The sequence below is a fragment of the Limimaricola pyoseonensis genome (assembly GCF_900102015.1).
Taxonomy (GTDB): domain Bacteria; phylum Pseudomonadota; class Alphaproteobacteria; order Rhodobacterales; family Rhodobacteraceae; genus Limimaricola; species Limimaricola pyoseonensis.
Genome location: NZ_FNAT01000014.1, coordinates 1 through 52,633 on the forward strand (window position 1 = coordinate 1; position 52,633 = coordinate 52,633).

Annotated in this window: 66 protein-coding genes and 1 tRNA gene; 12 read left to right on the forward strand and 55 right to left on the reverse strand. The window is 68.8% G+C overall.

The window, feature by feature from the left end; all coding sequences use genetic code 11:
* Positions 1-453: 453 nt before the first annotated feature.
* The 9 genes from BLT43_RS17835 to glpD all read right to left on the reverse strand — a co-directional run bounded on the left by BLT43_RS17835 (position 454) and on the right by glpD (position 10,824).
* Entirely contained in the window at positions 454-1,596 is a 1,143-nt protein-coding gene (locus BLT43_RS17835; protein ID WP_090115111.1) for an iron-containing alcohol dehydrogenase, read from the reverse strand.
* Positions 1,593-3,080: a glycerol kinase GlpK gene (gene glpK / locus BLT43_RS17840; protein WP_090115114.1), complete on the reverse strand. Its 1,488-nt coding sequence runs from the start codon at positions 3,078-3,080 to the stop codon at positions 1,593-1,595. Before glpK ends, BLT43_RS17835 begins: the two co-directional genes overlap by 4 nt.
* 85 nt (positions 3,081-3,165) lie before the next feature.
* Positions 3,166-4,890, reverse strand: coding sequence for an ABC transporter substrate-binding protein (locus tag BLT43_RS17845; protein ID WP_090115116.1), 1,725 nt, complete (start codon positions 4,888-4,890; stop codon positions 3,166-3,168).
* Between the two features lie 64 nt (positions 4,891-4,954).
* A complete protein-coding gene (locus BLT43_RS17850) occupies positions 4,955-5,227 on the reverse strand; it encodes a DUF2160 domain-containing protein (protein ID WP_090115118.1) in 273 nt (90 codons plus the stop codon).
* Between the two features lie 13 nt (positions 5,228-5,240).
* The gene (locus BLT43_RS17855) at positions 5,241-6,131 is read right to left on the reverse strand and encodes a carbohydrate ABC transporter permease (RefSeq protein WP_090115120.1); all 891 of its coding nucleotides are present in this window, start codon (positions 6,129-6,131) and stop codon (positions 5,241-5,243) included.
* Positions 6,131-7,003, reverse strand: a complete 873-nt coding sequence (locus tag BLT43_RS17860; protein ID WP_090115122.1) for a carbohydrate ABC transporter permease — start codon at positions 7,001-7,003, stop codon at positions 6,131-6,133. Before BLT43_RS17860 ends, BLT43_RS17855 begins: the two co-directional genes overlap by 1 nt.
* Positions 7,003-8,097 (reverse strand): ABC transporter ATP-binding protein, encoded by a 1,095-nt coding sequence (locus BLT43_RS17865; RefSeq protein ID WP_090115125.1) that lies wholly within the window; start codon positions 8,095-8,097, stop codon positions 7,003-7,005. Before BLT43_RS17865 ends, BLT43_RS17860 begins: the two co-directional genes overlap by 1 nt.
* A gap of 1 nt (position 8,098) precedes the next feature.
* Entirely contained in the window at positions 8,099-9,187 is a 1,089-nt protein-coding gene (locus BLT43_RS17870; RefSeq protein ID WP_090115127.1) for an ABC transporter ATP-binding protein, read from the reverse strand.
* 32 nt (positions 9,188-9,219) lie between these two features.
* Complete coding sequence (gene glpD / locus BLT43_RS17875) at positions 9,220-10,824, reverse strand: glycerol-3-phosphate dehydrogenase (RefSeq protein ID WP_242652354.1); 1,605 nt, start codon at positions 10,822-10,824, stop codon at positions 9,220-9,222.
* A 254-nt stretch (positions 10,825-11,078) separates the two neighbouring features.
* Here glpD and BLT43_RS17880 point away from each other — a divergent pair, with 254 nt between their 5' ends.
* Positions 11,079-11,840, forward strand: coding sequence for a DeoR/GlpR family DNA-binding transcription regulator (locus BLT43_RS17880; protein ID WP_090115131.1), 762 nt, complete (start codon positions 11,079-11,081; stop codon positions 11,838-11,840).
* A 64-nt stretch (positions 11,841-11,904) separates the two neighbouring features.
* Positions 11,905-12,552 carry a hypothetical protein gene (locus tag BLT43_RS17885; RefSeq protein WP_090115133.1) on the forward strand — a complete coding sequence of 216 codons (648 nt, stop codon included), beginning with the start codon at positions 11,905-11,907 and terminating at the stop codon, positions 12,550-12,552.
* A gap of 88 nt (positions 12,553-12,640) precedes the next feature.
* On the opposite strand, the gene BLT43_RS17890 is transcribed toward BLT43_RS17885, so the two are convergent.
* The 4 genes from BLT43_RS17890 to BLT43_RS17905 form a co-directional block, all read right to left on the reverse strand.
* Positions 12,641-12,717: transfer RNA gene (locus BLT43_RS17890), tRNA-Arg, on the reverse strand.
* A gap of 106 nt (positions 12,718-12,823) precedes the next feature.
* On the reverse strand, positions 12,824-14,227 hold the full coding sequence (locus tag BLT43_RS17895) for a sensor histidine kinase (RefSeq protein WP_090115135.1): 1,404 nt from the start codon (positions 14,225-14,227) through the stop codon (positions 12,824-12,826).
* A gap of 32 nt (positions 14,228-14,259) precedes the next feature.
* Positions 14,260-15,678, reverse strand: coding sequence for a dihydrolipoyl dehydrogenase family protein (locus BLT43_RS17900; RefSeq protein ID WP_090115137.1), 1,419 nt, complete (start codon positions 15,676-15,678; stop codon positions 14,260-14,262).
* Positions 15,675-16,424 (reverse strand): TVP38/TMEM64 family protein, encoded by a 750-nt coding sequence (locus tag BLT43_RS17905; RefSeq protein ID WP_090115139.1) that lies wholly within the window; start codon positions 16,422-16,424, stop codon positions 15,675-15,677. Before BLT43_RS17905 ends, BLT43_RS17900 begins: the two co-directional genes overlap by 4 nt.
* A gap of 241 nt (positions 16,425-16,665) precedes the next feature.
* On the opposite strand from BLT43_RS17905, the gene rpmH reads away from it, so the two are divergent.
* The 3 genes from rpmH to yidD all read left to right on the forward strand — a co-directional run bounded on the left by rpmH (position 16,666) and on the right by yidD (position 17,446).
* Complete coding sequence (gene rpmH / locus BLT43_RS17910; RefSeq protein WP_017928060.1) at positions 16,666-16,800, forward strand: 50S ribosomal protein L34; 135 nt, start codon at positions 16,666-16,668, stop codon at positions 16,798-16,800.
* A gap of 92 nt (positions 16,801-16,892) precedes the next feature.
* Complete coding sequence (gene rnpA, locus BLT43_RS17915) at positions 16,893-17,228, forward strand: ribonuclease P protein component (protein WP_090115230.1); 336 nt, start codon at positions 16,893-16,895, stop codon at positions 17,226-17,228.
* Entirely contained in the window at positions 17,225-17,446 is a 222-nt protein-coding gene (yidD, locus tag BLT43_RS17920) for a membrane protein insertion efficiency factor YidD (RefSeq protein ID WP_090115141.1), read from the forward strand. The genes rnpA and yidD overlap by 4 nt, the downstream gene beginning before the upstream one ends.
* On the opposite strand, the gene BLT43_RS17925 is transcribed toward yidD, so the two are convergent.
* On the reverse strand, positions 17,447-17,950 hold the full coding sequence (locus BLT43_RS17925; RefSeq protein ID WP_090115143.1) for a superoxide dismutase family protein: 504 nt from the start codon (positions 17,948-17,950) through the stop codon (positions 17,447-17,449).
* A gap of 141 nt (positions 17,951-18,091) precedes the next feature.
* Here BLT43_RS17925 and ttcA point away from each other — a divergent pair, with 141 nt between their 5' ends.
* The 6 genes from ttcA to BLT43_RS17955 all read left to right on the forward strand — a co-directional run bounded on the left by ttcA (position 18,092) and on the right by BLT43_RS17955 (position 24,627).
* Positions 18,092-18,958, forward strand: coding sequence for a tRNA 2-thiocytidine(32) synthetase TtcA (gene ttcA, locus BLT43_RS17930; RefSeq protein WP_090115145.1), 867 nt, complete (start codon positions 18,092-18,094; stop codon positions 18,956-18,958).
* A gap of 77 nt (positions 18,959-19,035) precedes the next feature.
* Positions 19,036-20,568: a putative bifunctional diguanylate cyclase/phosphodiesterase gene (locus tag BLT43_RS17935; protein ID WP_090115147.1), complete on the forward strand. Its 1,533-nt coding sequence runs from the start codon at positions 19,036-19,038 to the stop codon at positions 20,566-20,568.
* Positions 20,569-20,730: 162 nt separating this feature from the next.
* On the forward strand, positions 20,731-22,566 hold the full coding sequence (gene yidC / locus BLT43_RS17940; protein WP_090115149.1) for a membrane protein insertase YidC: 1,836 nt from the start codon (positions 20,731-20,733) through the stop codon (positions 22,564-22,566).
* An 11-nt stretch (positions 22,567-22,577) separates the two neighbouring features.
* Positions 22,578-23,222 (forward strand): ribosome biogenesis GTP-binding protein YihA/YsxC, encoded by a 645-nt coding sequence (gene yihA, locus BLT43_RS17945; protein ID WP_090115231.1) that lies wholly within the window; start codon positions 22,578-22,580, stop codon positions 23,220-23,222.
* A 23-nt stretch (positions 23,223-23,245) separates the two neighbouring features.
* Positions 23,246-24,139 carry an acetylglutamate kinase gene (gene argB / locus BLT43_RS17950; RefSeq protein WP_090115151.1) on the forward strand — a complete coding sequence of 298 codons (894 nt, stop codon included), beginning with the start codon at positions 23,246-23,248 and terminating at the stop codon, positions 24,137-24,139.
* Between the two features lie 2 nt (positions 24,140-24,141).
* Entirely contained in the window at positions 24,142-24,627 is a 486-nt protein-coding gene (locus BLT43_RS17955; protein WP_090115153.1) for a SixA phosphatase family protein, read from the forward strand.
* A gap of 203 nt (positions 24,628-24,830) precedes the next feature.
* Here the strand turns inward: BLT43_RS17955 and BLT43_RS17960 are convergent, their stop codons facing one another.
* The 8 genes from BLT43_RS17960 to BLT43_RS17995 all read right to left on the reverse strand — a co-directional run bounded on the left by BLT43_RS17960 (position 24,831) and on the right by BLT43_RS17995 (position 32,628).
* Positions 24,831-25,634 (reverse strand): amino acid ABC transporter ATP-binding protein, encoded by an 804-nt coding sequence (locus BLT43_RS17960; RefSeq protein WP_090115155.1) that lies wholly within the window; start codon positions 25,632-25,634, stop codon positions 24,831-24,833.
* A 10-nt stretch (positions 25,635-25,644) separates the two neighbouring features.
* Entirely contained in the window at positions 25,645-26,961 is a 1,317-nt protein-coding gene (locus tag BLT43_RS17965; RefSeq protein WP_090115157.1) for an amino acid ABC transporter permease, read from the reverse strand.
* Between the two features lies 1 nt (position 26,962).
* Positions 26,963-28,489 carry an amino acid ABC transporter permease gene (locus BLT43_RS17970; protein ID WP_090115159.1) on the reverse strand — a complete coding sequence of 509 codons (1,527 nt, stop codon included), beginning with the start codon at positions 28,487-28,489 and terminating at the stop codon, positions 26,963-26,965.
* Positions 28,490-28,624: 135 nt separating this feature from the next.
* On the reverse strand, positions 28,625-29,644 hold the full coding sequence (locus tag BLT43_RS17975) for an amino acid ABC transporter substrate-binding protein (protein WP_090115161.1): 1,020 nt from the start codon (positions 29,642-29,644) through the stop codon (positions 28,625-28,627).
* Between the two features lie 194 nt (positions 29,645-29,838).
* Positions 29,839-30,552, reverse strand: coding sequence for an ATP12 family chaperone protein (locus tag BLT43_RS17980; RefSeq protein WP_090115164.1), 714 nt, complete (start codon positions 30,550-30,552; stop codon positions 29,839-29,841).
* Entirely contained in the window at positions 30,549-31,223 is a 675-nt protein-coding gene (locus BLT43_RS17985; RefSeq protein WP_090115166.1) for an HAD-IA family hydrolase, read from the reverse strand. Before BLT43_RS17985 ends, BLT43_RS17980 begins: the two co-directional genes overlap by 4 nt.
* Positions 31,220-32,278, reverse strand: a complete 1,059-nt coding sequence (locus BLT43_RS17990) for an RluA family pseudouridine synthase (protein WP_090115168.1) — start codon at positions 32,276-32,278, stop codon at positions 31,220-31,222. The genes BLT43_RS17985 and BLT43_RS17990 overlap by 4 nt, the downstream gene beginning before the upstream one ends.
* A complete protein-coding gene (locus tag BLT43_RS17995; protein WP_090115170.1) occupies positions 32,275-32,628 on the reverse strand; it encodes a fluoride efflux transporter FluC in 354 nt (117 codons plus the stop codon). Before BLT43_RS17995 ends, BLT43_RS17990 begins: the two co-directional genes overlap by 4 nt.
* Before the next feature lie 134 nt (positions 32,629-32,762).
* Between BLT43_RS17995 and BLT43_RS18000 the strand changes: the two genes are divergently transcribed.
* Positions 32,763-33,059 carry a putative quinol monooxygenase gene (locus BLT43_RS18000; RefSeq protein ID WP_090115172.1) on the forward strand — a complete coding sequence of 99 codons (297 nt, stop codon included), beginning with the start codon at positions 32,763-32,765 and terminating at the stop codon, positions 33,057-33,059.
* A 10-nt stretch (positions 33,060-33,069) separates the two neighbouring features.
* On the opposite strand, the gene BLT43_RS18005 is transcribed toward BLT43_RS18000, so the two are convergent.
* From BLT43_RS18005 to BLT43_RS18165, 33 genes are all read right to left on the reverse strand, one after another.
* Positions 33,070-34,446 carry a replication-associated recombination protein A gene (locus BLT43_RS18005; protein ID WP_090115174.1) on the reverse strand — a complete coding sequence of 459 codons (1,377 nt, stop codon included), beginning with the start codon at positions 34,444-34,446 and terminating at the stop codon, positions 33,070-33,072.
* A 70-nt stretch (positions 34,447-34,516) separates the two neighbouring features.
* Entirely contained in the window at positions 34,517-35,107 is a 591-nt protein-coding gene (locus tag BLT43_RS18010) for an acyl-homoserine-lactone synthase (RefSeq protein ID WP_090115176.1), read from the reverse strand.
* Between the two features lie 57 nt (positions 35,108-35,164).
* Positions 35,165-35,776: an autoinducer binding domain-containing protein gene (locus BLT43_RS18015; RefSeq protein WP_090115178.1), complete on the reverse strand. Its 612-nt coding sequence runs from the start codon at positions 35,774-35,776 to the stop codon at positions 35,165-35,167.
* Positions 35,777-35,933: 157 nt separating this feature from the next.
* Positions 35,934-36,353, reverse strand: a complete 420-nt coding sequence (gene rplQ, locus BLT43_RS18020) for a 50S ribosomal protein L17 (RefSeq protein ID WP_090115180.1) — start codon at positions 36,351-36,353, stop codon at positions 35,934-35,936.
* Positions 36,354-36,461: 108 nt separating this feature from the next.
* The gene (locus tag BLT43_RS18025) at positions 36,462-37,478 is read right to left on the reverse strand and encodes a DNA-directed RNA polymerase subunit alpha (protein WP_165612668.1); all 1,017 of its coding nucleotides are present in this window, start codon (positions 37,476-37,478) and stop codon (positions 36,462-36,464) included.
* A 113-nt stretch (positions 37,479-37,591) separates the two neighbouring features.
* A complete protein-coding gene (gene rpsK, locus BLT43_RS18030; protein ID WP_072780049.1) occupies positions 37,592-37,984 on the reverse strand; it encodes a 30S ribosomal protein S11 in 393 nt (130 codons plus the stop codon).
* A gap of 12 nt (positions 37,985-37,996) precedes the next feature.
* Complete coding sequence (gene rpsM, locus BLT43_RS18035; protein ID WP_090115184.1) at positions 37,997-38,365, reverse strand: 30S ribosomal protein S13; 369 nt, start codon at positions 38,363-38,365, stop codon at positions 37,997-37,999.
* 207 nt (positions 38,366-38,572) lie between these two features.
* Positions 38,573-39,238 (reverse strand): adenylate kinase, encoded by a 666-nt coding sequence (locus BLT43_RS18040; RefSeq protein ID WP_090115186.1) that lies wholly within the window; start codon positions 39,236-39,238, stop codon positions 38,573-38,575.
* Entirely contained in the window at positions 39,235-40,608 is a 1,374-nt protein-coding gene (gene secY, locus BLT43_RS18045) for a preprotein translocase subunit SecY (RefSeq protein ID WP_090115188.1), read from the reverse strand. Before secY ends, BLT43_RS18040 begins: the two co-directional genes overlap by 4 nt.
* 105 nt (positions 40,609-40,713) lie before the next feature.
* Positions 40,714-41,190 (reverse strand): 50S ribosomal protein L15, encoded by a 477-nt coding sequence (gene rplO, locus BLT43_RS18050; protein WP_090115190.1) that lies wholly within the window; start codon positions 41,188-41,190, stop codon positions 40,714-40,716.
* 119 nt (positions 41,191-41,309) lie between these two features.
* Positions 41,310-42,128: a DUF2182 domain-containing protein gene (locus tag BLT43_RS18055; RefSeq protein ID WP_090115191.1), complete on the reverse strand. Its 819-nt coding sequence runs from the start codon at positions 42,126-42,128 to the stop codon at positions 41,310-41,312.
* A complete protein-coding gene (locus BLT43_RS18060; protein WP_090115193.1) occupies positions 42,121-42,759 on the reverse strand; it encodes a DUF1326 domain-containing protein in 639 nt (212 codons plus the stop codon). The genes BLT43_RS18055 and BLT43_RS18060 overlap by 8 nt, the downstream gene beginning before the upstream one ends.
* Positions 42,760-42,934: 175 nt before the next feature.
* Positions 42,935-43,120: a 50S ribosomal protein L30 gene (rpmD, locus tag BLT43_RS18065; protein WP_090115195.1), complete on the reverse strand. Its 186-nt coding sequence runs from the start codon at positions 43,118-43,120 to the stop codon at positions 42,935-42,937.
* Between the two features lie 11 nt (positions 43,121-43,131).
* The gene (rpsE, locus tag BLT43_RS18070; RefSeq protein ID WP_090115197.1) at positions 43,132-43,689 is read right to left on the reverse strand and encodes a 30S ribosomal protein S5; all 558 of its coding nucleotides are present in this window, start codon (positions 43,687-43,689) and stop codon (positions 43,132-43,134) included.
* An 11-nt stretch (positions 43,690-43,700) separates the two neighbouring features.
* Positions 43,701-44,060 (reverse strand): 50S ribosomal protein L18, encoded by a 360-nt coding sequence (gene rplR / locus BLT43_RS18075; RefSeq protein ID WP_090115199.1) that lies wholly within the window; start codon positions 44,058-44,060, stop codon positions 43,701-43,703.
* Positions 44,061-44,071: 11 nt separating this feature from the next.
* On the reverse strand, positions 44,072-44,605 hold the full coding sequence (rplF, locus tag BLT43_RS18080; RefSeq protein ID WP_090115201.1) for a 50S ribosomal protein L6: 534 nt from the start codon (positions 44,603-44,605) through the stop codon (positions 44,072-44,074).
* Positions 44,606-44,619: 14 nt separating this feature from the next.
* A complete protein-coding gene (gene rpsH / locus BLT43_RS18085) occupies positions 44,620-45,012 on the reverse strand; it encodes a 30S ribosomal protein S8 (protein WP_090115203.1) in 393 nt (130 codons plus the stop codon).
* 13 nt (positions 45,013-45,025) lie between these two features.
* Positions 45,026-45,331, reverse strand: coding sequence for a 30S ribosomal protein S14 (gene rpsN / locus BLT43_RS18090; RefSeq protein ID WP_090115205.1), 306 nt, complete (start codon positions 45,329-45,331; stop codon positions 45,026-45,028).
* Positions 45,332-45,352: 21 nt separating this feature from the next.
* Positions 45,353-45,916, reverse strand: coding sequence for a 50S ribosomal protein L5 (gene rplE / locus BLT43_RS18095; protein WP_090115207.1), 564 nt, complete (start codon positions 45,914-45,916; stop codon positions 45,353-45,355).
* Entirely contained in the window at positions 45,916-46,221 is a 306-nt protein-coding gene (gene rplX, locus BLT43_RS18100; RefSeq protein ID WP_090115209.1) for a 50S ribosomal protein L24, read from the reverse strand. Before rplX ends, rplE begins: the two co-directional genes overlap by 1 nt.
* A complete protein-coding gene (gene rplN / locus BLT43_RS18105; RefSeq protein WP_017928025.1) occupies positions 46,221-46,589 on the reverse strand; it encodes a 50S ribosomal protein L14 in 369 nt (122 codons plus the stop codon). Before rplN ends, rplX begins: the two co-directional genes overlap by 1 nt.
* Positions 46,590-46,657: 68 nt before the next feature.
* The gene (gene rpsQ / locus BLT43_RS18110; RefSeq protein WP_090115211.1) at positions 46,658-46,888 is read right to left on the reverse strand and encodes a 30S ribosomal protein S17; all 231 of its coding nucleotides are present in this window, start codon (positions 46,886-46,888) and stop codon (positions 46,658-46,660) included.
* Between the two features lie 4 nt (positions 46,889-46,892).
* Positions 46,893-47,108 (reverse strand): 50S ribosomal protein L29, encoded by a 216-nt coding sequence (rpmC, locus tag BLT43_RS18115; RefSeq protein ID WP_090115213.1) that lies wholly within the window; start codon positions 47,106-47,108, stop codon positions 46,893-46,895.
* Positions 47,109-47,334: 226 nt separating this feature from the next.
* Positions 47,335-47,748: a 50S ribosomal protein L16 gene (gene rplP, locus BLT43_RS18120; protein WP_090115215.1), complete on the reverse strand. Its 414-nt coding sequence runs from the start codon at positions 47,746-47,748 to the stop codon at positions 47,335-47,337.
* A gap of 12 nt (positions 47,749-47,760) precedes the next feature.
* Positions 47,761-48,468 (reverse strand): 30S ribosomal protein S3, encoded by a 708-nt coding sequence (gene rpsC / locus BLT43_RS18125; protein WP_090115216.1) that lies wholly within the window; start codon positions 48,466-48,468, stop codon positions 47,761-47,763.
* On the reverse strand, positions 48,468-48,848 hold the full coding sequence (rplV, locus tag BLT43_RS18130) for a 50S ribosomal protein L22 (protein ID WP_090115218.1): 381 nt from the start codon (positions 48,846-48,848) through the stop codon (positions 48,468-48,470). The genes rpsC and rplV overlap by 1 nt, the downstream gene beginning before the upstream one ends.
* A 3-nt stretch (positions 48,849-48,851) precedes the next feature.
* Positions 48,852-49,130, reverse strand: coding sequence for a 30S ribosomal protein S19 (rpsS, locus tag BLT43_RS18135; protein ID WP_090115220.1), 279 nt, complete (start codon positions 49,128-49,130; stop codon positions 48,852-48,854).
* A 3-nt stretch (positions 49,131-49,133) separates the two neighbouring features.
* Positions 49,134-49,976, reverse strand: a complete 843-nt coding sequence (gene rplB / locus BLT43_RS18140) for a 50S ribosomal protein L2 (protein ID WP_090115222.1) — start codon at positions 49,974-49,976, stop codon at positions 49,134-49,136.
* A gap of 149 nt (positions 49,977-50,125) precedes the next feature.
* Positions 50,126-50,422 carry a 50S ribosomal protein L23 gene (locus BLT43_RS18145; RefSeq protein ID WP_090115224.1) on the reverse strand — a complete coding sequence of 99 codons (297 nt, stop codon included), beginning with the start codon at positions 50,420-50,422 and terminating at the stop codon, positions 50,126-50,128.
* Positions 50,419-51,036 (reverse strand): 50S ribosomal protein L4, encoded by a 618-nt coding sequence (rplD, locus tag BLT43_RS18150; RefSeq protein ID WP_090115226.1) that lies wholly within the window; start codon positions 51,034-51,036, stop codon positions 50,419-50,421. Before rplD ends, BLT43_RS18145 begins: the two co-directional genes overlap by 4 nt.
* Positions 51,026-51,763, reverse strand: a complete 738-nt coding sequence (rplC, locus tag BLT43_RS18155) for a 50S ribosomal protein L3 (RefSeq protein ID WP_242652355.1) — start codon at positions 51,761-51,763, stop codon at positions 51,026-51,028. Before rplC ends, rplD begins: the two co-directional genes overlap by 11 nt.
* Positions 51,764-51,774: 11 nt before the next feature.
* Positions 51,775-52,089: a 30S ribosomal protein S10 gene (rpsJ, locus tag BLT43_RS18160; RefSeq protein WP_017928013.1), complete on the reverse strand. Its 315-nt coding sequence runs from the start codon at positions 52,087-52,089 to the stop codon at positions 51,775-51,777.
* Between the two features lie 132 nt (positions 52,090-52,221).
* Positions 52,222-52,633 (reverse strand): EF-Tu C-terminal domain-related protein (locus BLT43_RS18165; protein WP_479724261.1); only part of this gene is annotated, 412 nt, incomplete at its 5' end.

Sequence of the window (52,633 nt, forward strand, 5' to 3'; positions counted from 1 at the left end):
TCGAACCTCTGCACATCGTCCCGGCCGGCTAGGACCGGGACAGTCATCCGTCTTGTGCTTCAGATCTCATAAGAGAACCGAAAGCCGTCCAAGACGGTGAAGCTGACATCTCATCATCGGCCGAAGCCTAGAGACGCGATACACAGACGTTGATCCATCGAAATGAACCCGTGACCGCCCGCATATCTCTTCAGATACTCGCGATGTCAAAGAGCCAACGGAAGAACATCAAAACCAGGCGCCCTAACTCGCGGCGCCCCGCCCTGCCTCATCTTCCGAAGCCCAGCAGCACCTCAGCGCCGCCGGTGAGGGGCTATCTAGGGATGGGGGCTGCGAGTCGCAACAGCAAAAATGCCGGTTCGTCGAAAAAACTTCATCTGCCCGGATCGCGAGCCGGGACAAGCCCGGCTTCGGCCTTGCATGATGGGGGTTCGGGCGCGCGTCGCCCGCCCTCTAGAGGCTGCGTTCGAGGATGGCGCAGAGCGTGGCGTCGTCGAGATCGTGCGGATTGCCCTTCATCGAGGAGCTGGTCCGCGACTCGGCGGCGAGTTCGGGAATCGCGTCGGCGGTCACGCCCATCGCGCCAAGCCGCGGCAGGCCCCAGCCGTCGATCCGCGCGGCCAGCAGGTCGGGCGCGTCGCCCGCCCCGCCCAGCGCGGCGCGCAGCCAGCCCTCGACCTCGTCGTAGCGCGACAGGTCGGCCCCTGCCCGCCCGGCCGCCGCGCGGTTGGCGCGCAGCACCTCCGGCAAAAGCCGGCCGCAAAGCGCGCCATGCGCCGCGCCGGTGCGCCCGCCGAGCACGCCCGCGAAGCCGTGCACCGCGCCGAGGCCGGCATTGGCCAGCGCCAGACCGCCCGCGAGGCTGGTGAAGGCCAGATCGCCGCGCGCGGCCGGATCCTCACCCTGCATCAGCCGCGCCAGCGCCTGCAGCCCGCGCGGGATCGCGGCGCGGCAGATCGCGTCGGTGAGCGGGTTGGCGCGGCGCGACAGGTAGGGCTCGATCACCTGCGTCACGGCATCGAGGCCGGAGGCGAGAGTGACGGCGCGCGGCGCGTCGTCGGTCAGAGCCGGGTCGACGATCGCGAGGTCGGCCAGCATCCGGTCGTCGCGCAGGCTGACCTTGCGGCCGTGATCGGGCAGCGCGATCACCGCGTTCTTGGTGACCTCCGCCCCGGTGCCGGCGGTGGAGGGCAAGGCGATGAAGGGCAAGGGCGGCGCCTCGAGCGGGCGCCCCTCCCCCACCACCTCGAGATGGGCGAGCGCGCCGCGCGGGGCGGGGACCAGAGCGGCCACCGCCTTGCCGAGATCGAGGACCGAGCCGCCGCCGACGGCCACGACGACCTCGGCCCCCGCCTCCCGGGCCTGCGCCACGGCCGCTTCGAGCTGCGGCAGCGTCGGCTCGCCCTTCGCCCGAATCTCGACCACCTCCGCGCCGCCCGCGCGCAGATCTTCGGCGAGCCGGTCGGCGAAGGCGACCGAGCCGCCGCGGACCAGAACGACGCGACCTCCATGCGCCCGAACGGCCGCGGCGGCCTCGGCGGCGCGGCCGCGGCCGAAGGCGATGCGCCCGACGGTCAGGAAGTCGAAGCCGGTCATGCCTGCTGGGCCGCGGCCACCGCGCGCTTCCACGCGGCGTAGCGCTCTTCGCGGGCGCTCTCCTCCATGGCCGGCGCGAAGTTGCGCTCGAGCTTCCAGGCCTTCGCGAAGCCGTCCATGTCCGGGTAGAGCCCGGCCTCCTGGCCGGCGAGCCAGGCCACGCCCAGCGCGGTGGTCTCGGTGATCTCGGGCCGGTCGACCGGCGCGCCGATGATGTCGGCCAGGAACTGCATGGTCCAGTCGCTGGCGCTCATGCCGCCGTCGACGCGCAGCGTCGCGCGCTCGGCCTCGCCCCGCCAGTCGGCGCGCATCGCCTCGAGCAGGTCGCGGGTCTGGTAGCCGACGCTCTCCAGCGCGGCGCGCGCGAACTCCTTCGGGCCGGAGTTGCGGGTCAGGCCGAAGACGGCGCCCCGGCACTCGGCGTTCCAGTAGGGCGCGCCGAGCCCGGTGAAGGCCGGCACCATGACCACGCGCTGCGTGTCGTCGGAGGCCTCGGCCATGGCCTGTGTCTCGGAGGCCTTGGAGATCAGCCCTAGCCCGTCGCGCAGCCACTGCACCACGGCGCCGGCGATGAAGATCGAGCCCTCGAGCGCGTAGGTCGGCTTGCCGTCGAACTGGTAGGCGACGGTGGTCAGCAGCCGGTTCTCGGAGCGCACCGGCGTGTCGCCGGTGTTCAGCAGCGCGAAGCAGCCGGTGCCGTAGGTGGATTTCAGCATGCCGGGCGCGAAGCAGGCCTGGCCGAGCGTCGCCGCCTGCTGGTCGCCCGCGACGCCGAGGATCGGGATCTCGGCCCCGAGATGTTCGGCCGCGGCCGTGCCGAAGGCGGCGGCGCAGTCCTTCACCTCGGGCAACATCTCCATCGGGATGTCGAGCATGCCGCAGATGGTGCTGCTCCAGCAGCCCTTGTGGATGTCGTAGAGCATGGTGCGGCAGGCATTGGTCGCGTCGGTGACATGCGCCCGCCCGCCCGTGAGGTTCCAGATCAGCCAGCTGTCGACCGTGCCGAACATGAGCTCGCCCCGGCGGGCGCGGTCGCGCGCGCCATCGACATGGTCGAGGATCCACTTGAGCTTGGTGCCGGAGAAATAGGGGTCGATGATCAGGCCGGTCTTGGCGGTGACGGTCTCCTCCTCGCCGCGCTCGCGCCAGTCGCGGCAGAACTGGGCGGTGCGCCGGTCCTGCCAGACGATGGCGTTGTGCACCGGCCGGCCGGTGTCGCGCTCCCAGACCAGCGTGGTCTCGCGTTGGTTGGTGATGCCGATGCCGGCGATGTCGGCCGCCGCGAGCCCCGCGCGCTCCAGCGCCTCGCGGCAGACGCGCAGCGTGCAGCCCCACAGGTCGTCCGGGTCGTGCTCGACCCAGCCGCTGTCGGGGTAGTGCTGCGGAAACTCCTCCTGCGCCACCGCGACGATCTTCATGTCGCCGTCGAAGAGAATGGCGCGGCTCGACGTGGTGCCCTGGTCGATGGCGAGGATGTGGGTCATCGGTCCCTCTTGATGTCTGAAGCCGCGGGCGGGGGATCCCGCCCGCGGCGATGCTTCGGTCCGGTCGGACGCTAGGTGCTGCGGATCACTGCTGCCAGGACTGGATCAGCTCCTCGTAGGCGATGGTCTGCGGCTCCTCGTCCTCGTTGTCGAGCTTGGCCTTCGGCGCGCCCGGCTGGTCGAGCCAGTATTGCGGGTCCTGCTCCTCGTTCATGACCGGGCCGAGATCGCCCTGGATGCCGGCGCGCTCGAGCCGCTCGAGCACCTGCTCCTGCTGCTCGCAGAGGCTGTCGAGGGCTTCCTGCGCGGTCTTGGCGCCCGAGGACGCGTCACCGATGTTCTGCCACCAGAGCTGCGCGAGCTTGGGGTAGTCCGGCACGTTGGTGCCCGTGGGCGACCAGCGCACGCGGGCCGGCGAGCGGTAGAACTCGACCAGGCCACCCAGCGAGGGCGCACGCTCGGTGAAGCTCTCGTGGTCGATGGTCGACTCGCGGATGAAGGTCAGGCCGGCGTGGCTCTTCTCGACATCGACGGTCATCGAGGTGACGAACTGGGCGTAGAGCCAGGCCGCCTTGGCGCGGTCCACCGGGGTGGATTCCATCAGCGTCCAGGAACCCGCGTCCTGGTAGCCGACCTTCATGCCCTCTTCCCAGTAGACGCCGTGCGGGCTGGGCGCCATGCGCCATTTCGGGCTGCCGTCCTCGTTCAGCACGGCGCGCGCGCCCTCGTTCACCATGTCGGCGGTGAAGGCGGTGTACCAGAACATCTGCTGCGCGATCTGGCCCTGGGCCGGGATCGGGCCGGACTCCGAGAAGGTCATGCCCGCGGCGGCCGGCGGCGCGTAGTTCTGCAGCCAGTCGGTGTATTTCTCGATCGCGTAGACGGCGGCCGGCGAGTTCGTCGCACCGCCGCGATCGACGCAGGAGCCGACGGGCTGGCTGTTCTCGTTGACGCGGATGCCCCATTCGTCGACCGGGATGCCGTTCGGCTCGCCGACGTCGCCCATGCCGGCCATCGACATCCAGGCGTCGGTGAAGCGCCAGCCGAGCGAGGGGTCCTTCTTGCCGTAATCCATGTGGCCGAAGACCTCGCCCTCGACGCCCATGTGGCTCATGTCGCGGCCGGTGAAGAAGGCGGCGATGTCCTCATAGGCCGACCAGTTGACCGGGACGCCCAGCGGGTAGCCGTACTCGGCCTCGAAATCCGCCATGTTCTTCTCGTCCGAGAACCAGTCCTGGCGGAACCAGTAGAGGTTGGCGAACTGCTGGTCGGGCAGCTGGTAGAGCTTGCCGTCCGGGCCGGTGGTGAACTCGAGCCCGATGAAGTCGTCGAGGTTGAGGTTGGGGTTGGTGACGTCGGCGCCCTCGCCCTCCATCCAGTCGGACAGGTTGCGCGCCTGCTGGTAGCGCCAATGCGTGCCGATCAGGTCGCTGTCGTTGATGTAGGCGTCGTAGATGTTCTCGCCCGACTGCATCTGGGTCTGCAGCTTCTCGACCACGTCGCCCTCGCCGATCAGGTCGTGGGTGACGTTGATGCCGGTGATCGCGGAGAAGGCCGGGGCCAGCACGTTGGCCTCGTACTCATGCGTGGTGATGGTCTCCGACACCACGTTGATGTCCATCCCGGCGAAGGGCTGGGCGGCGTCGACGAACCACTGCATCTCGGCCTCCTGCTCCTCGCGCGTGAGGGCGGAGCGCTCGATCTCCTCGTCGAGGAACTGGATCGCGGCCTCCATGTCGGCCATGGCGGGGCCGGCGAAGAGGCCGAGCGCGAGGCCCAGCGCGGTGGTGGACTTGTAGATCGGGTTCATTGGTTTCCTCCCTGAAACGAACCTCTTATACCCGGCGCCACCCTCCCCGGCGGCGCCGATACCGTTACACCCAGCGAAACACCGCCGCGGCGAAGACGAGACAGACGACGAGCGCCCAGTACTGCGCGGCGTCGACCAGGCCGAGCCAGGCCAGGTTGATGAAGGCCGAGCCCAGCAGCGTGATGAAGAGCCGGTCGCCGCGCGTGGTCTCGATGCCCAGCGCGCCGGTGCGCGGGGTCTCGGGGAACCGCGCCGCGAGCAGGGTGAAGATCACCAGCAGCGCGGCGATCGTGCCGAAGAAGATCGCGGTCGGGACCGTCCAGGCCATCCATGCCATGTCGTCTCTCCTCTCAGACGCGGCCCAGGGCGAAGCCCTTGGCGATGTAGTTGCGCACAAACCAGATCACGAGCGCGCCCGGCACGATGGTCAGCACGCCCGCCGCCGCCAGCACGCCCCAGTCGAGGCCCGAGGCGCTCACCGTGCGGGTCATGGTCGCGGCGATCGGCTTGGCGTCCACCGAGGTGAGCGTGCGCGACAGCAGCAGCTCGACCCAGGAGAACATGAAGCAGAAGAAGGCGGCCACGCCGATCCCGCTCGCGATCAGCGGCATGAAGATCTTCACGAAGAAGCGCGGGAAGGAATAGCCGTCGATATAGGCGGTCTCGTCGATCTCGCGCGGCACGCCGCGCATGAAGCCCTCGAGGATCCAGACCGCCAGCGGCACGTTGAACAGGCAGTGCGCCAGCGCCACGGCGATATGGGTGTCGAACAGGCCCACCGAGGAATAAAGCTGGAAGAAGGGCAGCGCGAAGACCGCGGGCGGCGCCATGCGGTTGGTCAGCAGCCAGAAGAACAGGTGCTTGTCGCCCAGGAACGAGTAGCGCGAGAAGGCGTAGGCCGCCGGCAGCGCCACCGCCACCGAGATCACCGTGTTCAGCACCACGTAGATCAGCGAGTTGACGTAGCCCATGTACCAGCTGGGATCGGTCAGGATCTTCGCGTAATTGGCCAGCGTCAGGTTCTGCGGCCAGAGCGAGAAGGCCCCGAGGATCTCGGTGTTGGTCTTCAGGCTCATGTTCAGCAGCCAGTAGATCGGCAGCATCAGGAAGATGAGATAGAGCGCCATCACCACGGCCGAGCCGTTGGGCCGGAACCGGCGGCGGGTGCGGGCCCGCGGCTCGGCGGCCGAGACGTCGCCCGGGATCGAGGCGGCGCCGGGGGCGGAAGTCGCGTCGGTCATCACCGGCCCTCCCTTTTGTCGAGATTGGTCATCACGGTGTAGAACACCCAGGAGATCAGCAGGATCACCAGGAAGTACATGATCGAGAAGGCCGCCGCCGGGCCGAGGTCGAACTGCCCCAGCGCCATCTTCACCAGGTCGATCGACAGGAAGGTGGTGGCGTTGCCCGGACCGCCGCCGGTGACGACGAAGGGCTCGGTGTAGATCATGAAGCTGTCCATGAACCGCAGCAGGATCGCGATCATCAGCACGCCCGCCATCTTCGGCAGCTCGATGTAGCGGAACACCGACCAGCGGCTGGCCTGGTCGATCTTGGCCGCCTGGTAATAGGCGTCGGGGATCGACTGCAGGCCGGCATAGGCCAGGAGCGCCACCAGCGAGGTCCAGTGCCAGACATCCATGACGATGACGGTGGCCCAGGCGGCGACGAAGTCCTGCGTGTAGTTGTAGGAGATGCCGAGCTTGTCGAGCGTGTAGCCCAGAAGCCCGATGTCGACCCGGCCGAAGATCTGCCAGATCGTGCCGACCACGTTCCACGGGATCAGCAGCGGCAGCGACATCAGAACCAGGCAGAACGAGGCCCAGAACCCCTTCTTGGGCATGTTCAGCGCCACGAAGATGCCCAGCGGCACCTCGATGGCGAGGATGATGCCCGAGAAGATCAGCTGCCGGCCCAGCGCGTTCCACATCCGCTCGCTCTCGAGCATCTGCTCGAACCAGTCGAGCCCGGCCCAGAAGAAGACGTTGTTGCCGAAGGTGTCCTGCACCGAGTAGTTCACCACGGTCATCAGCGGGATCACCGCCGAGAAGGCGACCAGCACCAGCACCGGCAGCACCAGGAACCAGGCCTTCTGGTTGACGGTCTTGTTCATCAGGCGGCCCTCCCCTGCGCCCGCTCCGGCGCCACGCGCCAGTCGTCGGAATAGACGTTGATCGCCTCCGGCTCGAAGCGCAGCCGGTCGGCCCCGGCGGGCACCGGCTGGCCCTCGTCGAGAATGGCGTTGGCCACCGTGCCGCCGACATCGAGCCGGACGATCTTGTGGCGGCCGACATCCTCGACCCGCAGCACGCGGGCCGGCACGCCCTCGCCTCCCGCCTCGAGCCGCACGAATTCGGGCCGCACGCCGATCTGCGACCGCCCGCCCACCGGGGCGTAGCTCGCGCCCAGCGCCACCTCGGCGCCGTTCAGCCGCGCCGTGCCGCCCGAGATCTCGGCGTCGAACAGGTTCATGCCGGGCGAGCCGATGAAGAAGCCGACGAAGGTGTGCTCGGGCCGCTCGAACAGCTCCTGCGGCGTGCCGATCTGCACCACGCGGCCGTCATGCATCACCACCACCTTGTCGGCGAAGGTCAGCGCCTCGGTCTGGTCGTGGGTGACGTAGATCATGGTGTGGCCGAAATCGTGGTGCAGCTGCTTGAGCTGCGTCCTGAGCTCCCACTTCATGTGCGGGTCGATCACGGTGAGCGGCTCGTCGAACAAAAGCGCGTTGACGTCCTCGCGCACCATGCCGCGGCCCAAGGAGATCTTCTGCTTGGCGTCGGCGGTCAGCCCGCGCGCCTTGCGCCGGAGCTGGTCCTCCATGCCGATCATCGCCGCGATCGCGTTCACCCGCTCGGAGATGTAGGCCGGGTCGGCGCCGCGGTTCTTGAGCGGGAAGGCGAGGTTCTCGCCCACGGTCATGGTGTCGTAGACCACCGGGAACTGGAACACCTGCGCGATGTTGCGCTCGGCCGTGGGCGCGTCGGTGACGTCGCGGCCGTCGAACAGGATGCGCCCGCGCGAGGGGCGCAACAGCCCCGAGATGATGTTCAGGAGCGTGGACTTGCCGCAGCCCGAGGCGCCCAGGAGCGCGTAGGCCTCGCCGTCGACCCAGTCGTGGTTGAGCTCCTTCAGCGCCCAGTCGTCGTCCTTCGCGGGCTGCGCCAGGTAGGAATGCGCGAGGTTGTCGAGCGTGATCTTGGCCATGTCAGGCGGCCTCCACGTAGGATGCGGGCGCGACCAGGTCGCCGTCGCGCGAGAAGACGTAGACATGCGCCGGGTCGATATAGGCCTTGAGCGGCTGGCCGGGGCGCAGGTCGCGCACGCCGTGCACGAGGCCGACCCAGCGCTCGCCGTGATGGTCGAGATGCACGAAGGTCTCCGAGCCGGTGATCTCGGTCACCGCGAGCGTGGTCTCGAACAGGATGTCCTCGGGGTCGCCGCGCTCCAGCTCCACGTGGTTGGGCCGGAAGCCGGCGCTGTAGGCGCCGTCGCTCAGGCCGGCGAGCGCGCCCGAGGCGGGCACCTCGCGGCCGCCGTCGAGCCGCAGGCTCGCGCCGCGCTTCTCGAAGCCGAGGAAGTTCATCGGCGGGTCGGAGAAGACCCGCGCCGTGGTGGCGTCGACGGGCTTGCGGTAGACCTCGGGCGTCGGGCCGAACTGGGTGACGCGGCCCTCCCAGAGCGTGGCGCAATGGCCGCCCAAGAGCAGCGCCTCCTCGGGCTCGGTGGTGGCGTAGACGAAGATCGAGCCGGATTCCTCGAAGATCTTCGGGATCTCGGCGCGCAGCTCCTCGCGCAGCTTGTAGTCGAGATTGGCCAGCGGCTCGTCCAGAAGCACGAGGCCCGCATCCTTGACCAGCGCCCGCGCCAGCGCGCAGCGCTGCTGCTGGCCGCCCGACAGCTCGAGCGGCTTGCGCTCGAGCATCGGCGAAAGCTTCATCATCTCGGCCGCCTTGCGGACCGCGCGGTCGATCTCCTCGCGCGGCCGTCCCGAGATCCGCATCGGCGAGGCGATGTTGTCGTAGACGGTCATCGACGGGTAGTTGATGAACTGCTGGTAGACCATGGCGACGCCGCGATCCTGCACGCGCACGCCGGTCACGTCCTCGCCGTTCCACAGCACGCGGCCGGTCGAGGGCTGGTCGAGCCCCGCCATCAGCCGCATCAGCGTGGTCTTGCCCGACAGGGTCGGGCCCAGCAGCACGTTCATCGTGCCGTTCTGCAAGGTGAGGTCGGTGCGGTGGATATGGGTCTGCCCCTCCACCCGCTTCGACACGCCCTCAAGCGTCAGCGTCATGTTTCTCCTCCCCGGTGCCGCGCGCCTCCTCCTCAGGCGTGCCGCGCGGCCCTCTCTCCCTGCATCCATTCGTCGAGCGCGGCGACCTGCTCCCTCGTCAGCCGCAGCCCAAGCTTCGATCTGCGCCAGACCACATCCTGTGCGGTCCGAGCGTATTCCTTTTCCCTGAGCCAGGCGACCTCGGCCTCGGTCAGCGTCGCGCCGAAATCGCGGCCGAGATCGGCGGCCTCCTTGGCGTCGCCCAGGATCGCGCGCGCCTCGGTGCCGTAGGCCCGCACCAGCCGCCGCGCCCAGCGCCGGTCGAGGAACGGGTGCTCGGCCTCCAGCCGCTCGATCAGCGCCTGCACGCCGTCGACGGGAAAATCGCCGCCCGGCAGCGCGACGCCGGCGGTCCAGGCGCCCTTCTGCGTCTCGAAGAACGGCACGATCTTCTCCAGCGCGCTCTCGGCGAGGCGGCGATAGGTGGTGATCTTGCCGCCGAACACGTTGAGCACCGGCGCGCCGCCGGTCGCGTCGACCTTGAGCGTGTAGTCACGCGTCGCCGCCGTGGCGGAACTCGCCCCGTCGTCATAGAGCGGGCGCACGCCGGAATAGGTCCAGACGATGTCGTCGCGGGTCACCGGCTTCTCGAAATATTCGCTCGCGAAGCGGCAGAGATACTCCTGCTCCTCGGGCGTGCATTCGGCCGGGGTGGCCGGGTCGGGGTGGTCGGCATCGGTGGTGCCGATCAGCGTGAAATCGGTCTCGTAGGGGATCGCGAAGATGATCCGCCCGTCGGTGCCCTGGAAGAAGTAGCACTTGTCGTGGTCGAACAGCCGCTCGGTGACGATGTGGCTGCCGCGCACGAGGCGCACGCCCTCGCGCGCCGGCACCTCGATCGCGCCCTTGAGCAGGTCGCCGACCCAAGGACCGCCAGCATTGACCAGCATCCGCGCCCAGTGGGTGCGGCGCGCGCCGGTCTCGCGGTCCTCGACCTCGATCTCCCACAGGTCGCCCGTGCGGGTGGCGCGCAGCACCTTGGTGCGGGTCAGGATCGTGGCGCCGCGCGCTTCGGCGTCGCGGGCGTTGAGCACCACGAGGCGCGAATCCTCGACCCAGCAGTCGGAATACTCGTAGGCGGTCTCGAATTTCGGCTTGAGCGGCGCGCCGGCCGGGTCGCGCTTGAGGTCGACCGTGCGGGTCCCGGGCAGGATCTTCCGGCCGCCGAGATGGTCGTACATAAAGAGGCCGAGCCGGATCAGCCAGGCCGGGCGGCGGCCCTTCATCCAGGGCATCACCGTGTTCAGAAGCTTCGAGGTCGGCGTCTCGCTCTCGAAGCGCATGGAATGATGGTAGGGCAGCACGAAGCGCATCGGCCAGGAGATGTGCGGCATCGCGCGCAGCAGCGTCTCGCGCTCGATCAGCGCCTCGCGCACCAGCCGGAACTCGAAATATTCGAGATAGCGCAGGCCGCCATGGAACAGCTTGGTCGACGAGGACGAGGTCGCCTGCGCGAGATCGTTCATCTCCGCCAGCGTGACCGACAGGCCCCGCCCGGCGGCGTCGCGGGCGATGCCGCAGCCATTGATGCCGCCGCCGATCACGAAGAGATCGGTCACCGCCCCCGATGCCTGCGCTTCCGCCACTGCTTCCGCCACCTGGACCTCCAGCTTTCCGACCCGGCTTTCCGACTTGGGCAAACCTTGGACCCGGGACCGGATTCGCGCAAGCAGAATTTTCGATTCTTTTCGCTTCGAACATCTTCGAACGCGCTCGAACCCCGCCCCGCCGCCGGATCGCGGGGTTCATTCCGGAAATCGCGCAAGGCGCGCCATCGCGACATTCGTTTTGCGCGCGGCGCGTTGCAAATCGCGCATATTCGCGCATAGTGGTCGCAAGCAGGGGAGAGCCGATGTCGCAAAGCTTCCGACAACCCGAGATCCTCGAGATCGCCCGGCGCGAGGGCAAGGTCACGGTCGAGGGGCTGGCCGAGCATTTCGGGGTGACGCTGCAGACCATCCGCCGCGACCTGACAGAGCTGGCCGAGGCCGGCCGGCTCGACCGGGTGCATGGCGGTGCGGTGATCCCCTCGGGCACCGCCAATATCGGCTACGAGCACCGCCGCGGCCTGAACCTGCCCGCCAAGACCGCGATCGCCGCGGCCTGCGCCCGCGACATCCCCGACAATGCCTCGGTGTTTCTCAACATCGGCACCTCGACCGAGGCGGTGGCCCGGTCGCTGCTGCGCCATCGCGGGCTGATGGTGGTGACCAACAACATGAACGTGGCGAACATCCTGGTCGAGAACCCCGATTGCGAGGTGATCGTCACCGGCGGCACGCTCCGGCGCTCGGATGGCGGGCTGGTCGGCTCGCTCACCACGCAGGTGATCGGGCAGTTCAAGTTCGACCTCGCGGTGATCGGCTGCTCGGCGCTCGACGAGGAGGGCGACCTGCTCGACTTCGACATCCAGGAGGTCGGGGTGAGCCAGAGCATCATCCGGCAGTCGCGCCGCACCGCGCTGGTCGCCGACCATTCCAAGTTCCAGCGCAGCGCGCCGGCCCGGATCGCCTCGCTCAGCGAGATCGACCGCTTCTACACCGACCGCCCCCTGCCCGAAGCGCTGGCCCGCGCCTGCGCCGACTGGGGCACGCAGGTCGTCCAGCCCGACTGAGCGCCGCTGGCCAGCACGTCCGCGCCGCGATAGGAGGCGACAGCCGAAGCCGCGGAAACACCCCATGCTCCCGAGACCGCCCCGCGCGCTGCTGCGCACATTCCTCGTCATTGCGCTGGTCGCCGCGGCCGTCGCCGCGGCGCTGTGGCTGCGGGCGCTGTCGCTCGACCTCGCCGCGCAGGGCCGGACGGGCATGGTCGGCTTCGCGACGGCGGGGATGCTGCTGCTCTACGCGCTGCTCCTGGCGCTGCCCTTCGTGCCCGGCGCGGAGATCGGCGCGGCCCTGCTGGTCGCGCATGGCGCGGCGGCGGCGCCCTTCGTCTGGGGCGCGACGCTGCTGGGCCTCGGGCTCGCCTACGCCGCCGGGCGCGCGCTCTCGACGCCCGCGGTCTGCGCTTGGCTCGCGGCGCGCGGCTGGCACCGCCTCGCCGAACTGCTGGAGCCGGTCTCCTCGCCCGAGGCCCGGCTGGCGCAGCTCGAGGCGCGGGCGCCGCGCTGGCTCGGCCAATGGGTGCTGCGGCGGCGCTACCTGCTGCTGGCCGCGCTGCTGAATCTGCCGGGCAACAGCATCCTGGGCGGCGGCGGCGGCATCCTGATGGCGGTCGGCGCAAGCCGCCTGTTCCGGCCGCTGCCGCTCCTGCTGACGCTGGCGCTGGCCACCGCGCCGCTGCCGCTTCTGGTGATGCTGATGGGCCCCGGCCTGATCCGCTGACGAATCCGTCTCGGCCGGGCCCGGACAAGGGCCCCAGACAGACGAAAGGCGCCCAATGGGCGCCTGTTCGGTCGATCAGGTAGGGAAGTGGCGGACTGGGGAGGATTCGAACCCCCGACCCCTTGATTCGTAGTCAAGTACTCTATCCAACTGAGCTACCAGTCCGCTGTAGAGTGAGGCTCATCTACCGCCCGGGATCGGCGGGCGCAAGGGGCCGAAAGCGGGTTTTTCCGAAAAATCGCCCCGCACCCGCCCTGCCGTGGCGGCAGGCTCACTGCGCGGCCGCCGCGGCCGCGCCGGGGGCGCTGCGCGGCAGGCAGATCGCGAACTCGGTGCCGCTCTCGTCCGAGCGCCACAGCTCCAGCCGGCCGCCATGGCCGCGGATCAGCTCGGCCGCGATTGCAAGGCCGAGCCCGGTGCCGCCCTTGGCCACCTTGCCGCGGAAGGCCGAGAACAGGTGCTCGCGCGCCTTGGGCGGCAGGCCCGGCCCGGTATCGGCGACGTGGATCCACCAGGCGTCGTCCTCCTCGCGCGCCGAAAGCGTCACCCGCCCCGCCCCGCCGGTGGCGGCGATGGCCTGTCGCGCGTTGCGCACGAGGTTCGACAGCACGCGGTAGAGCTGCTCGGAATCGGCGCGCAGCGTCAGCCCGGCCGGCACCTCCTCGACGAACTCCACCTGCTCCGCCCCCGTCGCCAGACGCTCGGCATCGACCACGTCGGAGACCAGCTGCGACAGCTCGACCCGCGCCAGCCGCGGCGGCGGCTCCTCGGCGCGGCCGAAGGCCAGCGTCGATTCGCACAGGTTCACCGCCCGGCTGATCGAGCCCACGAGCTTCGGCGCCATGCGCTTGACCAGCGGATCCTCCGAGCTCTCCAGCCGGTCGGCGAAGAGCTGGGCCGAGGTCAGGATGTTGCGCAGGTCGTGGCTGACCTTGGCCACCGCGCCGCCGAGCTGGGCCAGCCGGTCCTTCTGCCGCAGCGCGCCGGTGAGCTGGGTTTCCATCGCCTGCAGCGCGGTCTCGGCCTCGCGCAGCTCGCGCAGGCCCGCGCGCGGCGCGATGATCCGGCGCGCATCCTCGGGCGCGTCGGCATAGCTCTGGATCTGCGCCACCACGCTCTTGATCGGCCGCACGAGGAAGGTCTGCACCGCCGCGAAGAGAAGCGCCGCCGTCACCACCGAGATCACCGCCGAGAGGATCAGGATGCGCAGGCCGTAATCGAGCATCTCGGCGCGCAGGTCGCCCTGCTCCATCGTCACCTCGATCAGCAGCCCGCCCTGCTGCACCGGGTCGCCGATCACCCGGATGATCCGGTTTTCGGGGTCGAACAGCACGTCCATCGCGTCGCGGATCAGCGTCAGCGGCGAGACGCCGCGCAGATCGTGGGTGGCGTGGATCGGCGCCGGGATCGGCGAGGCGAGCGCGAGCTGGCGCACCTCGTCGCGCCTGAGCACGACGTTGAACACGCCGGCATTGTCGAGAAGCTCCGCCTCCAGCTCGGCATCGATGCTGTCGGAGGCCAGAAGCGCGAGCGAGGCGATCTGCGCCCGCTCAAGCCGCAGCTCGAGATAGTCCTGCCGGAACCGCGCAACCGAGGGCACGAAGATCAGCACCTCGGCCAGCATCACGAAGACCGTGGTGAGAATCAGGAATCGGCCGGAGAGCGTGTTCAGCATCAGGTTCCCTTCGCCGCGCGCGCGGCGCCGGATCAGGGCACCCAGCGCTGCACCGTCCGCACGGTTTTCTTCACCCATTCGTTATCAAACAGGCTGGCGCTGAAATAGTTGCCCGCGGCCCTTTTGTTGATTTCACCCAACGTCGGATAGGGCAGCACCGCGCCGGCGATCTTGGAGAGCTTGGTGCCAGACGCGATGGCGATGGCCCAGACGCCGATCAGGTTGCCCGCCTCGGCCCCGAGAATCGTCGCGCCGACGGGCCGGCCCTTCACCGCCATCAGCTTGAGCATCCCCTCGGTGCGGCCCTCCGCGATGGCGCGGTCGTTCTCGTCGAAGCCCGCGCGGATCACCTTCAGCGCGTCGCCATGCACCTCGCGCGCCTGCGCCTCCGTGAGGCCGACCTGCGCGAGGCCGGGGTCGGTGTAGGTGGCCCAGGGCAGATGCGCGGTCTTCGCCTTCGACGGCAGGCCGAACAGGATGGAGCGGATGATGACCCCGGCATGGTAGCCCGCCACATGGGTGAACATCAGCCCGCCCGCGGCGTCGCCCACCGCGTAGACCTTGCGGTTCGACACGGAGCGCAGGTCGTCGCCGACGGTGATGCCCTTCCCGTCATGTTTCACGTGAGCCACGTCGAGCCCGAGTCCGTCGGTCACCACCTCGCGCCCGACCGCGAGCAGCAGGTGGCTGCCCTCGAACCGGCCCTTGGAGGTCTCGACAGTGATCGCACCGGCCTCGCCCGAGACGGAGGTGACCTGCGCCTCCTCCTCGATGCGGATGCCCTCGTCGCGCAGCATCGACAGCAGCTCGCCCGCCAGCTCCGGGTCGTCCTTGCCCAGCGCCTTCGCGCCCTCGATCACCGTGACCTCGCAGCCCAGCCGCCGATGCGCCTGCGCCATCTCGATGCCGATCGGGCCGCCGCCGACCACCAGCAGGTGGCGCGGCTTCTCGCGCAGATCGAAGATGCTCTCGTTTGTCAGGAAAGGCACCTCGCCGATGCCCTCGATCGGCGGCACCAGCGGCCGCGAGCCGGTGGCCAGCACGAAGCGCCGCGCCCGGATCGTGGTGTCGCCGGCCTGCATCTCGTCGGGCGAGGTGAAGCGCGCATGCTCGCGGATCACGGTGACGCCGAAGCCCTCGTAGCGCTCCTGCGAATCGACCGGCGCGATGGCGGCGATGGTGCGCGCGACATGGTCCTTCACCGCGGCGAAGTCGATCTCGGGCTCGGCCGGGGCGATGCCGAGCTTGGCGCCCTTGGTCAGCGCATGCGCCTGCTTGGCCGCGGCGAGCATCGCCTTGGAGGGAACGCAGCCGCTGTTGAGGCAGTCGCCGCCCATCTCGCCCTTCTCGATCAGCACCACCTTCGCGCCCATTTGCGCAGCACCAGCGGCCACGGACAGCCCGCCGGAGCCCGCGCCGATCACGCAGACGTCACACTTGATCAGACTCACAGGGCCTCCTTGCGGCCCTTCACGGCCTTGATGACGAGGGGAAGCGCCGACAGCGCGGCGAGGCCGAGCAGCGGCAGAAGGATATGCGGCTCGAAGACGATGCCGAGATCGGGCGTCTCGCCGGCGGCGAAGACCGCGCCGAGACCGGCGCCGACCGAGGTGAAGACCAGCGCGCCCGGCGCGATGCCGAGGAAGGTGGTGACGACGAAGGGCACGAGGCCCACGCCGACCAGCGCCGGCAGCAGGTTGGCCACGAAGAACGGCACCACCGGCAGCAGTCGCAGCAGGAACAGCATCGACCACTGGTTCTCGTGGATGCCGTCCTTGATCTTCTTCAGACGCCCTTCGGAGGTGTCCATGCCGCGCGACAGCCGGTTGCCCAGCCCCGCGCGCGCGGCGAGGAAGATGAGCACCGCGCCGACCCCGGCCCCCGCGACGTTGAACACAACGCCCGGAAAGGTGCCGAAGAGAAAGCCGCCGGTGAGCGTCGCCACCGTCGCGCCGGGCAGCGAGAAGGCGACGATGACCACGTAGGCCGCCACGAATCCGGCCACCGCGGCGGCGTAGTTCGCGTCGCGCCAGGCCAGCAGCGCCTCGCGGTTGTCGCGCAGGGTCTCGAAGCTGAGCACGTCGCGCAGCACGACTGCCCCGACCAGCGCCACCGCGCCGATCACCAGGATCGGCAGGTAGCGCGCCCAGCCGGGCTTTCGCGCCTCCTCCGATTCGTCCGCGATCTCGATGCTCATCTCCCGCCTCCGCATTGCATGTCCCGACAGACATGCCGTGCCGGGTGCGGCGCGGACAGCCCCCCTCGCGGGGTCTTGATTCCAGCTTCAGGACTGTAACATGGCGCCGCCTTGCGCGAATCCGCGCCACGCCGCGTTGACAGCCCGCGCCCGTCCCCTTATGGCACGGGCTTCGAATGATCCCTGGCCCCTGATCCGGCGAACGGCGGACGGCGCGGCCCCCAGGCATGGAGACAGCGCAATGAAACGCACGTTCCAACCCTCCAACCGTGTCCGCAAGTCGCGTCACGGCTTCCGCGCCCGCATGGCCACCAAGGCCGGCCGGAAGATCATCAACGCCCGCCGCGCGCAGGGCCGCAAGGTGCTCAGCGCCTGATTCCCTTGCCAGAGGCATCGGAACAGACCCCCGTGGCCGGCAGCGATGCCGCCGCGCCGGGGTCTTTCGGCGTGTCCGAGAGCGGCGCGCCGATGGAGAAGCTGCGCAAGCGCCCCGATTTCCTGCGCGCCGCCCGCGCGCTCAGGCAGGGCACGGCCGGCTTCCACCTGCAGGCCCGTCCGCGCGAGGACGGCCATGAGGTCGTGCGCGTGGGCTTCACCTGCTCCAAGAAGGTCGGCAACGCCGTGGCGCGCAACCGCGCCAAGCGGCGTCTGCGCGAGATCGCCCGCAAGGTGCTGCCAGCCAAGGGGCGGCCCGGATGGGACTACGTGCTGATCGGCCGCGCCGAGGCCACGGCGGCGCGCGAGTTCGAGCAGATGCTGCGCGACCTCGACTGGGCGCTGCGCCGCGTCCATTCGCAGAAATGACCCCGCTGGCGCGTCTCTTCGCGCTGCCGGTCCGGGCCTACCGGCTCACCTTCTCGCCGCTGGTCGGCCATGGCTGCCGCTTCCACCCCAGCTGCTCGGCCTACGCGCTCGAGGCGCTGGAGAAGCACGGCGCGTGGCGCGGCGGCTGGCTGACGCTCAGGCGGCTGGCGCGCTGCCACCCCTGGGGCGGCAGCGGCATCGACAACGTCCCCGACTGATCACTGCTCGAGCGCGATGACGCCGCAGGCGATGCGCTCACCCGCCTCGGCATCGGCGTAGTAGGTGTCGGGCTCCATGTGGATGATGATCGCCGAGCCGTCCTCGTCGAACAGCGTGTTCGGCGCGTCGGGCGCCATCGACACCCGGTCGGTGAACATGTCGGCATTCACCTCCATCTCGGCATCGGCGTAGATGTTGGGCATGTCGCCGGCATGCGGCCCCGCCTCGTTCTGGAAGCCGTGCTCGGCGCCGTCGGGGTCGAAATGACCGCCCGCAGCTTGGAAGTCGTCGCCGCAATCGCCGGTCTCGTGGATGTGGAAGCTGTGCCCGCCCTCGGGCAAGTTGGTGATGCCCAGCGTCAGCAGCACGCCGTTCGGCGTCTGGGTCATGGCCACCGTGCCCATGGCGGTGCCGTCGATACCGGTCATCTCGGTCACGGCCTCCTGGGCCAGGGCGGCGCCGGGCAGCGCGGCCAGCGCCGCGCAGATCGTCAGGGTCTTCATGAAAGCCTCCTCGCGGGAATCGTCGGCGGCCCGAGACCGCCCTTCCCGGGGGCAACGATCCCCGTCCCCCCGCGTTCCCGTGACTTTTCTTGCGCGCCGTCTCGTGGCATAGCCCCGCCGTTCCCGCGAAAGGCCCCGGTCATGCTCGACGACGTCGAAGACGACATCCACCCGCTGTTCCACGGCGCGCCCAAGACCACCGAGTTCCGCAAGCTGCGCAAGCGGATCATCCGCGACACGCGCGAGGCGATCGAGACCTACGGCATGGTCGAGCGCGGCGCGCGCTGGCTGGTCTGCCTGTCGGGCGGCAAGGACAGCTACACGCTTCTGGCCGCGCTGACCGAGTTGCAATGGCGCGGCCTGCTGCCGGTCGAGATCCTGGCCTGCAACCTCGACCAGGGCCAGCCGAACTTCCCCGCGACCGTGCTGCCCGAGTTCCTGCAGAAGATGGGCGTGCCGCACCGGATCGAGTACCAGGACACCTATTCCATCGTCATGGACAAGGTGCCGCAGGGCCGGACCATGTGCGCGCTGTGCTCGCGGCTGCGCCGCGCCAACCTCTACCGCATCGCCCGCGAGGAGGGCTGCTCGGCGGTGGTGCTCGGCCATCACCGCGACGACATCCTCGAGACCTTCTTCCTCAACCTGTTCCACGGCGGCAAGATCGCGACCATGCCGCCCAAGCTGGTCAACGACGAGGGCGACCTCTTCCTCTACCGGCCGCTCGCGCATGTCGCCGAGGAGGACTGCGCCCGATTCGCCGCGGCGATGGACTACCCGATCATCCCCTGCGACCTCTGCGGCAGCCAGGACGGGCTGCAGCGCCAGCAGATCAAGCAGCTGCTCGACCAGTGGGAGAAGAACAGCCCCGGCCGCCGGCAGAAGATGTTCACCGCGCTGTCGAACATCCGGCCCAGCCACATGCTCGACCCCAAGCTCAACGATTTCACCGCGCTGATGCGGGCCGTCGGTGCCGACAATTCGAACGAAGACGGACCGCTTCGTTAACACCCTGCCAAGCCCGCCTTCCTAGCCTGTCAGGCGAGTCGGGTCGTGGGCCGCCCGGCTGATCGGATGGAGGGCCGATGCCGAGACGGGTTCAATTGGGCAGCCGCCTCGCGGGCGGTGTCGCGGGGCTGCGGCGAACGGCGACGCTGGCCATGGTGCCGCTGCTGCTGATCATGGCGCTGGTCGCGGGTGGCGGCTGGGCCGCCTGGTGCATCGCGCTGGCGCTGCCCTTCACGATCGCGGCCGCGGTGCAGCGGCCGATCCTGCAGCGCAGCCGCGACACCGACCGGCTGACCGGGCTGGGCGGCCGGCAGGCGCTGGTCGCGGCGCTCGACGCGGCGCTGGCGCGCGGCACCGGCCGGCCGCGGACCACCGCCGCGATGGTGATCGAGATCGACGGCTTCAAGCTGCTCGAAGAGCGTTACGACCACCGGGCGGTCGAGCAGATCCTGCAGGCCACCGGCGAGCGGCTGCGCGACTGCCTGCGCGAGCGCGACACCGCCGCCCGGCTCGAGGGCTGCTGCTTCGGCGTCGGCCTGTCGACGGCGCGGCGGCTGGACCTCGAGACCGCGATCCAGATGGCCAGCCGCCTGCAGCGCGCCCTGTCCGAGCCGATCGCGCTCGACGGTCTGCGGGTGCATCCTTCTGTCTCCGTGGGCTTCGCGCTGGCGGCGCGGCTCGAGGCGCCGCGCGGCGAGGATCTGGTGCAGGCGGCGACGCTTGCGATGATCGAGGCGCAGCGCGCCGGCCCCGGCGCGATCCGCAGCTACTCCGAGTCGATGCAGGCCCGCATCACCGCCCGCAACAGCCTCGCCGACGAGATCGCCGCCGCGCTCGACCGCGGCGAGATCTCCGCCCATTTCCAGCCGCAGATCTCCGGCAGCACCGGCGCGGTCACCGGCGTCGAGGCGCTGGCGCGCTGGCACCACCCCGAGCGCGGGCTGATCCCGCCGGCCGAGTTCATCCCGGCGCTCGAGCAGGCCGGGCTGATGGGCCGGCTGGGCGAGCTGATGGTGCAGGACGGCCTGAACGCGCTGCGCCTTTGGGATGCCTCGGGGCTGGCGGTGCCGCGGGTCGGCGTCAACTTTAGCCGCCACGAGCTGGCCGACCCGCAGCTGGTCGAGAGGATCGCCTGGGAGATCGACCGCTTCGGGCTGGAGCCGGGCCGGCTCGCCGTCGAGGTGCTGGAGACCGTGGTGGCCGACCGCGCCGACGACATGGTGATCCGCAACCTCGCCGGGCTGGCGCGGCTGGGCTGCTGCCTCGACCTCGACGATTTCGGCACCGGGCACGCCGCCATCACCTCGATCCGCCGCTTCTCGATCCAGCGGCTGAAGATCGACCGCTCCTTCATCACCCGGATCGACGCCGATGCCGAGCAGCAGAAGATGGTCTCGGCGATCCTGACCATGGCCGAGCGGCTGGGTCTCGCCACGCTGGCCGAGGGGGTCGAGACCGAGGGCGAGCGCGAGATGCTCTCGCGGCTCGGCTGCGACCACCTGCAGGGCTTCGGCATCGCCCGGCCGATGCCGCGCCAGGACACGGCCGACTGGATCCGCGCCCGCCAGTCGACGGCGCCGATCCCGATACGGCCGCGACAGGCGCTGTGACGCCACGCGCCCGATTCCGCGCCCCGCGCCTTCCGAACAAGGGCGAAAAGGGCCTAAGGACGCCCCGCATCCGCGCGCCGGCACCGTGAAACCGCTTGACCTTCGGGGCCGTGGAGGGTTGAACCGCCACTGACCTTTTTCCGGCGATCCGAGGCGGCTTTCATGGACGATCAGAACAAGAACCTGATCCTTGCGACGGTGCTCAGCCTGGTGGTGATCATGGGCTGGTTCCTGATCTTCCCGCCCGAGGAGCAGGCCCCCTCGCCCGAGATCGACGAGGTCTCGACCGCACCGACCGAGGATCTCGGCCCCGGCACCACCGGCGACGCCGTGCCCGGCAGCGCGGTCGGCCAGGCCGCCCCGGTGGCGCAGGAGGCGCCGCGCGTCGAGATCGAGACCCCGAGCCTGACCGGCTCGCTGTCGCTGCGCGGCGGCCGGATCGACGACCTCTCGCTCGCCGGCTACCGCGAGACGCTCGACCCCGACAGCCCGCTGGTGCGGCTGCTCTCGCCGGTCGGCTCCGACACGCCCTACTACGCGCTGTGGGGCTGGGCCCCGGTCGGCGGCGAGGCGGGCCCGCTGCCCGGCCCCGACACCGTCTGGTCGCTGGAAAGCGGCGAGACGCTGACCCCCGACAGCCCGGTGACCCTGGCCTGGGACAACGGCGAGGGCCTGATCTTCCGCCGCACCGTCTCGGTCGACGAGAAGTTCATGTTCGACGTCGAACAGACGGTCGAGAACACCACCGATGCCAGCGTCACCCTCGCCCCCTACGGCTTCGTCGCCCGCCATGGCGAGCCCGACACGCAGGGCTTCTTCATCCTGCACGAGGGCGTGGTGCGGATGACCGACGGCACGCTCGAGGAGATCGACTACTCCGACATGCCCGATCTCGAGCCCGACGCCCGCGGCGCCGGCCGGGTCGACGTGGCCGAGGTCGCCTCCGACGGCTGGACCGGCTTCACCGACAAGTACTGGATGACCACGCTGATCCCCGAGCCGGGCACGCCCTTCCGCTCGGTGGTGCGCTATTCCGACCGCTCGGAGATCTACCAGACCGACAGCGTCTCCCCGGCCGTCGAGATCGCACCCGGCGCCACCGCCGCCTCGGCCACCCGGCTCTTCGCCGGCGCCAAGGAATGGGAGGCGATCCGCGGCTACCAGAACGATCTGGGCATCGACGGCTTCGTCGACTCGATCGACTGGGGCTGGTTCTTCTTCCTGACCAAGCCGATCTTCATGCTGCTGCACTTCCTCAACGGGCTGATCGGCAACATGGGCTGGGCGATCGTGGCGCTGACGCTGATCCTCAAGGCGATCGTCTTCCCGCTGGCCTACCGCTCCTACGTCTCGATGGCGAAGATGAAGGAGCTGCAGCCCGAGATGGAGGCCCTCAAGGAGCGCGCCGGCGACGACCGGCAGGAGCTGCAGAAGGGCATGATGAAGCTCTACAAGGACAACAAGGTGAACCCGGCCTCGGGCTGCCTGCCGATCCTGCTTCAGATCCCGATCTTCTTCTCGCTCTACAAGGTGATCTTCGTCACCATCGAGCTGCGGCACGCGCCCTGGTTCGGCTGGATCAACGACCTGTCGGCCCCCGACCCGTCCTCGATCCTGAACCTGTTCGGCCTGCTGCCCTTCAACGCGCCCGACCCGGCGAGCCTCTTGGCGATCATCTCGCTCGGCGTGCTGCCGATCCTGCTCGGCATCTCGATGTGGCTGCAGCAGAAGCTGAACCCGGCCCCCACCGACCCGACCCAGAAGATGGTCTTCGCCTGGATGCCCTGGGTGTTCATGTTCATGCTCGGCAACTTCGCCAGCGGCCTGGTGCTCTACTGGATCACCAACAACGTGATCACCTTCGTGCAGCAATACGCGATCATGCGCAGCCACGGCGCTAAGCCCGACGTGTTCGGCAACATCCGGTCCGGCTTCAAGCGCAAGCCCAAGCCCGCCGAGGCCAAGGCCGCCAACACCTCGCGGAAGCCCAAGAAGTGACCGGCCCGCAGATGAGCTTTCCCGAGGCCGCCCCGCCCGCGCCCGAAGAGGCCGAGGCGGGGCGGCTTCTGTTCGCGGGCGAGGTCGAGTTCCTCAAGGGCGTGGTCGCCATGGCGGGCCTGCCGCCCGCCGACCGCGCCGAGGTCTGCTTCGCCGGCCGCTCGAACGTGGGCAAGTCGACGCTGATCAACGCGCTCACCGGCCGCAAGGCGCTGGCGCGGGCCTCGAACACGCCGGGCCGGACGCAGGAGATCAACTTCTTCACCGCTGCCGAGAGCCACTACATCGTCGACCTGCCGGGCTACGGCTATGCCAACGCGCCGGTCGCGGTGGTCGAGAAGTGGCAGCGCCTGCTCAAGCAGTATCTCTCGGGCCGCCCCACCCTGCGCCGGGCCTTCGTGCTGATCGATGCGCGCCACGGCGCCAAGAAGGTCGACGAGGAGATCATGACGCTGCTGGACCGCGCCGCCGTGCCGTTCCAGGTGGTGATGACCAAGACCGACAAGGTGAGGAAGAGCGACCTCGAGCACAGCCTCGGCCTGACCCGCGCCGCGCTTGCCCGGCACCCCGCCGCCTTCCCGGAGCTGGTGCTGACCAGCTCGGAAAAGGGCGAGGGAATCGAGACGCTCCGTGCCATCATCGCGGGGCTGGGCTGACAACCACCTGACAGGGGCCTCTGATGAGGACGCAGAACATGGACCGAGACTGGATCGCCACCGCCAAGACGCTCTCAGAGGCCCTGCCCTACCTGCAGCGCTACTCGGGCGCGATCGTGGTGGTGAAGTTCGGCGGCAACGCCATGGGCGACGCCGACGCGATGGCCGAGTTCGCCCGCGACATCGTGCTGATGCGGCAGGTCGGCGTGAACCCGGTCGTGGTGCATGGCGGCGGGCCGATGATCAACGAGATGCTCGGCAAGCTCGGCATCAAGTCCGACTTCGTGCGCGGCAAGCGCGTCACCGACAAGGCCACGGTCGAGGTGGTCGAGATGGTGCTGACCGGCCTCGTCAACAAACGCATCGTGCAGGCGATCATGGACGAGGGCGGCCGCGCCGTGGGTCTCTCGGGCAAGGATGACGACCTGATGGTGGCCGAGGCCGACGACCCGGAGCTGGGCTTCGTCGGACGCCCCGTGGAGATGAACGTGCAGGTGCTGCGCGACCTCTTCGCCGCCGGGATCATCCCGGTCGTGGCGCCAGTCGCCACCGGCATGGACCCGAACGAAACCTTCAACGTCAACGGCGACACCGCCGCCGGCGCCATCGCCGGCGCGCTCGAGGCCGACCGGCTGCTGCTGCTGACCGACGTGGCCGGCGTCAAGGACGCCTCGGGCAACGTCGTCACCCAGCTCACCCCCGAGCAGGTCCGCCAGATGACCGAGGACGGCGTCATCGCCGGCGGCATGATCCCCAAGACCGAGACCGCGCTCGCCGCGCTCGAGAAGGGCGTGCGCGCGGTGGTGATCCTCGACGGCCGCCTGCCCAACGCCTCGCTCCTGGAGCTCTTCACCGAGCATGGCGCGGGCTCGATCATCCGCTCGACCGAGAGCCGGGTGAAGCCGCGGGGGGCGTGAACATGCGCCGCCTCGTCCTGATCCGTCACGCCAAGTCGGACTGGGGGGACGAAGGCACGCGCGACCACGACCGTCACCTCGCCGAGCGCGGCCGCCACGACGCGCCGCGCATGGGCGCCTGGCTGCAGGCGCAGGGGCTGGTGCCCGGGCTGGTGCTGTGCTCGACCGCGACGCGCACCCGCGAGACTCTGGCGCTGATGCTGCCCGAATGGGCGGAGCAGCCGCAGGTCGAGCACCGCGCCGAGCTGTACGCCGCCGCCCCCGCGACGCTCCTCAAGGCCGCCCGCGAGAGCGGCGCCGAGAGCGTGGCCCTCGTCGCCCACAACCCCGGCATCGGCGCGCTGGCCGCGCAGATGGCCGTGGCCGCGCCCGAGCATCCGAAGTTCCGCCGCTACCCCACCGCCGCGATCACCGTGCTGGAGTTCGACGAGGCGATGGCCGCCGGGCGCGGCCGGGTGCTGGCCTTCGCGGTGCCCAAGGACCTCTAGGGCGCCGCCACCGGTCTTTCTCTCCAACCCTCGCCCGGGTGCTGCCCAGCCCGCCACAAGACGCGCCTCGCGGCCCGACTCGATCCCCGTTGCGAACAGCACGGACTGCCGGCGGCCGCCGGGGCATGATGGTCCGCGCCATGAGAAAGGGGCCGGTCCCTTCGGACCGGCCCCTGCCCCGCATCCCGATCGAGCGCACGGGCTCAGTGCCCGAGGATCTGGCTCAGGAACAGCTTGGTGCGGTCCGACTTGGGGTTCTTGAAGAACTCCTCCGGCTCGTTCTGCTCGACGATCTGGCCCTGGTCCATGAAGATGACCCGGTTGGCGACCTGCCGCGCGAAGCCCATCTCGTGGGTCACGCAGAGCATGGTCATGCCCTCCTCGGCCAGCTCGATCATGGTGTCGAGCACCTCCTTGATCATCTCCGGGTCGAGCGCCGAGGTCGGCTCGTCGAAGAGCATGATCCTGGGCTTCATGCACAGCGACCGGGCGATCGCCACGCGCTGCTGCTGGCCGCCCGAGAGCTGGCCCGGATACTTGTGCGCCTGCTCGGGGATCTTCACCTTCTCGAGGAAGTGCATCGCCACCTCCTCGGCCTCGCGCTTGGGCGTCTTGCGGACCCAGATCGGCGCGAGCGTGCAGTTCTCGAGGATGGTCAGGTGCGGGAAGAGGTTGAAGTGCTGGAAGCACATCCCGACCTCCGAGCGGATCTTGTCGATGTTCTTCAGGTCCGAGCTGAGCTCGGTCCCGTCGACGACGATCCGGCCGGCCTGGTGCTCCTCGAGCCGGTTGATGCAGCGGATCAGCGTCGACTTGCCCGAGCCCGAGGGCCCGCAGATCACGATCCGCTCGCCGCGATAGACGGTGAGGTCGATGTCGCGCAGCACGTGGAACGAGCCGTACCACTTGTTCATGCCCGAGATCTCGATCGCGACCTCGTCGGAGACCTGCATCTGGCTGCGGTCGATCTCGCGCGCGGCGGCGGGGTTGGTGGCGAGGTCCGTCATGGCGCCCTCCTTACTTGTGGCCGCGCTGGAGCTTCTTCTCCAGGTACAGCGAATAGCGGGACATGCTGAAGCAGCAGATGAAGAACAGGAGCCCGATGAAGACGAAGAGCTCCCAGTAGATGCCGTTCCACTCGGTGGTGGCGCGGATCGCGTTCGACAGGCCGATCGGGTCGAAGAGACCGATGAACACCACCAGCGTCGTGTCCTTGAACAGGCCGATGAAGGTGTTGACGATGCCCGGGATCGAGATCTTGAGCGCCTGCGGCAGGATGATCAGCCGCATCGACTGCCAGTAGGACAGGCCGAGGCTGTCGGCGCCCTCGTACTGGCCCTTGGGAAGCGCCGCGAGACCGCCGCGCACCACCTCGGCGATGTAGGCGGCCGCGAACAGCGTCACCATGATGATCACGCGCAGCATCAGGTCGAAATTGGTGCCCGGCGGCAGGAAGTAGTTCAGCAGGAGCGAGGCGGTGAACAGCCAGACGATCAGCGGCACGCCGCGGATGATCTCGATGAAGCCGACCGACACCTTGTTGATGATGAACAGGTCCGACTGCCGGCCCAGCGCCAGCAGGATCCCCAGCGGCAGCGACAGGATGATCGCCGCGATGCCGATGATGAAGGACAGCATGAAGCCGCCGAAATCCTGCGAGGGCACGTATTCGATGCCGATCCCCACGACCTGCTCCAGCTCGCGCGCCAGCGGCCCGGCGGTGTAGAACCAGTAGACGATCGGCAGCGCCGCCGAGACGATGGCGGCCACCAGCGTGCCGGCCATCGGCGCCAGCGCCCGCCACGCCGCCCAGCCCAGCACGAAGCCGAGGGCCACCGCGACCGGGAACCAGGCCGAGCCGCCCCAGAGCAGCCAGAACATCACGAAGGGCGAGACGGCGGTGAACCACAGCGCGCCGCGCGGCACCTGCGCGAACAGCACCGGCGCGATCGCCGCGAGGAAGATGACCAGCGCCAGCACCGGCCGCCAGTAGAGCTCGGACGGGTAGAAGCCGAACATCAGCTGCTGCCAGCGGTCCACCAGCACCGCCCAGCAGGCGGCGGAGGCGCCCTCGCCCAGCGTGGCGTCGCGGATCTCGCGGCACTCGCTCAGCGAGCCGGCGTTCCAGATGCCGCTCACCACCCAAGGCAGCGTGTGCGCCAGCGCCCAGTAGATCACGTAGAGCGAGACCAGCGTCAGCACGATGTTGAACCAGCCCGAGAACAGGTTCTCGCGCAGCCACAGGATCGCGCCGCGATTGCTGACCGGAGGCTCGGCCTGCGGCAGCATGGTCTCGCGGACATAGGAGACGGTCTGGGAATGCGTGTCCGACATCTCAGCGCTCCTTCAGCTTGACGCTGGAATTGTAGACGTTCATCGCGCCCGAGATGACGAGGCTGGTCACCAGGTAGAACAGCCCCAGCAGCAGCATCCCTTCCAGCTCCTTGCCGGTCTGGTTGATGGTGATGCCGCCCAGGGTCGAGCGCACGTCCATGTAGCCCACCGCGATCGCCAGTGACGAGTTCTTGGTGAGGTTGAGATATTGCGAGATCATCGGCGGGATGATCACCCGCAGCGCCTGCGGCAGGATCACGAGGCGCATGGTGCGCGAGGGCTTGATGCCCAGCGCGAAGGCCGCCTCGGTCTGGCCCTTCGACACCGACAGGATGCCGCCGCGCACGTTCTCGGCGATGAAGGCGCCGGTGTAGAGCGACAGCGCCAGCCACAGCGCGATCAGCGAGTTCCTGAGCTGCAGCCCGCCCTCGAAGTTGAAGCCGCCGAGGATCGGCCGCTCGAACTCGACAGGGTTGCCGCGCGTGATGGTGTCGCTCAGCGCCACGGCGCCGGCCGGCACGCTGGCCGCGATGGTCGAGGCCGGCAGCGACAGGATGTTGCAGCGCCCGGCCTCGGCCGCGGCGATCGCCTCGGCGCCGTCGGCGACCGGGACGAGGTTGAAGCGCAGGTCGTTGGCCCGCATCAGCCGGCGCAGGTTCAGCGACTCGGTCGAGAAGGGCACGGTGCAGGCGTTGATCGCCTGCTGCGAGCCCGCGTAATCGGCCAGCGTCATGCCCTCGCTCGCGCCCGTGGCGAGCACCGGCTGGACCTGGCGGCCCGAGGTCAGCGACAGCGCGAGGAAGGCGACCGTGACCGGCACCAGGAGCAGGCCCAGCGTGCCCCAGCCGATCGGCAGGATGCGCCCGGTCTGTTCCTGCGTCCTGTGGGCGTAGCGGCGCCAGAAGAAGATCGCGACCAGCGACAGCAGCAGCACGGCGAGCAGGATGCCCGCGCCCGCGCCCCAGAACGGCGCCGGGATGAAGACGCCGCGATTGGTGATGGCGACCGTGTCGCCGAGGATCATCGCGGCGTCGCCGCCCTCGCGGAAGTCGCGCGGCTGCGGCGTGGCCTCGGTCATCAGCGCGAAGATCAGCAGGATCCACAGCAGCAGCGGGATGTTGCGGAAGCCCTCGACATAGACCGCCATCAGCTTGGCGATGAGCCAGTTCTTCGACAGCCGCAGCACGCCCGCCAGCACGCCGATCACGGTGGCCAGCGCGCAGCCCAGAACGGCGACGAGCAGGGTGTTGAGGATGCCGACCAGCGCGGCGCGCGCATGGCTCGAGGTGCTGTCGTATTCGACCAGCCGCTGGTTGATGTCGTAGCCCGCGCGCTGCCCGAGGAACCCGAAGTCGAAGTCCTTGCCCAGAGCCTGCAGGTTGGCGACGGTGTTCGACACCAGCCAGCTCAACCCCAGCATCAGCGCGATGAAGGCGATCACCTGGATCGTGAGGGAGCGGTAGCGGGTGTCGTAGATCAGCTGGCTAGGGTGAAACCCCGCCTTCGGAGGTTCCGAGGTCGTCGTCATGATATGGTCCCCGTTGGTCCCCTCGCCCGGTTGTCGCGCCGGTTGCTCCGGCTGCGCCCGTCGATGGGGGCGGCGCGTGTCGCGCCGTGTTCGGTGTTGGTGGGGAGGGGCGGCGCACCGCCCCTCCCGGTCAGGTTAGCGGAACGGCGGCGCGTAGATCAGGCCACCATTGGTCCACTGCGCGTTCAGGCCGCGCGCCAGACCGATCGGGGTGTTCTCGCCGATGTTCTTCTCGAAGATCTCGCCGTAGTTGCCGCCGGCGGCGATGGCCTTCTTGGCCCAGTCGCTCTCGAGGCCGATCATCGCGCCGAGCTCGCCCTCGGTGCCGAGAAGGCGGTTCACCTCGGGGTTGGAGCCCGGGGCGGCGGCCAGCTCGTTCACGTTGGCCGAGGTCACGCCGTACTCTTCCGCAGCGATCAGCGCGTTGAGCGTCCAGCGGACGATGTCGGCCCACTCGTTGTCGCCATGGCGCACCAGCGGCCCGAGCGGCTCCTTGGAGATGATCTCCGGCAGGATCACGTGGTCGGCCGGGTTCTCGAAGGTGGCGCGGGTGGCGGCCAGGCCCGAGGCGTCGGTGGTGTAGGCGTCGCAGGCACCGGCGAGGTACTGCTGCTGGCCCTCGGCGTTGGTCTCGATCGGCACCGGCTCGTAGCTCATGTTGTTGTTGCGGAAGAAGTCCGCGAGGTTGAGCTCGGTGGTGGTGCCGGTCTGGATGCAGACGGTGGCGCCGTCCAGATCCTTGGCCGAGGAGACGCCCAGCGCGGTCGGGACGATGAAGCCTTGGCCGTCATAGTAGTTCACGCCGACGAAATCGAACTTGAGGTCGGTGTCGCGCGAGAAGGTCCAGGTGGTGTTGCGGGCCAGCATGTCGATTTCGCCCGAGGCCAGCGCGGTGAAGCGGGTCTGGCCGGTGGTGGGCACGAAGTTCACGGCGGTCGGGTCGTCCAGCACCGCGGCGGCCACGGCGCGGCAGACGCTGACGTCGAAGCCCTCCCAGACGCCGTTGGCGTCGGGGGCGCCGAAGCCGGCGAGGCCCGTGACCACGCCGCAGTTCAGCTCGCCGCGCTCCTTGACCTCGTCGAGCGTGGCGGCCTGCGCCGCTCCGGCGACGAGACCGGTGACGGTCAGGGCGCCGAAGAGTACGGATTTCTTCATGTTTACCTCTTCCTGAGTTCCACGCCCGCTTTGCCCGCGAACGCATTCTTATGGACCGTCCGGAGACGGCAGAGAGATGCGGGGGCCGCTGCGGCCCCGACGGGCACAGTTGGGCAACAATTGCATGTCAGGTCAAGGGTCGCGCCCGGCGGGGCCGCCGGGCGGAACGCTGCGGAACGGCGCGGGGCGCCGCGTCAACGGGCCGCGAGCAGGTTCCAGAAGCGGGCCGCGTCGAGGAAGGCCGCGCGCTTCACCGCGGCCATGGCCTGCGCCTCCTCGTCCTCGCCCCATTGCTCGATCTGCCAGTCCTCGTCGAGCCGCGACAGCCGCCAGGCCTCCTCCGGCGCGAGCCGGTCCTCGACCACGGCGAGCGCCAGCACCAGAGAGCCCGACAGCGCCACGAGGTCGTGGAACGCGGCCAGCCGGAACGGGTCGAGCGCCTCGACCGGCGCGGAGAGCCGCGCGAGATCGTCCTGCGCCTGCTCGACCGGCATCACGCCGGCCGCGAGCTTGAGCCGCGCGCCATGCGCCTCGGCCACCCAGTCGAGCAGCGGGTCCCACTCGGCGGTCTGGCGGGCGGCCAGCTCGGCCGGCATCTCGGCGCGGTAGCACAGCAGGTCGGAGCCGCCATAGGCGGCCAGCATCCCGGCCACGGCGGCGCGCTGCGGGCCGACCTTGTCGATCGCCGAGTTGGCGGTGCGGGTGACCGGCATCGCGCCGGGATCGATCCGCTCCTCCTGCCGGTCCCATTCCTCGGCCACGGCCTGCGCCAGCGCCTCGGTCGGCAGCACCAGCAGCGCCTTGGCCGGGGTGCGCACGGGCCGGGCGTCGAGCAGCACCTGCCAGCCGCCCTCGACCGGCGCGGTGGTGGCGGTTTTCCAGAAGCGCTTGGCCTTCCATTCGCTCATCGCGTCGTCTCCATGAGCTGGTCGAGCGCGCCCGGCAGGGCGGCCCAGTCGTGAATGATGCGGTCGGCGCGCAGGCCCGCGGCGGGCTGGTAGCCCCAGCCGACGCCGATCGAGGCGACGCCGGCGGCGCGCGCCATGTCGATGTCGAAGCCGGTGTCGCCGATCATCACGGCGCGCGTGGGCGCGACGCCGGTGTCGGACAGCGCGGCCCGGATCATCGCCGGGTTCGGCTTCGAGGGGTGGTCGTCCGCGGTCTGGCGGCTGGCGAAGACGCCCTCGAGCCGATGCGCCGCGATCAGCCGGTCGAGCCCGCGCCGCGACTTGCCGGTGGCCACGGCGAGCAGCGTCCAGGGCTCGGCCGCCAGCCGGTCGAGGGCCTGGCGCGCGCCGGGGTAGAACGGGCTCGAATCGGGCCCGTGCGCCTCGCGCAGCCCGGCATAGGCCTCGCAATAGGCGGCGATCATCCGGGCGCGGCGCCCCTCCTCCGCGTCGGGCGCGAGGCGGGCGAAGGTCTCGGGCAGCGACAGCCCGACGCCCGAGAGCACCTCCTCGCGCCCCGGCGCGGCCAGCCCCTCGGCCGCGAAGGCCGCTTCCATCGCCGAGAGGATGTCGCGCTGGCTGTCGACCAGCGTGCCGTCGACGTCAAAGATCACCAGCCGCAGTTCGGTCATGCGTCGAACTCGTCCGGGTCGAACGGGTCCATCGGCGCGTCGCGTGTGTCCCAGCCGAAGAAGTCCCAGGTCCGCTCCATGTGCTCGGGCAGCGGCGCCACGATCTGCAGCACCGCCTTCGTGACCGGGTGCTCGATCTTCAGCGAGCGGGCATGCAGGTGCAGCTTGCGGTCGATCTCGGCGCCCAGACCCGCGCCCCAGCCGTCGCCGAGGTTCTCCTGCCCCGAGCCGCCATACTTGCCGTCGCCGATGATCGGGTGGCCCAGCTCGGCCATGTGGGCGCGCAGCTGGTGCGTGCGGCCGGTGACCGGCACCAGCGCCATCCACGAGACCCGCTGGCCGAGCGCGCTCAGCGTCGCGAAATCGGTCACGGCGCGCTTGGCGCCGGGGGTGCCGGCCACCTCGGCGGGGTGGACGCACTGCATCTTCTCGCCCTCGCCGCCCTTGCCGTGGCCCGGCGCCTTGACGAGGCCGTACTTGATCGTGCCGGCCTTGGGATGCGGCGCGCCGGCAACGGCGGCCCAGTAGATCTTGCGGGTCTCGCGGTGCTTGAGGTTCTCGACCAGTCCCTTGGCGGCGGTGCGGGTGCGCGCCAGCAGCAGCACGCCCGAGGTGTCGCGGTCGAGCCGGTGCACGAGGCGCGGCTTGTCCTCGAAGCCGTCGCGCAGCGCCTCGGCGAGACCGTCGACATGCTTGGCCACGCCGGAGCCGCCCTGCGTCGCCAGGCCGGCGGGCTTGTTGATCGCGATGATGTGGTCGTCGCGGTAGATCACGCAGCCGCGGATCATCTCGGCGTCCTTCTTCGAGACCGTGAAGCGGTCCACCGGACGGCTCTCGACCTCGTGCGGCTCGGGGATCGGCGGCACGCGCACGCTCTGGCCGACCTCGAGCCGGGTGGCGGGCTTGACGCGCCCGCCCTCGACCCTGAGTTCGCCCTTGCGGCACATCTTCTCGATCCGGGTCTGCACCAGATGCGGAAAGCGCCGCTTCAGCCAGCGGTCGAGCCGCTGGTCGCCCTCGTCCGGGCCCACGGTGATGGTCTGCACGCCGCTCATGAGAGGCTCCTTGCGATCCAGAGACCCGAGGCGCAGGCCCCGAGCGAAAGTATGACCGACCCCGACGCATAGGCCAGCGCCGCCCCGGCGCGGCCCGCCTCGACCAGCCGCAGCGTGTCGAGCGAGAAGGCCGAAAAGGTGGTGAAGCCGCCCAGCAGCCCGGTCACCAGCAGCGGGGCCAGAAGACCGCCCCGCCCCGACAGCCCCACCCAGAGCGCCCCGATCGCCAGCGACCCCGCGACGTTGACCGCGAGCGTCCCCAGCGGAAAGGCGAGGGCCTGCCCGACCAGGAACCGCAGGCTCGCGCCCACCGCCCCGCCGAGCGCCACGAATGCGAGGGATGTCATCATCCGCGCTGTCTCTTTGGGCCTGCGCCGCTTGTCAAGCGGCGCGCCGGCCCGGCCCGCGTCCCGCCGCCCCTGCGCCGTGATAGGATGACGATGCCGACCCGATTCCGGCCCGGCGGCAGCGAGAAGGAGACGCCATGGGATTGCTCGTCGAATACAGCCTGAAGGAGGGCCAGTCGGACGCGCAGGAGCGCGCGCTGCGGGACCTCGTCGCGGGGCTGCGCGAGGAAGGGACCGAGGGCTTCAGCTATACCGGCTACGCCACCGACGACCCGGCCCGCTTCATCGGCCTGTTCGAGTTCGAGGACGACGCGGCCAAGCAGCGCTTTCTCGACAGCCGGGCCTTCGCGGCCTACCGCGACGGTGCCAAGGCCCGCTTCACCGCGCCGCCGGGCAGCACGCCCATCCGCCGCGTGGCCTCCACGCGCGACTGAGACCGCCGCCTCAGCCGTCCTCGCCACGCCTGCGCTTCTCGCGCAGGCCGGCGAAGAACTCGACCCGCTTCTTCAGCTCGCGCTCGTGGCCGCGGTCGACGGGCAGGTAATAGACCCCGCGCCGCATACCTTCGGGGAAGTAGTCCTGCCCCGAGAAGGCGTCCTCGGCATTGTGGTCGTAGGCGTAGCCCTTGCCGTAGCCCTGGTCCTTCATCAGCCGCGTCGGCGCGTTGAGGATGTGCTTGGGCGGCGGCTCCGAGCCGGTCTTCTTCGCCTCGGCCATCGCCGCCTTGAAGGCCGCGTAGCCGGCGTTGGATTTCGGCGCGAGCGCGAGATAGGTCACCGCCTGCCCCAGCGCCAGCTCGCCCTCGGGGCTGCCCAGCCGCTCGTAGGTTTCCCAGGCGTGCAGGCAGATGGTCTGCGCCTGCGGGTCGGCCAGGCCGATATCCTCGACCGCCATGCGGGTGATGCGCCGCGCGAGGTAGCGCGGATCCTCGCCCCCCGTCAGCATCCGCGCCAGCCAGTAGAGCGCGGCGTCGGGGTCCGAGCCGCGAACCGACTTGTGCAGCGCGGAGATGAGGTTGTAGTGCTCGTCGCCCGACTTGTCGTATTTCGCCGCCCGCTTGGTCAGCCGCGATGTCAGCGCGTCGACGCCCATCTTCACGTCGGTCTTCCAGGCCGCCACCTGCTCGATCAGGTTCAGAAGCGCCCGGCCGTCGCCATCGGCCATCTCGAGCAGCGCCTCGCGCGCCATGCCGTCGAGCGGCAGCGCCCGGCCCAGCTCCTTCTCGGCGCGCTGGGCGAGGCGTTCGAGATCGGCGAGGTCGAGCCGGGTCAGCACCAGCACCTGCGCGCGGCTGAGCAGCGCGGCGTTCAGCTCGAACGAGGGGTTCTCGGTGGTGGCGCCGACCAGAAGGATCGTGCCGTCCTCCATGTGCGGCAGGAAGCCGTCCTGCTGCGCCTTGTTGAAGCGGTGGATCTCGTCGACGAAGAGCAGCGTCCCCCGCCCCTGCCGGCGGCGCAGCTTGGCGGCCTCGAACACCTTCTTGAGGTCGGCCACGCCGGTGAAGATCGCGCTGATCTGTTCGAAATGCAGGTCGGTCGCGTCGGCCAGCAGCCGTGCGATGGTGGTCTTGCCGACCCCGGGTGGCCCCCAGAACACCAGCGACGACATCGTTCCCGAGGCGAGCATCGCGCCCAGCGGCGCCTCCGGGCCGAGCACCTGGCCCTGGCCGATCACCTCCTCGAGTGTCCGGGGCCGCAGCCGGTCGGCCAATGGCCGCGGCGCCCCGTCCGGCACGCTCTCCCGCGCCGTGGCCGACGCGGCGGCCCGTGGCGCGGCGCGCTCTATGCCGGACTCTGGGATGTTGTCGAACAGATCGGCCATGACACCATATCTAGTGCAACTGTGGATAAGTGCAAAGAGAGAACGGTGTCATGGCCTTGCCGGCCGGGCGTTAGTGCATCTGGGTCGAGAAGTCGATCCACACGGCCTGATAATCGATGCCGCCCATGTTCATGACGCGGCCGGCCGGGTCCATCTCGAGCTGGCAGCGCCCGGCCCAGCGATTCCAGTTCGACGGCAGCAGCGCGACCATCCGGCGAATGCCCTCCTCGCGCGAGGTGCGCAGCATCTGCATCACCAGCCGCATCCGCACCTTCTGGCGCACCGCGGCGGGGATGTCGCGCGCGACGAAGCCGCGCGTCACCTCCCAGGTGCCTTCCTTCACCGGCGCGTCGGAGAAGAGCAGGTCCGACGGGATCGACTCGAGCAGGCCGCGCTGCGCGTCGCGGATCATGTAGCTGTAGATGCCGCAGCGGGCGGTGGTGGGCGTCATCCGGACGCCGGCCAGCACCTGCCCGGCATCGTTGTGCACGGCCACCCAGCGCGAGACCGGGGTGTCGTACTGGTCGTACTCCATCCCCATGGTCTCCGGCAGGTCCCAGCGATTCTTGAGGATGAAGGATTCCCGGCGGGCGCGAAGGATGTTCGCAAAAAGCTCGCCGTGATTGTGCATGTTCGCGAAGGACAACGTGGTGCTGTGCATGGTCGCTTCTCCGGGCGGGGTGAGTGGTGGACCCGTCAGCCGCCCGCGGGAAGAGACCTAGAGCAGCCGGTAGTCGCGCGCCCGCTGGATCGCCTCGGCCGTTGTCCGGGCGAGCAGCGTGGTCCGCGCCGAGGCCAGTCGGGCCTTCAGCGCGCTCTCCGAGATATGGAGCTTCGCGGCGGCAGCTGCGTGTCGGTCCCCCTCGGCGATCAGCCTCAGAGCCTCGATTTGAGCGTTCGTCAGTGACTTCGGGGGCTCGGTGATGTCGTGCAGATGGCTGATGAGGCTCTTGAAGGCCTCTATCTCGTCATCCGTGAACTCGCGATCCTCCCGCGACGCGGAAGCGATCGTGCGCGATTTCATCGGGCCGCAGGACACGGCCAGACCGTACACCATGCCGAATTCGCGAGCCTGTCCGAGAATGTCGAACGGGTCGGGAATCTCAATCTCGCTCCAGCGCGTCGATCCGGTCGTACTGAACCCCCAGGCGATGATCGGATCTCGGAGCGCGTAGGCCTCCTCTGTATATCTATCGGTCCATCCCTCGGGGTAGGTCTGATAGCTCAGCAGCGGCAGGGCGAAGCGGATGTGCAGGGCGAAGAAGAAGCCGCCCGGCGCTAGGCTCGCCAATTTTCGCGTCTGAAGATCAATACCAGCTCTAAGAGACATGACTTTTTAGACAGTTATCCGAGTGTTCGGTCAATCCGAATATGGCCGAAAAATGGCGAAGTCCGGGAGGTTGCAGTAAGGATGCCACAGCAACGAAACGCAAAACGCCCCGCCTGTCGAGGCGGGGCGTTCATGGCGTCGCGTCACCTTGCGGCGATCACTCCTCGGCGGCGTCCTCGGCCTCGAGGCGGGCACGGTCGGCGGCGCCCTTGGCGTCGACGTCGCGGTCGACGAATTCGATGATCGCCATCGGCGCCATGTCGCCGTAGCGGAAGCCGGCCTTCAGCACGCGGACATAGCCGCCCTGACGCTCGGCGTAGCGGGGCCCGAGCACCTCGAACAGCTTGGCGACATGCGCGTCCTGCTTGAGCTGCGCCGCGGCTTGGCGGCGGGCGTGCAGGTCACCGCGCTTGCCGAGCGTGACGAGCTTCTCGATCACGCGGCGCAGGTCCTTGGCCTTGGGCAGCGTGGTCTTGATCTGCTCGTGCTCGATCAGCGAGCCGGCGAGGTTCGAGAACAGCGCCTTGCGGTGCTCGTGGGTGCGGTTCAGGCGGCGGTAGCCACTTCCATGACGCATTGGGTCTTCCTTTCAGCGTTTTGCTTTGTCCGGCGGCCGATGCGTGTCGACCGCTCTCCTTGGGGCGGGATGCCCGGTGCGGGGAGGGTCGCCCCTCCCCTGCGGATCTCAGAACTGGTCTTCGAACTTCTTGGCCAGCTCTTCGATGTTGTCCGGCGGCCAGTCCTCGACGTCCATGCCGAGATGCAGGCCCATGCCCGAGAGCACTTCCTTGATCTCGTTGAGCGACTTGCGGCCGAAGTTCGGGGTGCGGAGCATCTCGGCTTCGGTCTTCTGGATCAGGTCGCCGATATAGACGATGTTGTCGTTCTTCAGGCAGTTCGCCGAGCGCACCGAAAGCTCGAGCTCGTCGACCTTCTTCAGCAGCAGCGGGTTGAACTCGAGACCGTCGTCGAGCGCGCCGGCCGAGGCCGACTCGGGCTCGTCGAAGTTGACGAAGATCGACAGCTGGTCCTGCAGGATGCGGGCGGCGTAGGCCACCGCGTCCTCGGGGGTGATCGAGCCGTCGGTCTCGACCTTCATGGTCAGCTTGTCATAGTCGAGCACCTGGCCCTCGCGGGTCGGCTGCACGTCGTAGGAGACCTTCTTGACCGGCGAGTAGATCGCGTCGATGGCGATCATGCCGATCGGCGCGTCCTCGGGCTTGTTGCGGTCGGCCGCGACGTAGCCCTTGCCGGTGTTGACGGTCAGCTCCATGTAGAGCGACGCGCCGTCGTCGAGGTGGCAGATCACGTGATCCTTGTTGAGGATCTCGATGCCCGCGCTTTCGGAGATGTCGCCGGCGGTGACCACGCCGGGGCCGGTGGCCTGGACGGAGAGACGCTTGGGGCCCTCGACATCCATGCGGATGGCGACGCCCTTGAGGTTCAGCACGACATCGGTGACGTCTTCGCGCACGCCCGAGATCGAGGAGAACTCGTGCAGCACGTTGTCGATCTGGACGGAGGTGATCGCGGCGCCCTGCAGCGAGGACATCAGCACCCGGCGCAGCGCGTTGCCCAAGGTCAGGCCGAAGCCCCGCTCAAGCGGCTCGGCCACGACGGTGGCCTGACGTGCCGGATCGTTGCCCGGCCGGACGTCGAGCTGCGTCGGCTTGATCAGCTCGGCCCAATTCTTGTGGATCATGCGTCCCTCCATTCCTGTCCGTGCTCCATGGTCCCGAAGAGCCGGACGCCCGAGGTTTCTAAATGACGGACCGGGGCCGCGCAAATGCGCAGCCCCGGCAAGCTTCTGACGGATCAGACGCGGCGGCGCTTCGGCGGGCGGCAGCCGTTATGCGCGATCGGCGTCACGTCGCGGATCGAGGTGATGTTGAAGCCGACGGCGGCGAGGGCGCGCAGCGCGCTCTCGCGGCCCGAACCGGGGCCCTGCACCTCGACCTCGAGGGTCTTGACACCGTGCTCCTGGGCCTTGCGGCCCGCATCCTCGGCGGCGAGCTGGGCGGCGTAGGGAGTCGACTTGCGCGAGCCCTTGAAGCCCATCGTGCCGGCCGACGACCAGGAGATCGCGTTGCCCTGCACGTCCGAGATCAGGATCTTGGTGTTGTTGAACGAAGAGTTCACATGCGCCACGCCGGCGGCGATGTTCTTGGAGACCTTCTTCTTGCCTCCGCGACGGGTATCACGTGCCATCGAAGCGCCTCCTTATTTCTTCTTGCCGGCAATGGCCTTCGCGGGGCCCTTGCGCGTGCGTGCGTTGGTGTGGGTGCGCTGGCCGCGGACCGGCAGGTTGCGGCGGTGGCGCAGGCCACGGTAGCAGCCCAGATCCATCAGGCGCTTGATGTTCATCTGGGTCTCGCGGCGCAGGTCGCCCTCGACGGTCAGGTTGGCGTCGATGTGCTCGCGGATCGCCAGCACTTCGGCGTCGGACAGATCGTTGACCCGGCGGGTCACGTCGATGCCGACGGCTTCGCAGATCTGGCGGGCGGTGGTGTCACCGATGCCGGTGATGTAGGTCAGGGCGATCGGAACCCGCTTCGCAGTCGGGATGTTCACGCCGGCAATACGTGCCACGTTAAGCGTCCTTTCGTTGCGGCTCCGTAATGCCGGAGCCTTTTTTCACAACTGAGGCCCGGAAGGTCCGGGCCGCATCTGTCAAGGTGGTTCGCGTCGGTCACGGGGGCGACCCGTTCACCGATGCGAAATGATTCCCGTTCGGGATGGGGCTGTCTATGGGCTGGCGGGCGAAGGGTCAAGCCCCCCGCCCCGCCGCCCGGGGCCTCAGGCCCGCTCGGTCTCGCGGCCCAGCACCTCGGCCAGCTCCGCGGCCACGTCCTCGATCGGCGCGAGGCCGTTGACCGAGCGCAGCTCACCCTTGGCGTGGTAGTAGCCGATCAGCGGCGAGGTCTGCTTGTAATAGGCCAGAAGCCGCGTGCGCAGCGCGTCCTCGTTGTCGTCGGCGCGGCGGGTGAACTCGGTGTTGCCGCAGGTGCCGCACTTGCCGTCGGCCGGGATCGGCCGGGTGGTGTCGTGGTAGACCTCGCCGCAGCTGGCGCAGGTCGCCCGGCCGGTGATCCGCGCCACCAGCACCTCGTCGTCGACCCGCATCTCGATCGCGTGGTCGAGGCTCTGGCCCAGCTCCGAGAGCAGCTCGGCCAGCGCGTCGGCCTGCGCCAGCGTGCGCGGGAAGCCGTCGAAGATGTAGCCGCCCGAGGCCTGGCCCGAGGTCAGCTTCTCGCGGATCAGGCCGATGACGATCTCGTCGGTGACCAGCTCGCCGCGATCCATCACCGCCGCGACCCGCTGGCCCATCTCGGTGCCCGAGGAGCGCGCCTCGCGCAGCATGTCGCCGGTGGAGAGCTGGACCATGCCGCGCTCCTCGACCAGCCGCTTGGCCTGCGTGCCCTTGCCGGCGCCCGGCGGTCCCAGAAGAATGATGTTGGTCATCGACGCGCAGGCCCCCTCGCCTTGTTCTTTCCTGCCTTGCCGCCGCGCCGGCCGCGCAGCTGCGACTTCTCGATCAGCCCCTCGTACTGGTGGGCGAGCAGATGGCTCTGCACCTGCTGGATGGTGTCCATGCCGACCGACACGATGATCAGGATCGAGGTGCCGCCGAAATAGAACGGGATCGCCAGCTGGCTGCGCAGGATCTCGGGCAGAAGCGCCACCAGCGCCAGATAGGCCGAGCCGAGCACCAGGATGCGGTTGAGCACGTATTCCAGATACTCGGAGGTGCGCTTGCCGGGGCGGATGCCGGGCACGAAGCCGTTCTGGTTCTTCAGGTTGTCGGCCACGTCATCGGTCTTGAACGCCACTTCGCGGGTGTAGAAGTAGGTGAAGAAGATGATCATGCCGGCGAAGAAGATCAGGTAGAGCGGCTGGCCGGGGCCGAAATAGGCCAGGATCGTCGACATCACCGGTCCGGTCGAGCCGCCCGAGAAGGTCGAGAGCGTGGTCGGCAGCAAGAGCAGCGCCGAGGCGAAGATCGCCGGGATCACGCCCGCCGGGTTCACCTTGATCGGCAGGTGCGAGGAGCCGCCGTCATAGACCTTCATGCCGACCTGACGGCGCGGGTACTGGATGTGGATCTTGCGCAGGCTGCGCTCCATGAACACCACGAAGGTCAGCACGCCGATCACCATGGCGATCACCAGCAGGATCACCGCCGGCGAGATCGCGCCCGAACGGCCCTGGCTCAGGAACTGCGCCAGCGCGGCCGGAATCTCGGCGATGATGCCGACGAAGATGATCAGCGAGATGCCGTTGCCGATGCCGCGGGCGGTGATCTGCTCGCCCAGCCACATCAGGAACATGGTGCCGCCCACCAGCGTGATCATGGTCGAGGCGCGGAAGAACAGCCCCGGATCGGTCACGAGATCGCCCGCCTCCAGCGACACGGCGAGGCCGTAGGCCTGGAAGGTCGCCAGCACCACGGTGAAGTAGCGGGTGTACTGGTTGATCTTCTTGCGGCCCTGCTCGCCTTCCTTCTTCAGCTGCTTGAGCGGCTCGTACATCGAGGCCATCAGCTGCACGATGATCGAGGCGGAGATGTAGGGCATGATGCCGAGGGCGAAGATGCCCATCCGGCTGAGCGCGCCGCCGGTGAACATCGACAGGATGCCGCCGATGCCTGCGGCCGCGCCTTCCATGAACTCGCGCAGCGCGGCGCCGTCGATCCCGGGAACCGGGATGAAGGTGCCGAGCCGGTAGACGATCAGGAGGCCGATCGTGAAGAGGATGCGCTGCCGCAGCTCGGTGGCCTTGCCGAAGGCCCCCCAGCTCATGTTGGCCGCCATCTGTTCTGCTGCTGATGCCATCGGGGCTCTCTTGTCATGTCAGCGCCGCCGGACCGGGGTTTCCGGTCGGCGGCGCGGGGAACATTCGGTGACGGAGGCCGGGAGCGCAAGGCCCCCGGCGACCGATTATTCGGCAGCGGCCGCCGGCGCGGTGACGGTCAGCTTGCCGCCGGCCTTCTCCACGGCCTCGACCGCGCCCTTCGAGGCGCCGGTCACGGCGATGTCGGCCTTGGCGCTGAACTCGCCCTTCGACAGCACGCGGATGCCGTCGCGCTTGCGGCGCACCAGGCCGGAGGCCACGAGCGCGTCCTCGGTGATCTGCTGGGCGGCGTCGATCTTGCCGGCGTCGATGAACTTCTGGATCAGGCCCAGGTTGACGATGGCATAGCGCTTGCGGTTCGGGACGTTGAAGCCACGCTTCGGCAGGCGCTGGTAGAGCGGCATCTGGCCGCCCTCGTAGCCCTTGATGGCCACGCCCGAGCGGGATTTCTGACCCTTGATGCCGCGGCCGCCCATCTTGCCGAGGCCGGAACCCGGGCCGCGGCCGACGCGCTTGGCTTTCTTGGCGGCGCCATCGTTGTCGCGCAGTTCGTGCAGTTTCATGTCGCTTCTCCTTGTGCCGGATGTGCCCCCCAGCGACGGATGGGACAAACGCGGCTTCATGTGACGGATTCGGGCCCGTTCGGGCCACCGGCGGCGTATACGATCCCCGGGCCGAGGATTCAATAGCCCCGGGCCGCGGCCAGGAGCACCGCCAGCCCCGCCGCGACCAGCCCGGCCCCGAGCCAGCGGCCGAAACCGGGCCCGCGCGGCGCCAGCTTCTCGGCCAGAACCACCAGCGCCAGGCCGGCGATCCACCACAGGTTCATCACCCCGCCCGCGAACAGCAGCACCATCAGCGCCCAGCAGCAGCCGAGGCAGTAGCCGCCATGGCCGAGCCCGGTCAGCAATGCGCCCCGGACGCCGCGCGCCCTGTGCCGCAGCAGCCAGTCCACCGGCGACCGGCAATGGCGCAGGCAGGCCCGCTTGGCCGGGGTGAACTGCCACAGGCCGGCCCCGAGCAGCATCGCGCCGGTCAGAACCGTGCTGGCGCTCGCCATGCCGGGCCCCAGAAGACCGCTTGCGGCAAGGCCCCATTGCGCCGCCGTGGCCGCGAGGCTGAAGCCGAGCCAGGCCAGCAGGTAGCCCGCCACGAAGACCGCGGCGCCGGCGAAGGGCGCGGCCCCCGTCGCGCGCCGGTTCAGCGCGGCGGCGAGCAGCACCACCGGCGCGGCCGAGGGCAGCATCATCGCCGCCATCATCACCCACCACATGGCGAGCATCATGGCCGCGTGCCCCGCGCTCCAGCCGTGGCCTGCCATGGTCATCCGCGCCATGCCGTCGCCGAGGCCGGGCGTCATGGCCGGCGCGGACGCCGGCATGCCCGGCCCCGCCAGCGTGTAGGCCCAGGCAAGGCCGGTCAGCGCGGCGAGAAGCGCGAGGCAAAGCGCGCGTTCATGCCGCAGCAGCTCGGCGACCGGGTCCGGGGCGGTCTCAGCCATGCACGACGCCGCGGCCGGAATGGCGCAGCTGGTTGAACTGGCCGTAGCTGTCGGAGAGATCGAGGGCGATGGCGCTGTCGGGGCCGCTGCGCGTGCTGGCGCTGCCGATCTCGGCGGTCTCAAACTCGATGCCGCCGGGGATCTGGATCCGCACCCGGTGCTCGCCGTCGGAATGCGGCGGCTTGATCGGGCGGCCGGTGCCGTCGATCACGCCGGGGATGGTGACATGCGCCCGGCGGGCGGCGATGTCGAGATCGATCTCGATGGGGAGGTAGAGCGTCGGATGCAGCGTGTCGGACATGGTCCGGTACACCCACCAATGCGTCGCGGCCTCCTCGGTCTCGCCGCCCTGCAGCACCTGCTCGAGCGCGGCGCGCTGGTCGGGCTCGGCGCGGGCGTCGATCACCGCCTGCAGCTCGCCGCCGCCCTCGAAGACCGGGCCGGGCCAGGCATAGAGCAGCGCCACCTTCAGCCCGTCGAGCCGCGTGTCGCCGAAATGGCCGCGGTCGATCCGCAGCGCCTCGAAGCCCCGGCAATGGCCGTGGGTCGGCAGGTCCTCGAACTGGCAGGGACAGCCATAGGCGCAGTTGCAGTTCGAGAAGGACTCGCCTTCGACATACCAATCGATCATGGCAGCGCTCCCCTAGCGGCCGCCATGCCCCATGCGCCGGGCGGCGCGGCGGGGGCCGGGCGGGTCGCGCCGGCCTCCGGCCCGCATCATAGCAGCGCCGCGCGAGTCGCGGGAGCACAAGCGAAAGGGGCGCCGCGGTTGCCCGCGACGCCCCTTCCCTGCGCTGAGCCGTGGCTCAGGCCTTTTCCTCGATGATCTGCACCAGGTGCGGGATCGAGTTGACCATGCCGCGCACCGAGGGGGTGTCCTCGAGTTCGCGGGTGCGGTTCATCTTGTTCAGCCCGAGACCCTTCAGCGTGGCCCGCTGGACGGCCGGGCGGCGGATCGGCGAGCCGATCTGCTTGACGACGATGGTTGCCATGTCCGGTCTCCTCAGGCTTCGGCCGCTTCCGGCGCAGCCTCTTCGGGCTTGCGCAGGATGTCGGCGACCTTCTTGCCGCGACGCTGGGCGACCGAGCGGGGCGACTGCTCCTGCTTCAGCGCGTCGAGCGTGGCGCGGATCATGTTGTACGGGTTCTGCGAGCCGAGCGACTTCGAGACCACGTCGTGCAGGCCGAGCATCTCGAACACCGCACGCATCGGGCCACCGGCAATGATGCCGGTACCCGCCGGGGCGGTGCGCAGCACGACGCGGCCCGCACCATGGCGGCCCTCGATGTCGTGATGCAGGGTCCGGCCCTCGCGCAGCGGCACCCGGATCAGGTTCCGGCGCGCCTGCTCGGTGGCCTTGCGGATGGCCTCGGGGACCTCCTTGGCCTTGCCCTTGCCGAAGCCCACGCGGCCCTTCTGGTCGCCGACGACGACGAGCGCCGCGAAACCGAAGCGCTTGCCGCCCTTCACGGTCTTCGACACCCGGTTGATCGCCACGAGACGATCGGCGAATTCCGGGTTCTCGTCGCGATCGCGGCGACGGTTGTCACGTTCTGCCATCTCTCGTCTCCTCAGATCTTCAGGCCGGCGTCACGCGCCGCATCCGCGAGCGCCTTGACACGGCCGTGGTACAGGAAGCCGCCACGGTCGAAGTAGGCTTCGGTGATACCGGCCTTCTTCGCGCGCTCGGCGATCGCCGCACCGATCTTGGCGGCCGCCTCGACGTTGTTCTGGCCGAGGACGCCGAGATCCTTCTCGAGCGTCGAGGCCGCGGCGAGGGTGACGCCGTTGACGTCGTCGATCAGCTGGACGCTGATGTTCTTGTTGCTGCGGTGCACGGAGAGCCGGGGACGGCCCGCGTTCACCTTGCGCAGCTTGCTCCGGACGCGCTGACGGCGCTTCAGGAACAGTTCCCGTTTGCTGTTTGCCATTGTTCGCGTCCTTACTTCTTCTTGCCTTCCTTGCGGAAGATGAACTCGCCCTTATAGCGGATGCCCTTGCCCTTGTAGGGCTCGGGGGCACGCCACTCGCGAATGTTCGCCGCAACCTGACCAACCTGCTGCTGATCGATGCCCTCGATCACCACCTCGGTGGGCTTGGGGGCGGTCACGGTGACGCCTTGCGGCACCTCGAAGTTCACGTCGTGGCTGTAGCCGAGCGAGAGCTTCAGCGTGTTGCCCTGCATCTGGGCGCGGTAACCCACACCCTGGATTTCGAGCTCCTTGCGGAAGCCGTTGGACACGCCAGTGACGAGGTTCTGCACCATCGAGCGGGTCATGCCCCACTGCTGGCGCGCGCGCTTGGACAGCCCGCGCGGAGTGATGGTCACCGCGTCGTTCTCGACCGCGAGCGTGATGTCGTCGGTCGCGGTGAAGCTGCGCGACCCTTTCGGGCCCTTCACTTCGACCGTCTGGCCGGAGACGTTGGCGGTCACGCCGCTGGGCAGAGCGACCGGGCGTTTGCCGATACGAGACATTATCCGGGCCCTCCTTAGAATACCGTGCAGAGCACTTCGCCGCCGACATTGGCGGCACGGGCGTTGGCATCCGACATCACACCCTTGGGGGTGGAGACGATGGAGACGCCGAGGCCCTGGCGCGGGGACGGCAGGTCCTTGACGCTCATGTAGACGCGGCGGCCGGGCTTGGAGACGCGCTGCAGCTCGCGGATCACCGGGGTGCCCTCGTAGTAGCGCAGGCTGATCTCGATCGCCGGGTGGCCGTCCTTGCCGGTCACCTTCTCGTAGCCGCGGATGTAGCCCTCGTCGGCCAGCACGTCGAGCACCCAGGCGCGGAGCTTGGAGGCGGGCGTGAGGACGGTGGACTTGTGACGCATCTGCGCGTTGCGGATGCGGGTCAGCATATCACCGATAGGATCGTTCATCTCTGGACCCTCCTTACCAGCTCGACTTGACCATGCCGGGGATTTCCCCGTTCGAGCCGAGCTCGCGCAGCATGATCCGGCTGAGTTTCAGCTTGCGGTAGTAGGCGTGCGGACGCCCCGTCAGCTGGCAGCGGTTGTGAAGACGGGTGGGCGAGCTGTTGCGCGGCAGTTCGGCAAGCTTCAGGTTCGCCTTGAAGCGCTCTTCCACGGGCTTGTCTTTATCGTTCGCGATGGCCTTCAGCTCGGCGCGCTTGGCGGCGTATTTCGCCACCAGACGCTCGCGCTTCTTCTCGCGTTCGATCATGGATTTCTTGGCCATATCTCTCTTTCCTCCCGCGGATCAGCTGTTGAACGGCATGTTGAAATGCTTCAACAGCGCCTTCGCTTCCGCGTCGGTCTTCGCGGTGGTGCAGATGACGATGTCCAGGCCCCAGGCCTCGTCGATCTTGTCGAAATTGATCTCCGGGAACACGATGTGTTCCTTCAGGCCCATGGCGTAGTTGCCACGGCCGTCGAAGCTCTTGCCGGAGACGCCGCGGAAGTCGCGGACGCGCGGCAGGGCCACGGTGATCAGACGATCGAGGAATTCGTACATCCGGTCGCCACGCAGCGTGACCTTGGCGCCCAGCGGCATGTCTTCACGGACCCGGAAGCCGGCGATCGACTTCTTGGCCTTGGTGATGACGGCGCGCTGGCCGGCGATCGCGGTCAGGTCGTCCTGGGCGGACTTGGCCTTCTTCGAATCGCGAACGGCCTCGGCCCCGGCGCCGATGTTCAGGACGATCTTGTCCAGGCGCGGGATCTGCATGTCGTTCTTGTAGCCGAACTCCTCGCGGAGCTTGGCCTTGATCTCGTCGGCGAAGCTCGCCTTGAGACGCGGGGTGTAGTTGGCGGTATCGAGCATCAGATCGCGTCCCCGGTGGTCTTGGCGAAGCGGACCTTCTTGCCGTCTTCCTCGCGGAAGCCGACGCGGGTCGCCTTGCCGTTGGCATCGACGATGGCCAGGTTCGACAGGTCGATCGGCATCGCCTTCGGCTGGCGGCCGCCCTGCTCGGTCTGGCTCTGCTTGACGTGGCGGATGGCGACGTTCACGCCCTCGACCACGGCCTTGCCGGCCTTGGGATCAACCGACTGGATCTCGCCCTGCTTGCCCTTGTCCTTACCGGCGAGCACGACGACCTTGTCGCCCTTGCGGAGTTTGGCAGCCATTACAGCACCTCCGGCGCGAGCGAGATGATCTTCATGAAGTTCTTCGCGCGCAGCTCACGAACCACCGGCCCGAAGATACGGGTGCCGACCGGCTCGTTGTTGTTGTTGAGGATCACGGCCGCGTTGCGGTCGAACCGGATCGAGGTGCCGTCTTCGCGACGGACCTCCTTGGCGGTGCGCACGACGACGGCCTTGCGGACGTCGCCCTTCTTCACGCGGCCGCGCGGGATCGCTTCCTTGACCGACACCACGATGATGTCGCCCACGGACGCGTAACGGCGGTGCGAACCGCCGAGGACCTTGATGCACTGCACCCGGCGTGCGCCGGAGTTGTCAGCGACATCCAGATTGGTCTGCATCTGGATCATGGGTTACTCCCGACCTTTGGGGGGCTCTGGGGCCTTGTCCCCAGGGTTTCGTTGAGGGGGCGTCCGCCTTATTCGGCGATCACTTCCCAGCGCTTGGTCTTCGACTTCGGCGCACACTCCTGGATGCGGACGATGTCGCCCACGTTGAAGGTGTTCGCTTCGTCATGCGCCCGGTACTTCTTCGACTTCCGGACGGTCTTCTTCAGAACCGGATGGGTGAAGCGCCGCTCGACCGACACGGTGACGGTCTGGGCGTTCTGGTTCGAGGTCACGACGCCTTGCAGGATGCGTTTGGGCATGGGCTCAGGCCTCCGTGCCGGCGGCTTCGGCCGCCTTCTGGTTCAGAATGGTGTTCACGCGCGCGACGTCGCGACGGACGAGACGCATGCGTGCGGTGTTCTCGAGCTGGCCGGTGGCCTGCTGGAAGCGCAGGTTGAAGGCCTCTTTCTTCAGGTCTGCGAGCTGCTCGCGGAGCTGGTCCGCGGTCTTGTCGCGCAGTTCCTTGGCATGAAGCGCCATGTGGCTGTCCTTTCGACATCACCGGAAGGCCCCCGTCAGTAAGAAAGGGTCACCCTGATTCCGGTGGACTAGGTGAATGAGCGCTGTCCCTAGACGACATGGCCCGGGGATGCAAACGGAATCTCCGCCCGCCGCCCTGTGGCGGTCCGGGGCAAAGAAACGACCCCCGCCGGTCGCCCGGCGGGGGTCTTGTTCGGCTGTCGGGACCGGCGGCCCCAGGACCGGATTACCAGTCCTCGCGGACCACGGTGCGGGTCTTGATCGGCAGCTTCATCGCGGCCAGGCGCAGCGCTTCGCGCGCGACCGGCTCGCTGACGCCGTCGATCTCGAACATCACCCGGCCCGGCTTGACCTTGGCCGCCCAGAAGTCGACCGAGCCCTTGCCCTTACCCATCCGGACTTCGGTGGGCTTGGAGGTCACCGGCGTGTCCGGGAAGATCCGGATCCAGACCCGGCCCTGACGCTTCATGTGACGGGTCAGGGCGCGGCGCGCGGCTTCGATCTGGCGGGCGGTGATCCGCTCCGGCTGCAGGGCCTTCAGGCCGTAGCTGCCGAAATCGAGGTTGAAGCCGCCCTTGGCTTCGCCGTGGATCCGGCCCTTGTGCTGCTTGCGGAACTTTGTGCGCTTCGGCTGAAGCATGTCTCGCCCTCCTTACCGGCGGCCGCCGGCGCCGCGGGGCACGGGGCCCTCCTGCAGCTCGGCCTGTTTGCGGTCACGCGCCTGCGGATCATGCTCCATGATCTCGCCTTTGAAGATCCAGACCTTGATCCCGATGATGCCATAGGGGGTCTCGGCTTCGGAGAGCGCATAGTCGATGTCGGCGCGCAGCGTGTGCAGCGGCACGCGGCCCTCGCGGTACCACTCGGTGCGCGCGATCTCGGCACCGCCGAGGCGGCCCGCGACGTTGACGCGGATGCCCAAGGCACCCATGCGCATCGCGTTCTGCACGGCACGCTTCATGGCGCGGCGGAACGACACGCGACGCTCGAGCTGCTGGGCGATCGACTCGCCGACCAGCGCGGCGTCGAGCTCGGGCTTGCGGACCTCGACGATGTTGAGGTGCAGCTCCGAGGAGGTCAGCTTCGACAGCTTGTTGCGCAGCACCTCGATGTCCGCGCCCTTCTTGCCGATGATGACACCGGGACGGGCGGCGTGGATCGTCACCCGGCACTTGCGGTGCGGGCGCTCGATGATCACGCGGCTGACGCCGGCCTGCTTGGCTTCCTTCTTGATGAACTTCTTGATCGCGATGTCTTCAAGAAGGAGGTCGCCGTAGTCCTTGGTGTCGGCGTACCAGCGGCTGTCCCAGGTCCGGTTGACCTGGAGCCGCATGCCGACGGGGTTGACCTTGTTACCCATTAGGCTTGCTCCTCGACCTGACGGACCTTGATGGTGAGTTCCGAGAACGGCTTGACGATCTTGCCGAACCGGCCACGGGCCCGCGGACGGCCGCGCTTCATGACCAGGTTCTTGCCGACGAAGGCCTCGGCGACCACCAGCTCGTCGACGTCGAGATTGTGGTTGTTCTCGGCGTTCGCGATCGCGGACTGCAGGCACTTCTTGACGTCGCCGGCGATCCGCTTCTTCGAGAAGGTCAGGTCCGAAAGGGCCTTCTCCACCTTCTTGCCGCGGATCATCGCCGCGACGAGGTTGAGCTTCTGCGGGCTGGTGCGGAGCATCCGGGTCTTCGCCATCGCCTCGTTGTCGGCGACGCGGCGGGGATTTTTGTCCTTGCTCATGGCTTACTTCCGCTTCGCTTTCTTGTCGGCGGCGTGACCGTAATAGGTCCGGGTCGGCGCGTATTCACCGAACTTCTGACCGATCATGTCTTCGCTGACGTTGACGGGGACGTGCTTGTGACCGTTGTACACGCCGAAGGTCAGGCCCACGAACTGGGGCAGGATCGTCGAACGGCGCGACCAGATCTTGATCACTTCGTTGCGGCCGGACTCGCGCGACGCTTCGGCTTTCTTAAGCACGTAGGCGTCGACGAAAGGGCCTTTCCAAACAGAACGAGCCATGTGTTAACGGCCTTTCTTGCGAGCGTGGCGCGAGCGAAGGATGAGCTTCGACGACGCCTTGTTCTTGTCACGGGTGCGGGCACCCTTGGTCGGCTTGCCCCAGGGGGTCACGGGGTGGCGGCCGCCCGAGGTCCGACCTTCACCACCGCCATGCGGGTGGTCGATCGGGTTCATCGCGACGCCGCGCACGGCGGGACGCTTGCCGAAGTGGCGGGTGCGACCGGCCTTGCCGATGTTCTGGTTCGAGTTGTCGGCGTTCGAGACCGCGCCGACCGTCGCCATGCACTCCTGGCGGACGAGACGCAGCTCGCCGGAGGAGAGACGGATCTGGGCGTAGCCGCCGTCACGGCCGACGAACTGGGCGTAGGTGCCCGCGGCGCGCGCGATCTGGCCGCCCTTGCCGGGCTTCATCTCGATGTTGTGCACGATCGTGCCGATCGGCATGCCCGAGAAGGGCATCGCGTTGCCGGGCTTGATGTCGACCTTCGCGCCGGCCACGACCTTGTCGCCGATCGAGACGCGCTGCGGCGCCAGGATGTAGGCCTGCTCGCCGTCCTCGTACTGGATCAGGGCGATGAAGGCGGTGCGGTTCGGGTCGTATTCGATCCGCGCGATCACAGCCGGCATGTCCAGCTTGGTGCGCTTGAAATCGACGATCCGGTAGAGGCGCTTGGCGCCGCCACCACGGCGGCGTGCGGTGATACGTCCGGTGTTGTTCCGGCCGCCCGACTTGGTCAGACCCTCGGTGAGGGCCTTGACGGGGCGTCCTTTCCAAAGCTCCGAACGGTCGATCAGCACCAGCCCGCGCTGGCCAGGCGTCGTCGGCTTGTACGACTTGAGTGCCATGCTTTGTGTCTTCCGTTGCTTTGCGGGCCCATCGGGCCCGGTCGTTGAAGGGCCCCGAAGGTCCCCGGTGAAAAAGGGCCCCGAAGGTCCCCTGCGGTCAAAAGGAGCGGCCCCGGACGAATCCGGGGCCGCGCCGATGGGTCCTGCTATTAAAGACCCGTGGAGACGTCAATGCTGTTGCCCTCTTCGAGGGTCACATAGGCCTTCTTGACGTCCTTGCGGGTGCCGAGATTGCCGCGGAACCGCTTGGTCTTGCCCTTGGTCACGACGGTGTTCACCGACTTGACCTTGACGTTGAAGAGGGCCTCGACGGCCTCCTTGATCTGCGGCTTGGCGGCGTCGATCGACACCTCGAAGACCACCGCGTTGGCCTCGGAGGCCAGGGTCGCCTTCTCGGTGATGACCGGCTTGCGGATCACGTCGTAATGTTCGGGTTTCGCGCTCATTTCAGGCGAGCCTCCAGAGCTTCGACCCCCGCCTTCGTGAGCACCAGCGTGTCACTGCGCAGGATGTCGTAGACGTTGGCGCCCATCGAGGGCAGCACGTCCAGGTTGGCGATGTTGCGCGCGGCCTGGGCGAAGCCCTCGTTGACCGCGGCGCCGTCGATCACGAGCGCCCGCTTCCAGCCCAGGTTCGCGACCTGCTTGGCCAGGGCCGAGGTCTTGCCCTCGGACTCGGCCGTGTCGATCACGACCAGCTCGCCCGCCTTCAGCTTGGCCGACAGCGCGTGCTTGAGGCCGAGCTTGCGGAACTTCTTGGGCAGGTCGTGCTCGTGGCTACGCGGGGTCGGGCCCTTGTAGACGCCACCGTGACGGAAGATCGGCGCCTTCTTGGAACCGTGGCGCGCGCCACCGGTGCCCTTCTGGCGGTAGATCTTCTTGGTCGAGTAGCTGACCTCCGAGCGGCCGAGCGTCGAATGCGTGCCCTGCTGGGCACGCGCCCGCTGCCACCGCACAACGCGGTGCAGGATGTCGGCGCGCGGCTCGAGACCGAAGATCGCCTCGTCGAGCTCGACCGAACCGGCGCTGGCGCCGTCCAGCTTGATCGCGTCAGCCTTCATTGTTCTCGCCTCCTTCAGCGGATTCCGCCGCGGCCTCGCCGGCCGTCATCTGGCTGCGCAGCGCGGCCGGGAAGACCACGTTCTCAGCCAGCGGCTTCTTCACGGCGTCCTTGACCGTGACCCAGCCGCCCTTGTTGCCGGGCACGGCGCCCTTGACCATGATCAGGCCGCGCTCGGGATCGGTCTTGATCACCTGCAGGTTCTGCGTGGTGACGCGGACCGCGCCCATGTGGCCGGCCATCTTCTTGCCCTTGAACACCTTGCCGGGGTCCTGGCACTGGCCGGTCGAGCCGTGCGAGCGGTGGCTGATCGACACGCCGTGCGAGGCGCGCAGGCCGCCGAAGTTGTGCCGCTTCATGGCACCGGCGAAGCCCTTACCGATCGAGGTGCCCGACACGTCGACGAACTGACCTTCGAAGTAGTGGTTGGCGACGATCTCCTCGCCGACCTCGATCAGGTTCTCGGGGGCGACGCGGAACTCGGCGACCTTGCGCTTGGGCTCGACCTTGGCGGCGGCGAAATGGCCGCGCATCGGCGCGCTCACGCGCTTGGCCTTGGCGGCGCCGGCGCCGAGCTGGACGGCGGTGTAGCCGTCACGCTCGACCGTGCGCTGCGCCACGACCTGCAGGTTGTCGAGTTGCAGCACGGTCACCGGGACCTGCTTGCCGTCCTCGAGGAACAGGCGGGTCATGCCCACCTTCTTGGCGATGACTCCGGAACGCAACATAGTCACCTCCCTCACACCTTGATTTCGACGTCGACGCCGGCAGCGAGGTCGAGCTTCATCAGCGCGTCCACGGTCTGCGGGGTCGGGTCGACGATGTCGAGCAGGCGCTTGTGCGTGCGGATCTCGAACTGGTCGCGCGACTTCTTGTCGATGTGCGGACCACGCAGAACCGTGAAGCGCTCGATCTTGTTCGGCAGCGGGATCGGTCCGCGGACCGAGGCGCCGGTGCGCTTGGCGGTGCTCACGATCTCCGCGGTGCTGGCGTCCAGCACGCGATAGTCGAAAGCCTTGAGCCGGATGCGGATATTCTGGCTTTGGGCGGCCATGGTTTTCCCCTTCAAGGGTTCGGGTCGAGAGGTGGGCCGGGCCTCATGCCCGGCCCACGTCGGACCCGTCGTAAAAGTGGTGCGGGGCGGGCGCGAACCCGCCCCGCGGCGACGACCTGAAAGGGGTCGTCGTTACTCGATGATCTTGGCGACGACGCCGGCGCCGACGGTGCGGCCGCCTTCACGGATGGCGAAGCGCAGGCCGTCTTCCATGGCGATCGGGGCGATCAGCTCGACGTTGAACTTCAGGTTGTCGCCCGGCATCACCATCTCGGTGCCTTCCGGCAGCACGACGGTGCCGGTGACATCGGTGGTGCGGAAGTAGAACTGCGGCCGGTAGTTGGCGAAGAACGGGGTGTGGCGGCCGCCCTCCTCCTTGGTGAGGATGTAGGCCTCGGCCTCGAACTTGGTGTGCGGCTTGACCGAGCCGGGCTTGCACAGCACCTGGCCGCGCTCGACGCCCTCACGGTCGACGCCGCGCAGCAGCGCGCCGATGTTGTCGCCCGCCTCGCCGCGGTCGAGCAGCTTGCGGAACATCTCGACG

Excerpts from the sequence above, each read along its gene's own strand:
- BLT43_RS17835 (WP_090115111.1), bottom strand. The coding sequence starts at position 1,596 with ATGACCGGCTTCGACTTCCTGACCGTCGGGCGCATCGCCTTCGGCCGC.
- glpK (WP_090115114.1), bottom strand. The coding sequence starts at position 3,080 with ATGACCCACATCCTCGCCATCGACCAGGGCACCACGTCGAGCCGCGCC.
- BLT43_RS17845 (WP_090115116.1), bottom strand. The coding sequence starts at position 4,890 with ATGAACCCGATCTACAAGTCCACCACCGCGCTGGGCCTCGCGCTCGGC.
- BLT43_RS17850 (WP_090115118.1), bottom strand. The coding sequence starts at position 5,227 with ATGGCATGGATGGCCTGGACGGTCCCGACCGCGATCTTCTTCGGCACG.
- BLT43_RS17855 (WP_090115120.1), bottom strand. The coding sequence starts at position 6,131 with ATGACCGACGCGACTTCCGCCCCCGGCGCCGCCTCGATCCCGGGCGAC.
- BLT43_RS17860 (WP_090115122.1), bottom strand. The coding sequence starts at position 7,003 with ATGAACAAGACCGTCAACCAGAAGGCCTGGTTCCTGGTGCTGCCGGTG.
- BLT43_RS17865 (WP_090115125.1), bottom strand. The coding sequence starts at position 8,097 with ATGGCCAAGATCACGCTCGACAACCTCGCGCATTCCTACCTGGCGCAG.
- BLT43_RS17870 (WP_090115127.1), bottom strand. The coding sequence starts at position 9,187 with ATGACGCTGACGCTTGAGGGCGTGTCGAAGCGGGTGGAGGGGCAGACC.
- BLT43_RS17880 (WP_090115131.1), top strand. The coding sequence starts at position 11,079 with ATGTCGCAAAGCTTCCGACAACCCGAGATCCTCGAGATCGCCCGGCGC.
- BLT43_RS17885 (WP_090115133.1), top strand. The coding sequence starts at position 11,905 with ATGCTCCCGAGACCGCCCCGCGCGCTGCTGCGCACATTCCTCGTCATT.
- BLT43_RS17895 (WP_090115135.1), bottom strand. The coding sequence starts at position 14,227 with ATGCTGAACACGCTCTCCGGCCGATTCCTGATTCTCACCACGGTCTTC.
- BLT43_RS17905 (WP_090115139.1), bottom strand. The coding sequence starts at position 16,424 with ATGAGCATCGAGATCGCGGACGAATCGGAGGAGGCGCGAAAGCCCGGC.
- rpmH (WP_017928060.1), top strand. The coding sequence starts at position 16,666 with ATGAAACGCACGTTCCAACCCTCCAACCGTGTCCGCAAGTCGCGTCAC.
- rnpA (WP_090115230.1), top strand. The coding sequence starts at position 16,893 with ATGGAGAAGCTGCGCAAGCGCCCCGATTTCCTGCGCGCCGCCCGCGCG.
- yidD (WP_090115141.1), top strand. The coding sequence starts at position 17,225 with ATGACCCCGCTGGCGCGTCTCTTCGCGCTGCCGGTCCGGGCCTACCGG.
- BLT43_RS17925 (WP_090115143.1), bottom strand. The coding sequence starts at position 17,950 with ATGAAGACCCTGACGATCTGCGCGGCGCTGGCCGCGCTGCCCGGCGCC.
- ttcA (WP_090115145.1), top strand. The coding sequence starts at position 18,092 with ATGCTCGACGACGTCGAAGACGACATCCACCCGCTGTTCCACGGCGCG.
- BLT43_RS17935 (WP_090115147.1), top strand. The coding sequence starts at position 19,036 with ATGCCGAGACGGGTTCAATTGGGCAGCCGCCTCGCGGGCGGTGTCGCG.
- yidC (WP_090115149.1), top strand. The coding sequence starts at position 20,731 with ATGGACGATCAGAACAAGAACCTGATCCTTGCGACGGTGCTCAGCCTG.
- yihA (WP_090115231.1), top strand. The coding sequence starts at position 22,578 with ATGAGCTTTCCCGAGGCCGCCCCGCCCGCGCCCGAAGAGGCCGAGGCG.
- argB (WP_090115151.1), top strand. The coding sequence starts at position 23,246 with ATGAGGACGCAGAACATGGACCGAGACTGGATCGCCACCGCCAAGACG.
- BLT43_RS17955 (WP_090115153.1), top strand. The coding sequence starts at position 24,142 with ATGCGCCGCCTCGTCCTGATCCGTCACGCCAAGTCGGACTGGGGGGAC.
- BLT43_RS17960 (WP_090115155.1), bottom strand. The coding sequence starts at position 25,634 with ATGACGGACCTCGCCACCAACCCCGCCGCCGCGCGCGAGATCGACCGC.
- BLT43_RS17965 (WP_090115157.1), bottom strand. The coding sequence starts at position 26,961 with ATGTCGGACACGCATTCCCAGACCGTCTCCTATGTCCGCGAGACCATG.
- BLT43_RS17970 (WP_090115159.1), bottom strand. The coding sequence starts at position 28,489 with ATGACGACGACCTCGGAACCTCCGAAGGCGGGGTTTCACCCTAGCCAG.
- BLT43_RS17975 (WP_090115161.1), bottom strand. The coding sequence starts at position 29,644 with ATGAAGAAATCCGTACTCTTCGGCGCCCTGACCGTCACCGGTCTCGTC.
- BLT43_RS17980 (WP_090115164.1), bottom strand. The coding sequence starts at position 30,552 with ATGAGCGAATGGAAGGCCAAGCGCTTCTGGAAAACCGCCACCACCGCG.
- BLT43_RS17985 (WP_090115166.1), bottom strand. The coding sequence starts at position 31,223 with ATGACCGAACTGCGGCTGGTGATCTTTGACGTCGACGGCACGCTGGTC.
- BLT43_RS17990 (WP_090115168.1), bottom strand. The coding sequence starts at position 32,278 with ATGAGCGGCGTGCAGACCATCACCGTGGGCCCGGACGAGGGCGACCAG.
- BLT43_RS17995 (WP_090115170.1), bottom strand. The coding sequence starts at position 32,628 with ATGATGACATCCCTCGCATTCGTGGCGCTCGGCGGGGCGGTGGGCGCG.
- BLT43_RS18000 (WP_090115172.1), top strand. The coding sequence starts at position 32,763 with ATGGGATTGCTCGTCGAATACAGCCTGAAGGAGGGCCAGTCGGACGCG.
- BLT43_RS18005 (WP_090115174.1), bottom strand. The coding sequence starts at position 34,446 with ATGGCCGATCTGTTCGACAACATCCCAGAGTCCGGCATAGAGCGCGCC.
- BLT43_RS18010 (WP_090115176.1), bottom strand. The coding sequence starts at position 35,107 with ATGCACAGCACCACGTTGTCCTTCGCGAACATGCACAATCACGGCGAG.
- BLT43_RS18015 (WP_090115178.1), bottom strand. The coding sequence starts at position 35,776 with ATGTCTCTTAGAGCTGGTATTGATCTTCAGACGCGAAAATTGGCGAGC.
- rplQ (WP_090115180.1), bottom strand. The coding sequence starts at position 36,353 with ATGCGTCATGGAAGTGGCTACCGCCGCCTGAACCGCACCCACGAGCAC.
- BLT43_RS18025 (WP_165612668.1), bottom strand. The coding sequence starts at position 37,478 with ATGATCCACAAGAATTGGGCCGAGCTGATCAAGCCGACGCAGCTCGAC.
- rpsK (WP_072780049.1), bottom strand. The coding sequence starts at position 37,984 with ATGGCACGTGATACCCGTCGCGGAGGCAAGAAGAAGGTCTCCAAGAAC.
- BLT43_RS18040 (WP_090115186.1), bottom strand. The coding sequence starts at position 39,238 with ATGACCAACATCATTCTTCTGGGACCGCCGGGCGCCGGCAAGGGCACG.
- secY (WP_090115188.1), bottom strand. The coding sequence starts at position 40,608 with ATGGCATCAGCAGCAGAACAGATGGCGGCCAACATGAGCTGGGGGGCC.
- rplO (WP_090115190.1), bottom strand. The coding sequence starts at position 41,190 with ATGAAACTGCACGAACTGCGCGACAACGATGGCGCCGCCAAGAAAGCC.
- BLT43_RS18055 (WP_090115191.1), bottom strand. The coding sequence starts at position 42,128 with ATGGCTGAGACCGCCCCGGACCCGGTCGCCGAGCTGCTGCGGCATGAA.
- BLT43_RS18060 (WP_090115193.1), bottom strand. The coding sequence starts at position 42,759 with ATGATCGATTGGTATGTCGAAGGCGAGTCCTTCTCGAACTGCAACTGC.
- rpmD (WP_090115195.1), bottom strand. The coding sequence starts at position 43,120 with ATGGCAACCATCGTCGTCAAGCAGATCGGCTCGCCGATCCGCCGCCCG.
- rpsE (WP_090115197.1), bottom strand. The coding sequence starts at position 43,689 with ATGGCAGAACGTGACAACCGTCGCCGCGATCGCGACGAGAACCCGGAA.
- rplR (WP_090115199.1), bottom strand. The coding sequence starts at position 44,060 with ATGGCAAACAGCAAACGGGAACTGTTCCTGAAGCGCCGTCAGCGCGTC.
- rplF (WP_090115201.1), bottom strand. The coding sequence starts at position 44,605 with ATGTCTCGTATCGGCAAACGCCCGGTCGCTCTGCCCAGCGGCGTGACC.
- rpsH (WP_090115203.1), bottom strand. The coding sequence starts at position 45,012 with ATGAACGATCCTATCGGTGATATGCTGACCCGCATCCGCAACGCGCAG.
- rpsN (WP_090115205.1), bottom strand. The coding sequence starts at position 45,331 with ATGGCCAAGAAATCCATGATCGAACGCGAGAAGAAGCGCGAGCGTCTG.
- rplE (WP_090115207.1), bottom strand. The coding sequence starts at position 45,916 with ATGCTCGATACCGCCAACTACACCCCGCGTCTCAAGGCGAGCTTCGCC.
- rplX (WP_090115209.1), bottom strand. The coding sequence starts at position 46,221 with ATGGCTGCCAAACTCCGCAAGGGCGACAAGGTCGTCGTGCTCGCCGGT.
- rplN (WP_017928025.1), bottom strand. The coding sequence starts at position 46,589 with ATGATCCAGATGCAGACCAATCTGGATGTCGCTGACAACTCCGGCGCA.
- rpsQ (WP_090115211.1), bottom strand. The coding sequence starts at position 46,888 with ATGCCCAAACGCATCCTGCAAGGCGTCGTGACCTCGAACCAGAACGCC.
- rpmC (WP_090115213.1), bottom strand. The coding sequence starts at position 47,108 with ATGGCGCTTCATGCCAAGGAACTGCGCGACAAGACCGCGGACCAGCTC.
- rplP (WP_090115215.1), bottom strand. The coding sequence starts at position 47,748 with ATGCTTCAGCCGAAGCGCACAAAGTTCCGCAAGCAGCACAAGGGCCGG.
- rpsC (WP_090115216.1), bottom strand. The coding sequence starts at position 48,468 with ATGGGTAACAAGGTCAACCCCGTCGGCATGCGGCTCCAGGTCAACCGG.
- rplV (WP_090115218.1), bottom strand. The coding sequence starts at position 48,848 with ATGAGCAAGGACAAAAATCCCCGCCGCGTCGCCGACAACGAGGCGATG.
- rpsS (WP_090115220.1), bottom strand. The coding sequence starts at position 49,130 with ATGGCTCGTTCTGTTTGGAAAGGCCCTTTCGTCGACGCCTACGTGCTT.
- rplB (WP_090115222.1), bottom strand. The coding sequence starts at position 49,976 with ATGGCACTCAAGTCGTACAAGCCGACGACGCCTGGCCAGCGCGGGCTG.
- BLT43_RS18145 (WP_090115224.1), bottom strand. The coding sequence starts at position 50,422 with ATGAGCGCGAAACCCGAACATTACGACGTGATCCGCAAGCCGGTCATC.
- rplD (WP_090115226.1), bottom strand. The coding sequence starts at position 51,036 with ATGAAGGCTGACGCGATCAAGCTGGACGGCGCCAGCGCCGGTTCGGTC.
- rplC (WP_242652355.1), bottom strand. The coding sequence starts at position 51,763 with ATGTTGCGTTCCGGAGTCATCGCCAAGAAGGTGGGCATGACCCGCCTG.
- rpsJ (WP_017928013.1), bottom strand. The coding sequence starts at position 52,089 with ATGGCCGCCCAAAGCCAGAATATCCGCATCCGGCTCAAGGCTTTCGAC.